Annotated in this window: 59 protein-coding genes, 1 tRNA gene, 1 pseudogene and 2 riboswitches; of the genes and pseudogenes, 22 read left to right on the forward strand and 39 right to left on the reverse strand. The window is 35.0% G+C overall.

Features of this window, described 5'->3' with window-relative positions; translation table 11 throughout:
- Positions 1-528 precede the first annotated feature (528 nt).
- Positions 529-1,455, reverse strand: a complete 927-nt coding sequence (locus FDO66_RS16670) for a DMT family transporter (RefSeq protein WP_141433793.1) — start codon at positions 1,453-1,455, stop codon at positions 529-531.
- A gap of 136 nt (positions 1,456-1,591) precedes the next feature.
- Between FDO66_RS16670 and FDO66_RS16675 the strand changes: the two genes are divergently transcribed.
- The 4 genes from FDO66_RS16675 to nspC all read left to right on the forward strand — a co-directional run bounded on the left by FDO66_RS16675 (position 1,592) and on the right by nspC (position 5,757).
- Entirely contained in the window at positions 1,592-2,287 is a 696-nt protein-coding gene (locus tag FDO66_RS16675; RefSeq protein WP_141433794.1) for an MgtC/SapB family protein, read from the forward strand.
- A 109-nt stretch (positions 2,288-2,396) separates the two neighbouring features.
- Positions 2,397-2,469 (forward strand) — tRNA-Ala (locus FDO66_RS16680).
- A 935-nt stretch (positions 2,470-3,404) separates the two neighbouring features.
- Positions 3,405-4,604 carry a saccharopine dehydrogenase family protein gene (locus FDO66_RS16685; RefSeq protein WP_141433795.1) on the forward strand — a complete coding sequence of 400 codons (1,200 nt, stop codon included), beginning with the start codon at positions 3,405-3,407 and terminating at the stop codon, positions 4,602-4,604.
- 10 nt (positions 4,605-4,614) lie between these two features.
- Complete coding sequence (nspC, locus tag FDO66_RS16690; protein ID WP_141433796.1) at positions 4,615-5,757, forward strand: carboxynorspermidine decarboxylase; 1,143 nt, start codon at positions 4,615-4,617, stop codon at positions 5,755-5,757.
- Between the two features lie 352 nt (positions 5,758-6,109).
- Here the strand turns inward: nspC and FDO66_RS16695 are convergent, their stop codons facing one another.
- Genes FDO66_RS16695 through FDO66_RS16710 form a run of 4 tightly spaced genes read right to left on the reverse strand, consistent with a single transcriptional unit; the run spans position 6,110 to position 12,715 of the window.
- Complete coding sequence (locus FDO66_RS16695; protein ID WP_181444616.1) at positions 6,110-7,051, reverse strand: sugar ABC transporter substrate-binding protein; 942 nt, start codon at positions 7,049-7,051, stop codon at positions 6,110-6,112.
- Complete coding sequence (locus FDO66_RS16700) at positions 7,051-9,150, reverse strand: PAS domain S-box protein (RefSeq protein ID WP_181444617.1); 2,100 nt, start codon at positions 9,148-9,150, stop codon at positions 7,051-7,053. The genes FDO66_RS16695 and FDO66_RS16700 overlap by 1 nt, the downstream gene beginning before the upstream one ends.
- Positions 9,092-9,931, reverse strand: a complete 840-nt coding sequence (locus FDO66_RS16705) for a CheR family methyltransferase (RefSeq protein ID WP_141433874.1) — start codon at positions 9,929-9,931, stop codon at positions 9,092-9,094. Before FDO66_RS16705 ends, FDO66_RS16700 begins: the two co-directional genes overlap by 59 nt.
- 24 nt (positions 9,932-9,955) lie before the next feature.
- Complete coding sequence (locus tag FDO66_RS16710) at positions 9,956-12,715, reverse strand: response regulator (RefSeq protein ID WP_141433798.1); 2,760 nt, start codon at positions 12,713-12,715, stop codon at positions 9,956-9,958.
- Positions 12,716-13,342: 627 nt separating this feature from the next.
- Between FDO66_RS16710 and FDO66_RS16715 the strand changes: the two genes are divergently transcribed.
- Positions 13,343-14,020, forward strand: coding sequence for a DUF975 family protein (locus tag FDO66_RS16715; protein WP_141433799.1), 678 nt, complete (start codon positions 13,343-13,345; stop codon positions 14,018-14,020).
- Positions 14,021-14,077: 57 nt separating this feature from the next.
- Here the strand turns inward: FDO66_RS16715 and FDO66_RS16720 are convergent, their stop codons facing one another.
- Positions 14,078-14,740 carry a response regulator transcription factor gene (locus tag FDO66_RS16720; RefSeq protein WP_141433800.1) on the reverse strand — a complete coding sequence of 221 codons (663 nt, stop codon included), beginning with the start codon at positions 14,738-14,740 and terminating at the stop codon, positions 14,078-14,080.
- Positions 14,737-15,921, reverse strand: a complete 1,185-nt coding sequence (locus tag FDO66_RS16725) for a sensor histidine kinase (RefSeq protein ID WP_181444618.1) — start codon at positions 15,919-15,921, stop codon at positions 14,737-14,739. The genes FDO66_RS16720 and FDO66_RS16725 overlap by 4 nt, the downstream gene beginning before the upstream one ends.
- A 197-nt stretch (positions 15,922-16,118) precedes the next feature.
- Between FDO66_RS16725 and FDO66_RS16730 the strand changes: the two genes are divergently transcribed.
- The gene (locus FDO66_RS16730; protein WP_141433802.1) at positions 16,119-16,532 is read left to right on the forward strand and encodes a hypothetical protein; all 414 of its coding nucleotides are present in this window, start codon (positions 16,119-16,121) and stop codon (positions 16,530-16,532) included.
- A 155-nt stretch (positions 16,533-16,687) separates the two neighbouring features.
- Positions 16,688-17,008, forward strand: coding sequence for a thioredoxin family protein (locus FDO66_RS16735; protein ID WP_141433803.1), 321 nt, complete (start codon positions 16,688-16,690; stop codon positions 17,006-17,008).
- 79 nt (positions 17,009-17,087) lie between these two features.
- Here FDO66_RS16735 and FDO66_RS16740 read toward each other — a convergent pair whose 3' ends face one another.
- From FDO66_RS16740 to FDO66_RS16750, 3 genes are all read right to left on the reverse strand, one after another.
- Positions 17,088-17,741 carry a DedA family protein gene (locus tag FDO66_RS16740; RefSeq protein ID WP_141433804.1) on the reverse strand — a complete coding sequence of 218 codons (654 nt, stop codon included), beginning with the start codon at positions 17,739-17,741 and terminating at the stop codon, positions 17,088-17,090.
- Positions 17,742-17,903: 162 nt separating this feature from the next.
- Complete coding sequence (locus tag FDO66_RS16745; RefSeq protein WP_141433805.1) at positions 17,904-18,662, reverse strand: NADPH-dependent oxidoreductase; 759 nt, start codon at positions 18,660-18,662, stop codon at positions 17,904-17,906.
- Between the two features lie 251 nt (positions 18,663-18,913).
- A complete protein-coding gene (locus FDO66_RS16750; RefSeq protein WP_181444619.1) occupies positions 18,914-19,486 on the reverse strand; it encodes a helix-turn-helix domain-containing protein in 573 nt (190 codons plus the stop codon).
- Positions 19,487-19,739: 253 nt separating this feature from the next.
- On the opposite strand from FDO66_RS16750, the gene FDO66_RS16755 reads away from it, so the two are divergent.
- Together FDO66_RS16755 and FDO66_RS16760 are read left to right on the forward strand one after the other, a co-directional pair.
- The gene (locus FDO66_RS16755) at positions 19,740-20,429 is read left to right on the forward strand and encodes an AzlC family ABC transporter permease (RefSeq protein ID WP_141433806.1); all 690 of its coding nucleotides are present in this window, start codon (positions 19,740-19,742) and stop codon (positions 20,427-20,429) included.
- Positions 20,422-20,739: an AzlD domain-containing protein gene (locus FDO66_RS16760; RefSeq protein WP_141433807.1), complete on the forward strand. Its 318-nt coding sequence runs from the start codon at positions 20,422-20,424 to the stop codon at positions 20,737-20,739. The genes FDO66_RS16755 and FDO66_RS16760 overlap by 8 nt, the downstream gene beginning before the upstream one ends.
- Before the next feature lie 111 nt (positions 20,740-20,850).
- Here FDO66_RS16760 and FDO66_RS16765 read toward each other — a convergent pair whose 3' ends face one another.
- Positions 20,851-21,423 (reverse strand): hypothetical protein, encoded by a 573-nt coding sequence (locus FDO66_RS16765; protein ID WP_141433808.1) that lies wholly within the window; start codon positions 21,421-21,423, stop codon positions 20,851-20,853.
- A 594-nt stretch (positions 21,424-22,017) separates the two neighbouring features.
- Here FDO66_RS16765 and FDO66_RS16770 point away from each other — a divergent pair.
- The gene (locus tag FDO66_RS16770; RefSeq protein ID WP_141433809.1) at positions 22,018-22,908 is read left to right on the forward strand and encodes an HD domain-containing phosphohydrolase; all 891 of its coding nucleotides are present in this window, start codon (positions 22,018-22,020) and stop codon (positions 22,906-22,908) included.
- Positions 22,909-22,933: 25 nt separating this feature from the next.
- Complete coding sequence (locus FDO66_RS16775) at positions 22,934-23,254, forward strand: 8-amino-7-oxononanoate synthase (RefSeq protein WP_141433810.1); 321 nt, start codon at positions 22,934-22,936, stop codon at positions 23,252-23,254.
- 72 nt (positions 23,255-23,326) lie between these two features.
- Here FDO66_RS16775 and FDO66_RS16780 read toward each other — a convergent pair whose 3' ends face one another.
- The 3 genes from FDO66_RS16780 to FDO66_RS16790 all read right to left on the reverse strand — a co-directional run bounded on the left by FDO66_RS16780 (position 23,327) and on the right by FDO66_RS16790 (position 25,331).
- Entirely contained in the window at positions 23,327-23,896 is a 570-nt protein-coding gene (locus FDO66_RS16780; RefSeq protein WP_141433811.1) for a permease, read from the reverse strand.
- A 105-nt stretch (positions 23,897-24,001) separates the two neighbouring features.
- Positions 24,002-24,598, reverse strand: coding sequence for a TetR/AcrR family transcriptional regulator (locus tag FDO66_RS16785; protein ID WP_141433812.1), 597 nt, complete (start codon positions 24,596-24,598; stop codon positions 24,002-24,004).
- A gap of 19 nt (positions 24,599-24,617) precedes the next feature.
- On the reverse strand, positions 24,618-25,331 hold the full coding sequence (locus tag FDO66_RS16790; RefSeq protein WP_141433813.1) for an MBL fold metallo-hydrolase: 714 nt from the start codon (positions 25,329-25,331) through the stop codon (positions 24,618-24,620).
- Between the two features lie 256 nt (positions 25,332-25,587).
- Between FDO66_RS16790 and FDO66_RS16795 the strand changes: the two genes are divergently transcribed.
- From FDO66_RS16795 to FDO66_RS16805, 3 genes are read left to right on the forward strand one after another with little or no spacing between them, the layout of a single operon-like run.
- Complete coding sequence (locus FDO66_RS16795) at positions 25,588-25,839, forward strand: FeoA family protein (protein ID WP_141433814.1); 252 nt, start codon at positions 25,588-25,590, stop codon at positions 25,837-25,839.
- Complete coding sequence (locus FDO66_RS16800) at positions 25,832-26,563, forward strand: FeoB small GTPase domain-containing protein (RefSeq protein WP_141433815.1); 732 nt, start codon at positions 25,832-25,834, stop codon at positions 26,561-26,563. The genes FDO66_RS16795 and FDO66_RS16800 overlap by 8 nt, the downstream gene beginning before the upstream one ends.
- Positions 26,535-27,935, forward strand: a complete 1,401-nt coding sequence (locus FDO66_RS16805; protein ID WP_141433816.1) for a nucleoside recognition domain-containing protein — start codon at positions 26,535-26,537, stop codon at positions 27,933-27,935. The genes FDO66_RS16800 and FDO66_RS16805 overlap by 29 nt, the downstream gene beginning before the upstream one ends.
- A gap of 264 nt (positions 27,936-28,199) precedes the next feature.
- Here FDO66_RS16805 and FDO66_RS21335 read toward each other — a convergent pair.
- A pseudogene (locus FDO66_RS21335) lies at positions 28,200-28,328 on the reverse strand (LD-carboxypeptidase); the annotation flags it as partial.
- Positions 28,329-28,401: 73 nt separating this feature from the next.
- On the opposite strand from FDO66_RS21335, the gene FDO66_RS16815 reads away from it, so the two are divergent.
- Positions 28,402-29,889: a phospholipase D-like domain-containing protein gene (locus tag FDO66_RS16815; RefSeq protein ID WP_395939802.1), complete on the forward strand. Its 1,488-nt coding sequence runs from the start codon at positions 28,402-28,404 to the stop codon at positions 29,887-29,889.
- Between the two features lie 253 nt (positions 29,890-30,142).
- Here the strand turns inward: FDO66_RS16815 and FDO66_RS16820 are convergent, their stop codons facing one another.
- From FDO66_RS16820 to FDO66_RS16890, 15 genes are all read right to left on the reverse strand, one after another.
- The gene (locus tag FDO66_RS16820) at positions 30,143-30,754 is read right to left on the reverse strand and encodes an NAD(P)-binding protein (RefSeq protein ID WP_141433817.1); all 612 of its coding nucleotides are present in this window, start codon (positions 30,752-30,754) and stop codon (positions 30,143-30,145) included.
- Positions 30,742-31,497, reverse strand: a complete 756-nt coding sequence (locus FDO66_RS16825; protein ID WP_141433818.1) for a sirohydrochlorin chelatase — start codon at positions 31,495-31,497, stop codon at positions 30,742-30,744. Before FDO66_RS16825 ends, FDO66_RS16820 begins: the two co-directional genes overlap by 13 nt.
- Positions 31,497-32,276, reverse strand: coding sequence for a uroporphyrinogen-III C-methyltransferase (cobA, locus tag FDO66_RS16830; protein WP_141433819.1), 780 nt, complete (start codon positions 32,274-32,276; stop codon positions 31,497-31,499). Before cobA ends, FDO66_RS16825 begins: the two co-directional genes overlap by 1 nt.
- Positions 32,277-32,315: 39 nt before the next feature.
- Positions 32,316-32,921: an adenylyl-sulfate kinase gene (gene cysC, locus FDO66_RS16835; RefSeq protein ID WP_258535763.1), complete on the reverse strand. Its 606-nt coding sequence runs from the start codon at positions 32,919-32,921 to the stop codon at positions 32,316-32,318.
- Between the two features lie 162 nt (positions 32,922-33,083).
- Positions 33,084-34,232: a sulfate adenylyltransferase gene (gene sat / locus FDO66_RS16840; protein ID WP_141433821.1), complete on the reverse strand. Its 1,149-nt coding sequence runs from the start codon at positions 34,230-34,232 to the stop codon at positions 33,084-33,086.
- Positions 34,233-34,356: 124 nt separating this feature from the next.
- Positions 34,357-35,436 (reverse strand): sulfate permease, encoded by a 1,080-nt coding sequence (locus tag FDO66_RS16845; RefSeq protein WP_141433822.1) that lies wholly within the window; start codon positions 35,434-35,436, stop codon positions 34,357-34,359.
- A gap of 13 nt (positions 35,437-35,449) precedes the next feature.
- The gene (locus tag FDO66_RS16850; protein ID WP_141433823.1) at positions 35,450-36,163 is read right to left on the reverse strand and encodes a phosphoadenylyl-sulfate reductase; all 714 of its coding nucleotides are present in this window, start codon (positions 36,161-36,163) and stop codon (positions 35,450-35,452) included.
- 161 nt (positions 36,164-36,324) lie between these two features.
- Positions 36,325-36,438 carry a YezD family protein gene (locus FDO66_RS16855; RefSeq protein ID WP_141433877.1) on the reverse strand — a complete coding sequence of 38 codons (114 nt, stop codon included), beginning with the start codon at positions 36,436-36,438 and terminating at the stop codon, positions 36,325-36,327.
- A 555-nt stretch (positions 36,439-36,993) separates the two neighbouring features.
- A complete protein-coding gene (locus FDO66_RS16860; RefSeq protein WP_141433824.1) occupies positions 36,994-37,869 on the reverse strand; it encodes an ROK family protein in 876 nt (291 codons plus the stop codon).
- An 801-nt stretch (positions 37,870-38,670) separates the two neighbouring features.
- Positions 38,671-39,762 (reverse strand): bifunctional diaminohydroxyphosphoribosylaminopyrimidine deaminase/5-amino-6-(5-phosphoribosylamino)uracil reductase RibD, encoded by a 1,092-nt coding sequence (gene ribD / locus FDO66_RS16865; protein WP_141433825.1) that lies wholly within the window; start codon positions 39,760-39,762, stop codon positions 38,671-38,673.
- An 11-nt stretch (positions 39,763-39,773) separates the two neighbouring features.
- Entirely contained in the window at positions 39,774-40,520 is a 747-nt protein-coding gene (locus tag FDO66_RS16870; RefSeq protein WP_141433826.1) for a GTP cyclohydrolase II, read from the reverse strand.
- A 207-nt stretch (positions 40,521-40,727) separates the two neighbouring features.
- Positions 40,728-41,267 (reverse strand): PilZ domain-containing protein, encoded by a 540-nt coding sequence (locus FDO66_RS16875; RefSeq protein WP_141433827.1) that lies wholly within the window; start codon positions 41,265-41,267, stop codon positions 40,728-40,730.
- 25 nt (positions 41,268-41,292) lie between these two features.
- The gene (locus FDO66_RS16880) at positions 41,293-42,006 is read right to left on the reverse strand and encodes an EAL domain-containing protein (RefSeq protein WP_141433828.1); all 714 of its coding nucleotides are present in this window, start codon (positions 42,004-42,006) and stop codon (positions 41,293-41,295) included.
- 75 nt (positions 42,007-42,081) lie between these two features.
- Positions 42,082-42,164, reverse strand: a riboswitch (cyclic di-GMP riboswitch).
- A gap of 335 nt (positions 42,165-42,499) precedes the next feature.
- Positions 42,500-43,846, reverse strand: a complete 1,347-nt coding sequence (locus FDO66_RS16885; RefSeq protein WP_141433829.1) for a glucose-6-phosphate isomerase — start codon at positions 43,844-43,846, stop codon at positions 42,500-42,502.
- Between the two features lie 214 nt (positions 43,847-44,060).
- Complete coding sequence (locus FDO66_RS16890; RefSeq protein ID WP_141433830.1) at positions 44,061-45,224, reverse strand: iron-containing alcohol dehydrogenase; 1,164 nt, start codon at positions 45,222-45,224, stop codon at positions 44,061-44,063.
- 171 nt (positions 45,225-45,395) lie between these two features.
- On the opposite strand from FDO66_RS16890, the gene FDO66_RS16895 reads away from it, so the two are divergent.
- Complete coding sequence (locus FDO66_RS16895; protein ID WP_141433831.1) at positions 45,396-45,629, forward strand: DUF378 domain-containing protein; 234 nt, start codon at positions 45,396-45,398, stop codon at positions 45,627-45,629.
- A gap of 392 nt (positions 45,630-46,021) precedes the next feature.
- Here the strand turns inward: FDO66_RS16895 and yugI are convergent, their stop codons facing one another.
- The 5 genes from yugI to FDO66_RS16920 all read right to left on the reverse strand — a co-directional run bounded on the left by yugI (position 46,022) and on the right by FDO66_RS16920 (position 49,543).
- Entirely contained in the window at positions 46,022-46,408 is a 387-nt protein-coding gene (gene yugI / locus FDO66_RS16900) for a S1 domain-containing post-transcriptional regulator GSP13 (RefSeq protein WP_141433832.1), read from the reverse strand.
- A gap of 468 nt (positions 46,409-46,876) precedes the next feature.
- On the reverse strand, positions 46,877-48,049 hold the full coding sequence (locus FDO66_RS16905; RefSeq protein WP_141433833.1) for an aminotransferase: 1,173 nt from the start codon (positions 48,047-48,049) through the stop codon (positions 46,877-46,879).
- A complete protein-coding gene (locus FDO66_RS16910) occupies positions 48,049-48,549 on the reverse strand; it encodes an Lrp/AsnC family transcriptional regulator (protein ID WP_141433834.1) in 501 nt (166 codons plus the stop codon). The genes FDO66_RS16905 and FDO66_RS16910 overlap by 1 nt, the downstream gene beginning before the upstream one ends.
- A gap of 284 nt (positions 48,550-48,833) precedes the next feature.
- Positions 48,834-49,151, reverse strand: coding sequence for a LapA family protein (locus FDO66_RS16915; RefSeq protein WP_141433835.1), 318 nt, complete (start codon positions 49,149-49,151; stop codon positions 48,834-48,836).
- Between the two features lie 146 nt (positions 49,152-49,297).
- Positions 49,298-49,543 (reverse strand): YugE family protein, encoded by a 246-nt coding sequence (locus tag FDO66_RS16920; RefSeq protein ID WP_258535764.1) that lies wholly within the window; start codon positions 49,541-49,543, stop codon positions 49,298-49,300.
- A gap of 99 nt (positions 49,544-49,642) precedes the next feature.
- Between FDO66_RS16920 and FDO66_RS16925 the strand changes: the two genes are divergently transcribed.
- From FDO66_RS16925 to FDO66_RS16945, 5 genes are all read left to right on the forward strand, one after another.
- On the forward strand, positions 49,643-50,809 hold the full coding sequence (locus FDO66_RS16925; RefSeq protein WP_141433837.1) for a MalY/PatB family protein: 1,167 nt from the start codon (positions 49,643-49,645) through the stop codon (positions 50,807-50,809).
- Between the two features lie 92 nt (positions 50,810-50,901).
- Positions 50,902-51,006, forward strand: a riboswitch (SAM riboswitch).
- A gap of 145 nt (positions 51,007-51,151) precedes the next feature.
- Positions 51,152-52,165 carry a methionine ABC transporter ATP-binding protein gene (locus tag FDO66_RS16930; protein ID WP_141433838.1) on the forward strand — a complete coding sequence of 338 codons (1,014 nt, stop codon included), beginning with the start codon at positions 51,152-51,154 and terminating at the stop codon, positions 52,163-52,165.
- Positions 52,155-52,820 carry a methionine ABC transporter permease gene (locus FDO66_RS16935; protein WP_141433839.1) on the forward strand — a complete coding sequence of 222 codons (666 nt, stop codon included), beginning with the start codon at positions 52,155-52,157 and terminating at the stop codon, positions 52,818-52,820. Before FDO66_RS16930 ends, FDO66_RS16935 begins: the two co-directional genes overlap by 11 nt.
- A gap of 86 nt (positions 52,821-52,906) precedes the next feature.
- Positions 52,907-53,734: a MetQ/NlpA family ABC transporter substrate-binding protein gene (locus FDO66_RS16940; RefSeq protein ID WP_141433840.1), complete on the forward strand. Its 828-nt coding sequence runs from the start codon at positions 52,907-52,909 to the stop codon at positions 53,732-53,734.
- Positions 53,735-53,828: 94 nt separating this feature from the next.
- A complete protein-coding gene (locus FDO66_RS16945; protein ID WP_141433841.1) occupies positions 53,829-54,920 on the forward strand; it encodes an iron-containing alcohol dehydrogenase family protein in 1,092 nt (363 codons plus the stop codon).
- Between the two features lie 223 nt (positions 54,921-55,143).
- Here FDO66_RS16945 and FDO66_RS16950 read toward each other — a convergent pair whose 3' ends face one another.
- Positions 55,144-55,665: a superoxide dismutase family protein gene (locus FDO66_RS16950; RefSeq protein WP_141433842.1), complete on the reverse strand. Its 522-nt coding sequence runs from the start codon at positions 55,663-55,665 to the stop codon at positions 55,144-55,146.
- A 79-nt stretch (positions 55,666-55,744) separates the two neighbouring features.
- Positions 55,745-55,954: a hypothetical protein gene (locus FDO66_RS16955; RefSeq protein ID WP_141433843.1), complete on the reverse strand. Its 210-nt coding sequence runs from the start codon at positions 55,952-55,954 to the stop codon at positions 55,745-55,747.
- 153 nt (positions 55,955-56,107) lie between these two features.
- Here FDO66_RS16955 and kapB point away from each other — a divergent pair, with 153 nt between their 5' ends.
- The gene (gene kapB / locus FDO66_RS16960; protein ID WP_141433844.1) at positions 56,108-56,485 is read left to right on the forward strand and encodes a kinase-associated lipoprotein KapB; all 378 of its coding nucleotides are present in this window, start codon (positions 56,108-56,110) and stop codon (positions 56,483-56,485) included.
- Positions 56,486-56,518: 33 nt separating this feature from the next.
- Here kapB and kapD read toward each other — a convergent pair whose 3' ends face one another.
- Both kapD and FDO66_RS16970 read right to left on the reverse strand, forming a co-directional pair.
- Positions 56,519-57,139 (reverse strand): 3'-5' exonuclease KapD, encoded by a 621-nt coding sequence (kapD, locus tag FDO66_RS16965; RefSeq protein WP_141433845.1) that lies wholly within the window; start codon positions 57,137-57,139, stop codon positions 56,519-56,521.
- Positions 57,140-57,276: 137 nt separating this feature from the next.
- A complete protein-coding gene (locus FDO66_RS16970) occupies positions 57,277-57,495 on the reverse strand; it encodes a hypothetical protein (RefSeq protein ID WP_141433846.1) in 219 nt (72 codons plus the stop codon).
- Positions 57,496-57,671 lie beyond the last annotated feature (176 nt).

Raw genomic sequence — 57,671 nt, forward strand, 5'->3', positions numbered from 1 at the left:
TCTCCGTATAAGAGTTGATTAGCTCGTAATTGACTTTACTAGCATGTGTTGACTTCGTTTGAAGTCCTCACTTTTCGGTTTAAGATTAAGCTTCGTATCTCTTCGTCATCTTCACTCATTCACATCCTCATGTACATCAGTACACTCCGGTATTCATTCATTTGATTCCTTGACCTACTCGCTTCTCTTAACCCTTTTTTGTTTATTGTTGACGTTTTGTTGTTCAGTTTTCAAAGAGCAATTTTTCGTTATCGCTCAGAGGCGACTTTATTAATTTAACACATTTTAAAACTAAATGTCAATAACTTTTTTAAAAAAACTTTTTTTGTTTTTATCTCGTTATTGAGGACGAGATATAATATACCATGATAATAATACGAATACAAGTAGAATATTAATATTTTTTTGTTTTTATTATATTTTTATTAGTCTAGTAAACAACTTATTCTCTGAATATAATATAGAAGACTATCACTTCTATATTATATTCAGAAAAATAAGTTAAGCACTCAATCTTTCCAATGTTCCTTATAATGAAGTTCTTTCTTCTTGAAGAGATTTTGAATGGGATTCTTTTACTTTTATTTTCCTTTCATCTATAATGAAAAGCAATATCCCCAAAATGACAATTAACCCTCCGACAACTTGGGTCCACAATACTTTTTCATTTAATAAAAAGAATGCCAAAATTGTTGCACCTACAGGCTCAAATAAAATAGCCATTGAAATAATAGAAGTGCTTATCCATTTTAATGACCAATTAAATAACGTATGCCCTAGTAAAGTAGCAATTAGTGCAAGGAGAATAAAATAAACCCAATCACTAGCAGGATAAGGAGCTAGTGGTTCTTTAACGATTAGAACATATAGAAGAAGCGTAATTGCACTTATCGTATAAACAACAAAGGTGTAAGTAACTAACGATAGTCTTTTTCTCATTGCCTGCCCAAACATTAAGTATGCAGTAACTAAAGCACAAGCAACTAATGCCAATATATCTCCATATAGTGCAGCACCGCTTAATTTAAAATCACCCCAGCTAATACAGACACTACCGATTATCGCTAACAAACCGCTTGCAATAGCTTTCCAAGAAAAAGTTTCTTTAAAAAATATGTATCCACCTAAAAAAGCAAAAAGTGGTTGTAATGTAACCAGAACGGTTGAGCTTGCCACGGAAGTGAAATTCAACGATTCAAACCAAAAAATAAAATGAAATGCTAAGAAAATCCCTGAGACAACAGAGAAAATCCAGTCTCGTTTAGTAATAAGACGAAGTTCATGAACATATTTAAATAAAAAGAGTGGAGCCATGAAGAGTACTGAAAATAACAATCGATAAAAAGCAATCACTCCTGGAGGCGCTGAAGAAACCTTTACAAAGATGGCTGATGTCGAAACGGCAACAACGCCTATAGCCAATGCTAAATGAGGATTTAATTTTGGTAAATTCATTTTTTGCTCCTTTAGTCTACTAAATTAAGTGTATAAGTAATTTTACAACTGTCAGTCATTGTTTTCCATATGATTTATGGAATAATGCAGAATTTATTCGATTTACTATACTTTTACTGAAAGAAGAGAGGTAATATTGAATAATTTAGATATAGAAATATTTATAAAACTTGGGTTATCAGCAATTTTAGGACTTATTATTGGATTAGAACGCGAATTAAAAAGAAAACCAGTTGGCTTAAAAACAAGTTTAGTTATTTGTATTGTAAGCTGCTTGTTGACCATTGTTTCGATAGAATCGGCTTATATGTTCCCAAAAAATGATAGAATTAATATTACGATGGATCCTTTACGCTTAGCTGCACAAATTGTTTCAGGAATAGGCTTTTTAGGAGCTGGGGTCATACTAAGAAGAGGAAATGACAGTATTTCCGGATTAACAACTGCTGCACTTATATGGGGAGCAGCTGGTATTGGTATTGCAGTTGGAGCTGGTTATTATTTAGAATCAATTACAGGAGTAACCTTATTAATCATTAGCGTAAAAGTAATTCCTTTCCTTATGAGCTTAATTGGTCCAAGACAATTAAGAGAAAAAGAAATTACTTTAAATTTAAGAGTGTCTGAAAAAGAAAATATGAAAGATATCATTTCATTTATACAAGATCAAAAAATTTCTATTAAGAATATCCGGATTAAAGACTTAGAAGAAGGCGAGCATCTCATTCACTTAAGAATTATTGTCGATCATAGAAGAAAAACTACCGATGTTTATTACAGTGTTTCGGAAATTAAAGGGATTCGTCAAATTGAAATTGAGAATTTGCATTAATATAATGAATATTTCTTTTTAGATTGATGATAAACAATTAAATGATTGTTGCAGGAATTATTTAATGTTGTATAATATTAGAAGACTGTTTGTTATCATCAATTTTAAAGGGGCATTAGCTCAGCTGGGAGAGCGCTACGCTGGCAGCGTAGAGGTCAGGGGTTCGAGCCCCCTATGCTCCATACTTCAAGCTCTTGTTACACAAGAGTTTTTTCTTTATTATTCAATTAATCAACTTTAAGTGAATATTTTAATCCTCTACTAGTTGCCACTTTCTTTTTCTTTAATTCAGTATTCCCCCATCAAACCATGAAATCGATAATATTGTGAACCGCTTCGTTAGCAAATTGAATCCATCATTGTACAAAAGCTAATTAATCTTCAGAGAATCTTTCGACATAATATAAGTGCGTGATTACTTACTACTAATATACTTTTTTCCCTACAACTTTTCTCAATATAATAAATCCAAGTATTTAACTCTTCTTCATCTAAATCATTTATTAATTTGCATGTTTATCTAATGTTTTTGTTGTTGTTAAAAATTCCATTTTCCTGGTATTGTCAGTAGTAAGCCGAGATTCTTCATTAATCTTGTTATAAAAATCAATTACCTATTGCATTTATTTTCCTCCCAAAAAAATATATTTGATAATATAAAAATAAAAATAAATTAAGTACGCTAATGAAAGTGTTGTCTATAGTTTATCTTTCTATAAAAAGGTAATACTTCCTCTAATAGTTGATGTACTTAAGGTGAGATATTCAATTACTACATCTATTTCATCCTAATTCACTAAAACCTAACTCATATGTAACATCCGTTATAAATGCCAGTTATTTTCAATCTTACTCACTTTTTCACTCCATATTGGTAAGCGTATATTAAATTTTTCCCTACTATATATAGTCCAAAAACCTTATCCAACTATTAATGTAGATTAATTTGTACATAATGTAACTTTTTGTATTTTTAAGGTAAACTCTTTTATGTACAGGAAAAATAAATTTTTTTATAAAAAGTGAATCACTTTTGTTTTATTTTATTGATTGCAAGAGATATTTTCTGTATAATCAGCCTATTGATTTTGAATAGGAAATAAGGAGGTTTTTTATTTTGGGAAAAGCTTTAATTATTGGCGCTGGAGGCGTTGCCAGTGTTGTGGTACATAAATGCTGCCAAAACCCAGACGTTTTTGAAGAAATTTGCATTGCGAGCAGAACGGTTGAGAAATGTGATGCCTTGAAGGCAAAATTGGACGGAGGCCGTACAAAGATTCAAACTGCTCAAGTAGATGCTGACAATACAGAAGAGGTTATTGAACTAATTAAGCGTTTTGAACCGGAAATTGTTATTAATGTCGCTCTTCCTTATCAGGATTTAACGATTATGGATGCTTGTCTTGCTACAGGTGTGCATTATGTGGACACTGCCAACTATGAGCCGCCAGATACACCTAAATTCGAATATAAATGGCAATGGGCTTATCGAGAAAAATTTGAAAAGGCTGGTTTAACAGCACTGCTTGGAAGCGGTTTTGATCCAGGTGTTACAGGTGTGTTTACAGCATATGCTCAAAAGCACTATTTTGATGAGATTCATTATATTGATATCGTTGATGCAAATGCTGGCGATCATGGATATGCATTTGCAACGAATTTCAATCCTGAAATCAATATTCGTGAAATCACAGCTAATGGCCGCTACTTTGAAGATGGGAAATGGATCGAAACAGAACCACTCTCAGAGAAAAGAGTATATGACCTTCCAGAAATAGGTCCAAAAAACGTTTATCTTTTATACCATGAAGAATTAGAATCTTTAGCGGTTAACATTAAAGGAGTCAAACGTATAAGATTTTGGATGACTTTTTCAGATAACTATTTAAATCATTTACGTGTTCTTGAAAATATTGGGATGACTTCGATTGAACCAATTAATTATGAAGGCCAGGAAATTATTCCTCTTCAATTTTTGAAGGCTGTCCTTCCTGATCCTGCTTCATTAGGGCCAAGAACAAAAGGGAAAACCAACATCGGTTGTATTATTCAAGGAATCAAAGATGGGAAGCCAAAAACGTATTATGTATATAATGTATGTGACCATCAAGAATGCTTTGCCGAGGTTGGATCACAGGCTATCTCTTACACAACAGGAGTTCCTGCTATGATTGGAGCCATGCTAATTATGAAAGGTATCTGGAAAAAGCCTGGTGTCTACAATGTTGAAGAATTTGATCCAGATCCGTTTATGGAAGCTTTAAATAAACATGGACTTCCATGGCAAGAAAACTTCTCGCCAACTATTCTTGATTGAGGTATAAAGAATGAAACAAATTGACTTCAGTGCCCTTCCGTCACCATGTTATATCGTTGATGAAAGACTGCTTACAAAAAATCTTGAAATACTAAATTCTGTTCAAGAACGAACCGGATGCAGTATTCTGCTTGCTCTAAAAGGATTTTCAATGCACTCTGTGTTTCCTTTAGTGGGGAAATATTTAAAAGGAGTAACGTCTAGTTCTTTATTTGAAGCAAGACTTGGATTTGAAAAAATGGGGAAAGAAGTTCATGCTTATGCACCTGCTTATGTGGATCGAGAATTTGATGAACTTCTTACTTATGTGGACCATCTTGTTTTTAATTCCTTTGATCAATGGAATAAATATAAAGATAAAGTAAAAAACGTGAGTTCAAAGACAATTGAATGTGGAATTCGTGTGAATCCAGAATACTCTGAGATTGAAACACCTCTTTACGACCCTTGCTATAAGCATTCAAGATTAGGTGTAACATTGTCTAACTTTAAGCCTGAACAGTTGGATGGTATTGATGGGCTTCATTTTCATACGATGTGTGAACAAAATTCAGATACACTAGAACGTACAATTAAAGTGGTGGATGAAAAATTCGGGGAATACATCAAAAAAATGAAATGGCTTAATTTAGGCGGCGGCCATCATATTACAAGACCTGATTATGATATCGAAAAGCTCGTCCAAACCATTTTATATCTTAAGGACAAGTATTCAGTAGACATTTACCTTGAACCAGGGGAAGCAATAGCTTTAAATACTGGCTATTTAGTCGCTACTGTACTTGATATTATTGATAACGGGATGAATATTGCCATTTTAGATACATCAGCAACATGCCACATGCCTGATGTTATTGAAATGCCTTATCGACCGAATATTATTGATGCAGGCATGCCTAATGAGCATGCTCATACGTACAGACTTGGAGGAATGACTTGCCTTGCTGGGGATGTAATTGGCGACTATTCATTTAAAGAGCCTCTAAAACCAGGTGATAAGCTTGTTTTTTGTGATATGGCCCACTATACAATGGTGAAGAACCATACATTCAATGGAGTGAACCTTCCTTCCATTGCCTCGTATAATGATGAAGAAGGAATCAAAGTAATTAGACAGTTTGGTTACGAGGATTTTAGCAACCGTTTATCATAAGAAAAGCGCAAGCGCCTTGGTCATCGACGTACAAACTGGAGGGGCTTCGACTGAGATAAAGGAAACACGGTGAGCGTTAGCGAATCGATGTTGACATATCGTAGGAAGAAGACCTGAAGTTTGATAGTCAATAGGCGCTGGAGCTAGACAGTTATCTAACTTCAGATATAAATTCTGATAGCATAAGATTTTTAGCCACTCCCTCCATCGAAATGGGGAGTGGTTTTTTTGGGGATTTTAGTCTTCTCAAAAAGCAAATCCCTCATATTGACACCTCTCATCAAATTAACGAGAAAGATGTCAATACGAGGGATTATATAAAAAGAATTATAAAGTAAAATAATTTCCGTCGTTACTGTAAAATGTTTTCTAAAAAAGTCAACTTGTCTTTCGCATTATCCACTGTAATAATATCCACACCGCTATTAATATGCTTCTCTACTTTTTTACCTTTTATTGCTTTCAAAGCATTTTCAACACTAATATAGCCCATATCATATGGATTTTGAGCAACTGAACTTTTAATCGTCCCATTTTCAATTTTTTTTACCATTTCTGTGACACCATCAGATCCAATAACAGGCATCCGTAGTCCCTGGTTATTAATAAATTCTAGCGCTTCTAAAGCTAGTCCGTCATCGGTAGCAAAAACGCCTTGTAAATCAGGATGATTCTTTAAAAGAGTGCTTATAGTGTTTTTAATATTTGAATTTTCTCCCCCGAAAGGTAAGTATGCTTCAACACTATTAATACCTGCATTTAATAGAGCTTCTTTTGCTCCTTGAACCCTCTCTTTACTTATCGTGTTAGCGGATTCTCTACCAATAAGGGCAACTTTATCTGCAGGCTGAAGTATGGTTGTCAGTAACTCTCCTGCTTTTTTACCTAAAATAATATTATCAGTTCCAATAAACGAAGTTTGATCAGACCAATCTACTTGAGCGTCAACAAGTAGCACAGGAATATTGTTCTTTTTAAATTGCTCTAAGGCAGGTATAGACTTATCGCTATCAGGAGAATAAATAAGTGCGTCTGGTTTTTCCTTTAAAGCATTTTTTAATAAACGAAGTTGGTCTGGATCTTTCTTATCAGGAGGTAAAACTTTCCCTTCTACTCCAAAATCATTAAATCCTTTTTCAAATCCCGCTATCATAAACTTCCAATATTGCCCCTCTGAATTTTTTAATATGACAATTATTTTGGGCTTGTCTGCCTTTATTCCTATTAATCCATACCCTAAAAAGATACTAAGAAAAACGGTACAAATCGTTAATATGACCCATTGTTTCTTCACTATTTATTCTCCTTCTTATTCGGTTCCTGAAATGAATGAGGACAAGAAAAATGAATAGAAAATGTAGTGCCTTGATGACTTGTTTGCACCTCTATAGCGGCATGATGACGATCTGCGATACTGTAGCAGATAGCAAGACCTAACCCCGTTCCATTTTCCTTCGTAGTGAAAAAAGGTGTTCCAATCTTATCAAGATGTTCTTGTTTTATTCCTTTACCCGTATCTATGATTTTGAGCACAACCTCATCTTGCTCAAAATAAGTTTTAATCGTGAGAATACCTCCAGCAGACATAGCTTCGAGGCCATTTAAAGCAAGGTTTAAGACAAGCTGACGTATCTCCTTTTCATCAAGCAGCAGTTCTGGGCATCTTGTTAAAACAAGATTTACACCTTTACTTGCCAGCATTGCTTCAGCATTAATAAGAGGAAATAATGCCTCTATTATGTCATTGAGGAATCGAGGTGATTTATCGCTCGCTTTATTTCTTGCTAGATTTAAAAATTCTTTAATGATCGTATTTGCCCTATTAAGCTCTTCAAGCATTAAATCAATATGCGAAAGGGAAAGTAGTTCATTATCTAGTCTTCCCATTTGTAAAAACCCTTGAACGGTCGTCATTGGGTTTCGAATCTCATGAGCAATTCCAGCAGCCATCTCTCCGATTAAATTTAATCGGTCTAATCGTGACATTTCTTTTTCTAAAAGCTCTTGTTCCGTAATATCGTTCATGACTAAAAGAATGCAAGCTTCATTCTGAATGTCAATCATTTCCGTTGATAATAAAGCATGCTGAATGGTCCCATTTTTCGTTTTATAGTTAATCTTCATATTATTTATCGAATCAGTTTGATCTTTATTTTGAAAAGAGAGCTTTTCATTATCAGAGTTTCTACAAATTTCAAAATCAAAAACTTGATTTTTTATTTCAATGTAATCGTATTCAGTGTAATGCAGCCACGATTGATTAACGTCTATACACCTTCCATCTTTGACAGAAAGAATAGCCATCAAACAAGGGCTTGCTTCAAAAATTTTTCGAAATCTTTCCTCGGAAACATATAAATCATCTGCAACTCTTTGCCTTTCTTGAATTTCCTTCTGCAGCTTTTCATTTGCAGATAAAAGGTCTAATGTTCGATCTTCTACTATTTTTTCTAATAAAAGAACTTGTTGGATTCTCTCGTTCTCTATTTCTTTTCGCTCTGTGACATCACGGATGGAACAAACAAATAGATGAAAATTTTCAAATGCTGCTTTCCCTATTTGAATATCAGCAGCAAAACTGCTTTCATCCTTTCTCAGCCCAAAAGCTTCCATTATATTACCTGTTAAGGCGTTTTTTAGGGAACTTTTTGTAAAAGGAGTCACTTTTTCACCATTTTTCATTACCGAGTACAATAGACTCGTAATATGTTTACCCAATAATTCACTTTCTTGGTAGCCAAACATCTGCTTAGCTGCAGGATTAACAGATAATATAAAACCTTCTTCATCTAAGGTAACAATGGTATCCATTAACGTTTCACCAATCACTTTAGATAAAGCTTCTGTCTTTTGTAAATCCAGTGTTGCAAGATTTAATTTATGATGAACTTCCTCTAATTCTAATGAACGCTCTCTCTCATTTTTTTTCAAAATTCGTTGATGATTTTGATGAATTTTAACAAATTGTTCTATTTTTCTTTTAATAGTTTCTGGATTAAATGGTTTAAATACATAATCAATAGCCCCAACAGAATAGCCTCGAAGGACATGATCCATATCTTTACTAATAGCTGTTATAAAGATAATAGGAATATCTTTCGATTTCTCTCTTGATTTAATGAGCTTCGCTGTCTCAAATCCATTTAATACAGGCATTTGAACATCTAGCAAAATAACAGCAAAATCCTGCTTGAGGATACACATTAAGGCCTCTTCTCCAGATCTCGCACTGACCAAATGATAGTTTGGAGACATAAGGACAGCTTCTAATGCAAGTAAATTTTCATCCGAATCGTCAACCATCAAAATGTTAACTTTTTCAGCAGATTTTTCATTATTTGATTTTTTTGTAGAGCTTTTCTTCGGGATTAAATTCGTTGTAAAATTCTGCATAGCTTGTAAATCGAACCTCCTCTCTATGTCCTAATCCAAGAAAGCCATTTAAACCTAAACTGTCATAAAGTAAACGATGAACATGATTTTGTAATTGTTTATTAAAATAAATCATAACATTTCGACATATAATTATATGAAATTCATTAAAAGACTGATCTGTTACCAAATTATGCTGGGCGAAGACAATATTTTTCTTAAGGAATGGTTGAAAAACAACTTGCTCATGTTTTACATGATAATACTCAGAAAAAGCTCTGATTCCACCAGATTGAATATAGTTTCTTGTATAAAGCTGCATTTTTTCGATAGGTAAGATTCCTTGTTTAGCTGATTCTAAATTTTTTATATTAATATCCGTTGCATATATTTTTGCTTTTTCCAACAAGCCTTCTTCATGTAAAAGAATTGCCATGGAGAATACTTCTTCTCCGGATGAGCAGCCAACGTGCCAAATACGAATTTCAGGATAAGATGTAATAGATGGAATAACCTGTTTACGCAGAGCGCGAAAAAAAGTAGGATCTCGAAACATTTCAGTCACCATTATAGAAAAATCACTAAGTAGCTTATCCATAATGGAAGATTCATGGAAAACTTTATCCAATAGTGCTGAAATACTCGTTAATTTTTCCAAGCTAAGACGATGAAAAATTCTTCTTTTGATAAAAGAATAGGCATAATTTCTAAAATCATAGCCATAGTACCGATAAATACCCTCTAATAATAAATCGATTTCAATTTTTTCTAGCTCTTGATCATTTGTCTTTAAAAGCTTCATTCGGTCTGTAATGATGCTTCCCACCTATCTGTAAAGCCATACTTGAATCAATGACAACAGCTGTTCGATATTTATTGGTTTACTAATGTAATCTGACGCCCCTGCCTCAATACACTCATCTCGATTATGTTTCATCGCTTTTGCGGTCAATGCAATGATCGGAAGTGTTTGAAATTCTTCCATATTACGGATCTTACGCATCGTTTCTAAGCCGTCCATCTCTGGCATCATAATATCCATTAACACAATATCTGTATCTTGATTTTCCAATAGCACCTCAATTCCTTCAAGTCCATTTTTTGCAAAAATGACTTCCATATTATAATCCTCAAGCGCTGCTGTTAATGCAAATATATTGCGTATATCATCATCTACGATAAGGATTTTTGTACCATTTAATAGCATAGATCCATTTGGAATATTGCTTTCTAGGAGATTCTGTTCAATGCCAAAATCAAATAATTCCGCTGAAGCAGCTTCTACTGAAATAAGATCATTGATCATTTCCTGCATCGAGAACAAATTTTCCTTTGTATTGCTAATTTGAATGTTTGGAAGATAAAGAGTAAATGAACTTCCTACTCCTTCTACACTGTTTACAATTATATAACCGCCTAAAAGTTTCGCTATCTCTCTACTTATTGCCAGACCCAAACCTGTGCCGCCATATTTACGACTAGTCGTTCCATCAGCTTGTTTGAATGTATCAAAAATCATTTTTTGTTTTTCCTTTGGAATACCGATACCAGTATCGACGACTGTAAATGCTAGCATAGATTCCTTCTGAGAGGTTATTTGGATCTCTTCATAGTCAATCTTATCTGATTTTTGAATGATTAAAGAAATACTTCCTTTTTCTGTAAACTTAAAGGCGTTAGATAATAAATTATTTAATATTTGGTTAAGACGATGCTCATCCGTATGGAACATTTCAGGTAAGTTGGATTCTAATATTACATCAAACTCAAGTCCCTTTTGATGAGCTATTGGTAAAAATTGACTTTCAGCAAAACTTTTAATATCTGTCAGAACAACTTCTCCCGAAATCACTTCAAGCTTTCCTGATTCCACTTTCGATAAATCTAAAATATCATTAATTAAGTACAATAGATCATTTCCCGACGAGTAAATGGTCCGCAGGTATTCCTTCTGCTTGGGAGTTAAGTTTTCACTACCTTTTTCCATTAGCATTTGGGCTAAAATTAATAAACTATTAAGTGGAGTTCTTAACTCATGCGACATATTCGCTAAAAATTCTGATTTAAATTTGGAGCTTTGTGAAAGCTGCTGAGCTTTTTCTTCAAGCAATACGCCAGCCTCTTCTAGTTCCTTCTTTTTTTGTTCTGAATTTTTGTTCTGTTCCTCAAGCTCTTCATTAATAGATCTTAATTGTTCCTGTTGTAATTGCAGTTCTTCAGATTGGCTTTGTAGTTCTTCCGTTAATGCCTGAGAATCTTGGAGTAATTTTTTGACCTGCATTCTGTTTCTTATGCTATTAATCGTAATCCCTATATGCTCTATTACTTCTTGCAGAAGTCTTTGTTGAAGAGGACTAAAATCCTTGAAAGTAGCAATTTCAACAACAGCTAGGATCTCACCCTCAAACTCCGCTGGAATAATCATAATTTTATTAGGAGGCGATTTTCCAACTCCCGACGTTATTTGTAAATAATTTTCAGGAATTTCAGAAAGTAATATAGATTTTTTTTCCAGGGCACACTGACCAACGAGCCCTTCGCCCACTTCAAAACTGTCAAACTGATGCTTTTGATCAAATAGGGCATAAGAGGCGATTTTTTTGAGAACCTGTTTTTCATTAAATTTTTCTTTTATGTAAAAAATTCCAGTTTCAGCACCTACCATTGGTGTAATATCTTTAATAAAAGAATGGGCTAAAGTTTGAAAATCTTCTGCTGAAGGATATTTAGACGTAATTTCAGCCACCTTTGTTTTTAACCAGCTATGTTCTTCAGCTTTTTCTTTTAATTCTTTTTCTTGTTTTCCATGTTCCTCTAATACCTTTGCCATTTCATTATAGGCATTAGCTATAGCTCCAACCTCATCTTTAGAAGTCACTTTAATCCGTGGAAATCTCTCCCCTTTATGATAAGCTATTTTCGTCATAACTGACGTTACTCGATTTAAATTTTTTGTCATTCCAGTAATAAACCAAATAATGATCCCTACGCCAACTAAGAATCCAGATATGACGTAAATATAAATTTTTTTTACTGTTGAATAATAAGTTTGGCGGGTTCGAAAGAGTTCATCTTTCATTTCTTGCTCCTGCAACGAATATAATAAATCCATCATTTGTTGCATGCGTTCCTGGTTTTGCCTAGCATTTCCCCAAAGCAATTTGTCAAAATCAGCGCCATTTTGATTCATTTGTTGGTAAGTCATGATTTCTTGGCCTGTATTTTCATAGGATGTATATAGAGTCTTAAATTTGCTGATAATTTCTTGAGATTGCTTTCGAGTATCTTTTTCTTTAAGTGCATCAATAGATGAATTGATATTGTTTCTAGATTGCTCCCAATTATTGATGATCTGTGGAAGGATATCGTTAGGAGGATTTGAGGAAATTTCCATTAACTCTCTCCCCATGTTATTAATCTCATACTGAACCGTTGAAGCCAGCTTGATTCTTTCAGTTAACTCACTAATTACAACAGACATATTAACTGTCAGTTGATTAATCATATTTAATAAAATAACTAAAAGAATCGTTGTTAAGATTAATATAGAGCCTAAACCGCTAAAAAGCTTTGTTTTAAATTTCATAAAACCTCCGCTTATTTTTCATGACTCAACCAATAGGAAGTGTGGAAATAGAGAATCTAAATTTCGTCAGCGATTGAACTAGATTAACTCAGGTGCCAGCATTGCTCTAAACACTTGCCTCATTACTCTCATTTGTTTGGAGAGTCATAGAATTCTTTCTCATTCTTAGGAAGTGACTAATGATTTAGCAAACTTGTTTCTGTAGGATGGAGTATTGGTGAATGAGGTCGAGAATCTACTCCAACTTCTTAAATTTTCCAATCTGGACTACATTTAGAAATGTGGGTATTCCGCTCGTTAAAGCGGGATAAATATTTTACTTGAGTGAATTATATTACAAAGAGATATAGGAAACAATAACTAGATTCCAATATTTGTTCTTTTATGTGAACAAATTAACTCCCTTTTTTCATTATAAAAAGAGGATCAAAAGGAAGTACTAGCTTACCTTCAGTTTACCATTAATTTAGATATTTGATATTTATTATTCTGTACTATTAAAAACAATTTTACATATACTTTTCCTGAGAGTATCGTAAATTAGTTTTTAACAGTAAAATCTATTTATGATATAATCTTACTTTATGATATTATCATACTTTATGAAAAGGAGGCTTTTTGCTTTATATGACAATCTCAGAAATTAAAAAGAAGGCAAGAACATCATTAAGTGGACAATGGGGGAAAGCAGTATTACTTACTTTATTAGTATTTCTATTAAACACTGTTATTCCTGGAATATTTGAAATTCCACTTAGCGGAGGCTTTCAAAATTGGATAGTCCAAGAAGAAACGCCAGCATCTGTTACGATTATTAATATTATTATCGCAATTGTATTAATTCCATTTTCTATTTCAGTTAGCTGGTTTTTTCTTTCCTTATCTAGATTAGAGAAGCCACAAATTGGGGATACCTTTGCGATTTATAAAGATGGAAAAACTTCAATTAAAGTGATTGGAACAAGTATTTTAGCTGGAATATTTACATTTCTATGGACATTGCTGCTTATTATTCCTGGTATTATAAAGAGTATTTCTTATTCTCAAGCTTATTTCCTACTAAAGGATCATCCTGAATACAAAGTTCTTGAAGCAATTAGTGAGAGTAAAAAAAGAATGAAAGGCTATAAATGGAAGTACTTCCTTATGAATCTAAGTTTTATAGGATGGGGAATTCTTGCATTGCTTACATTAGGTATTGGGTTCTTATGGCTCGTCCCTTATGTTTCTGCATCATTGGCTACATTCTATAATGAACTTATTGCCAACAGAGACTATCAAACTTTCGATAAGGAAACAATCTAAACTTTATCACCCATATCTTTCTACATTAAGTGACCAAAAGATTCTTGTATCTTTTGGTCACTTTTGTGAAATAATGCTTTCATCAATAGCTTTCATAATAGCGGCAGTACGGTTTTTTACATTTAGCTTCGAGTAAATGCTAGAAATATAGTTTTTTACCGTTCCAAGCGACAAAAACATTCTTTCTGAGATCGCTTTATTTTGTAAGCCAAGCGCTAAATAACTTAGCATTTTTAGTTCTTGAGAATTTAAATCATATGGATTTTTTGTATTCGTTTGTTTTTCATGATCTAGTTCATTCGCTATCATATTTTGATAAACCTCTTTTGCTAGCTGTTGCGGAACGAGTGAGCCTCCATGAAAAACTAATTCAATTCCTTTAATTAAAAATTGTGGATCTACTGCCTTTAATATATAACCTTCAGCTCCAACATTCATCGCATTTTTAACATATGTAATATCTTGAAAGGTTGTAAGTATGATCACCTTTACCTCAGGCCAACGTTCTTTAATCATCTTCGTTGCTTTAACCCCATCCAATTTAGGCATTTGAATATCCATTAAAATGATATCTGGTATCTTATTTTCACACAAACGAACTCCTTCTTCACCGTTCTCAGCCATTCCGATCACTTGAATTTCTGACATACTTTCAATCACAATTTTTAAACTCTTACGTATTAGTTCTTGATCCTCTACAATATATATAGAAATGGTCATATCACTATCTCCTTTGCTAAAGGAATTGTACACATGATTTTTGTTCCGTTTGTTTGACTAGATTGAATCGACAACAATCCCTGCATTGAAGCAAGCCTATCCTTCATAGTGGATATGCCAAAGCCTAAAGTCATGTTTTCAGATCCTATTCCATTATCCTCAACTTCAAGTGTAACTGCATCCTCTTTGAACATTAATTCAACATATATATGATTAGCCTTTCCATGCCTTTTCGCATTGGTCAATGATTCCTGTAAACAACGAATGAGTGTTGTTTTCATTCTCTTTCCTATCTCTTTTTCTGTTCCTTGAATGTAGATATCTGTTTTTGTTCCTGTATGCTTCATAAAATCTTGCACAATAAACTTAAAAGAATCTGATAAACTTAGACTTTCTCCTTTTGGTGATAATTGATGAATCGTATGCCTGACATCATCTAATCCTTTTCTAGCTAAATTAGAAATCTCTTTAATATAGGACTCGGCCTCTTCTTGATTTGCTTTTATGAGAAAAGGAAGAGCATCTAAGCTTGTGATAACAGAAGTAAATATATGACCTACCGTGTCATGAAGGTCTTGGGACACACGATTTCTTTCCTCGATAATGGTTAATTCTTCTATTCTCTTAGAGTATTGCTCTAATGTTTTATTTTTTTCTTGAATAGAACTAATTAGCACTTTCATTTTATTATTGATCTTTGCAACTCTTCCCAACGTATATCCTAATATATAGAAAATAATCATGTCTGAAATTTGTAAAATGATACTTATTGTAAATAAATGAGCAGTCCATGTGCCTATCACGACTAGCCCTAAAACTAACAAGGGGCCAATCCACCGATAATGCCTTTCTTGACTAACAAAGCCAATCATCATTATAGGAAAATAAAAAAAAGAATATACGCCAATTTCATGAAATTGATGCATTAGAAACACAAACATACTGCCTGTTAATGCACATTCTGCAATAAAAAAATAGGAAACGTTCATATAACCAGGTCGATAAAATATGTATGAAACGAGAAACAGTAGAACAAATGAAAAAAACAAAATCCACCTTTTTGATTCATCTGAAAAAAGCGGAATGATTGTGCTCGCTTGATAACTAACCCAAAGTGTTCGAATTGCCAAAAGAATACTATCCAGCCATGTCCATTTTCTTAGCTCCAAAGAAACTCCCAAATTCATCAACTACCTTCAAATTCTTCTTGATTATCATTATCCTATTTTCCAATTCTTGTGGTCAATACAATTTTTTTCTAATTGAATCGTTTAAATTGGCTAAAGGTCACTTACTTGTATGACTTTCTTTTATTATATTTAACCTGTTGAATGAAACAAATTTGCATAAAAATTTTAATCATTTTGAGGTGAAGACAATGAAGAAAATCATTATTTTATCCATTATATCTGTGTTTTTCCTGTTGATGTCAGGATGCTCGGATCAACCTAGTATTGCAGCCAAAGCAGAGAAATTAGGAAAGTCTATTGATCATTTTATTGAATATATAGACACACTTAAAGTTCAAGATGCAATATCGCCAAAAGAGCAGGAAAAAATGGTTACGGAAATCGATAGAGTACACCGATCCATTGAAACATTTAATGAAGCTAAGGTACCAGGTATAATGAAAAAGGCAAAAAAACATATAAGAAAAAAATTGATAGAAAAAGATAAGATACTTTTAGAAGTTAAAGAAAAAGCAGAAAAAGGAGAAGCTACAATAGAGGATGTAAAAGAATTAAAAAAAGAACTCTCAGATGATATCAATATTAAGTTATTTAATAATTAATGCACCCTTTTTAAGAGAAACATAAGCATGATCTTTGATTAATAAAAGAAAAATGAGTAATATATGTTTGGAAACATATTTAACTTAAGGATCATCCTTAGCTAGAATAAAAGGGGCTATTGATGTTAGAAAAACGAACAGAAGGAGTTTTTTAAATGAAGAAAATTACATCAGAAAAAGAATATAATGAACAAATCAAGAAGGATCAGCTTTCAGTTGGAATTTTCACAACCACATGGTGCCCAGATTGCAAACGTTTAGATATGTTTATTGATGAAATTACATCAGAAAATCAAGACAAGCAATGGTTTAAAATCGACCGAGATGATTTTGCAGAAATATCGGAGAAGCAAAGTGTGATGGGAATTCCATCCTTATTAGTATTTAAAAATGGAGAAAAAATTGCTCATTTGCATAGCGCAAATGCAAAAACGCCTGATTCAGTAAGAGAATTTTTATCCGGTATTAACGGATAATAGCATTGCGAATGTAGAAAAATGACCGATCTATCAGCCCTTAATAAAGCTGTTAAATCGGTCATTTTTTTATTAGCGATTAATAGGCACGACGATTTTTTTTTACCTTTTTTTGAATTAATTCCTTTGCTACTGGTATTAGAGAGACAATTATAATCAAAATAGAAAAATGAGTAATGTTCTCTTTAATGATTGGGATATTTCCAAAGAAATACCCGCCAAAAGTCATTAAGGATACCCAAATAAATCCACCTGCGATATTAAAAATAGCAAATTTTATGAAGTTCATTTTACTTACACCTGCAACAAAAGGAGCAAAGGTTCTAACGATGGGAATAAATCTTGCAATAACAATCACAATTGGCCCTTTTTGTTCATAAAACTTTTGTGCTTTTTGCAAATGTTCTTTATTAATTAGCTTAAATCGTTTGTTTTCAAATACTTTAGGACCTATGTAATGCCCGATCCAATAATTCACTGCATCCCCTAAAATAGCGGCAATAAACATCAAGCCTGCTAATAAGAATATATTGATCGATCCTTGTGCCGATAATGTACCTGCAACAAAGAGCAGTGAATCTCCCGGTAGGAAAGGAGTAATGACTAATCCTGTTTCACAAAAAATAATGACAAATAACAACAGATAAACAAGCGTTCCATATTGCTGGACAATGGCAAACAAATGAACATCTAAATGTAAAATAAAATCGATAAAACTTTTAATGATTTCCACTTTTTAACCCCCTTTTATAGTTTTCAAATCTTTCATAAAGAATATGTAGCCCCATTTTTTGATCAAGAGCTTGTCCATACCTCACACTTTTTATTATTGTTTTCTATTTAACAGACAACTGTTCCCTTTATTTTGTTCTCTGTAGGTTAGAATGAACAAACATCATTTTTGTTTTGATATATCTTCACAGTTAAATCCTTGCTTTTGGAGCATCTTCTCTACCCCAAGATAATAAGGATTCTTATAAAAATTAGCCACCCGTTTAGACCATGTTAGAGTACTAGTCTCATTTCCAGTTTGATTTCTTTCAAACTGGAAAAAAGATCGATTATATTCTTGAAGCAACTCCTCTTGTTGAGGATTATACTTTTCATCGTGTAAAACAGCTGCTTGTGGTAGACGAGGCTTTTGAGCAGGCTCCTCTGCCCCATAACCTAAACATAATCCCGAAATTGGAATCACATATTTTGGTAGCTCGAGCAGGTCTGTTACATCTAATGAATTTCTTCGTATTCCTCCAATGGGTACTGTTCCTAAACCAAGTGATTCAGCAGCTGCAATCGCATAGCTCATTGACAATCCCACATCAGTAGCACCTACTAATAAAGAATCTACTTGATGTAACGCTTCAAGTGTCATTCCTTCCAAATCCCCACATAACTTAGCACGATAAAAATCTGCGCAAAAGACAAGAAAAATAGGTGCTTGTCTAATATGATTTTGATTTCCACAAAGCTGAGCAAGTTTATCCTTCCTAATGGGATCCTTAATGGAAATAATAGATACTTGCTGCCCATGTATCCACGAAGGTGCTGCTTGAGCTGCTTTAATAATCGTATTGAGGTTCTCTTCTTTTACTTGCCTATCCAAATATTGACGGTAGGAACGGTGATTCATTAAGCTTTTTACTACTTCATTCATTTAATATTCATCCTCCTATTCATATTCAAATTTACCTTTTATATTAACAGTTTTCAATTTTTTTGGTAAAAAAAGAAAGAGCCCACTAATGAAATTCGTCGACTTGTTAATGACAATTATATTATTATCATAATAAATTTTTACCTAAAGCTGATAGCTTTGAGATAAAATGAATCCCTCCTGTGTGAAAGTATTGGTTTTTTCCTTACTGTCCTCACAAAAGGGATTATATCATGACGTTTCAGCATTTTTTAAAGATTATAATATGAAATGACAAAGTGCAAAATCGTTAAAGAGGAGGAAGGGTTGATATACTTATGGGGGCGATCTCCTTTAAAACGAATGGAGTCATACTCATCTAAATGATAAGTATCGCCATCTACTTCCACTGTCAATTGACCGGACATCACAGTAACAAATTCCATCACCCCTGCCCGGTGTGCTTCAGAGAGATATTCCGCCCTAGGTTGTAGATATCCCCGATAAAGCTCCATCGAGCCATGGGAATGAAACAAAGGCTCTGCGACTAACACGTCGTTTGAACTGATCAGTTTCAGCCCATCCCTCTTACGGGCAATAGAGACATCTGATTCAATAGACAATAGTGCGGTTATCGGGATATTGAGACCATTTGCAATTTTCCAGATTACGGACAATGTAGGATTGGCTTCTCCACGTTCAATCTTAATTAAAGTTAATTTACTAACCCCGATTTGTTTGGCCAAGGCCTCTACTCCAATTCCTTTATTAACCCGGAACTGCCTTAAGTTAGCACCGATACGTTCCCCTATATCTCCTTCTTCCCAAGGTTTTTCAGTTTTCATACTATTCACCTTCGATTCAAAAGATTTTCTCACACTTTTCCTTATATTATAATAAACAAAAAGTTAATTATAATATACAATTTCATTACTTTTTATATTATAATTAACTATAAGTTAATTATAATATACCACTCAGCGTATCTCACACCACACGGATTATTTTTTTACTTTCAATTAAGAGGGGTGCTTTCGGTGTGTTTGTATTGTTTGAGCAGTTAGTTTATTACTAAATAAAGTAAGGGGTTGTTTTAGGGTGGAAGAAAAAAAAACAACGATAAAAACTGGTTTTATGGAAGCTTTGCCACTAGCAATCGCCATTGCGGCATATGGATTATCTTATGGAGTACTAGCAACTCAAGCCAATTTTAGTTTACTGGGTTCTTTAACATTATCCATGCTAGTGTTCTCTGGGTCTCTACAAATGGTAGCCGTCGCAATGTTAACAGGGGGCGCAAGTCTAGCAACTGTGCTTTTCACATCAGTTTTGTTAAATTTGCGCAATTTGCTATACGGAGCTGCCCTTGCCGAAGGTCTTGCCCCAGCTAAGAAATGGAGATGGCTGTTATCTTTTGGAGTATCAGATGAACCTTTTGTTTTGGGTAGTTCAAGATTTAAAAAGTATGGACCAGATCCTCTTTATTTTGGGATCGTTGTTGGTACTTTTTATATCGCTTGGGTTATCTCTTCACTCATTGGAGCGTTAATTGGAAACCAAATTGATCCGCAAAAATGGGGTTTAGACTTAGCATTTCCAATTACATTTGTAGCTCTTCTAATCCCTAGTCTTAAAGAAAAACCATTAATTGCAACAGCGCTCGCTGCTGCAGTTATAGCAATTGTGCTCGAATATTTCATGCCAGGCAACGAATTTACGATCATTATTACTGGTATTTTAGCACCGCTTGTAGGTCTTTATTTAAAGAGGAGGTCCCAAAATGCTTAATCAATGGATTCTAATCGGATTACTTTCCGTTTCAACATATGTATCACGCATCATCGGCGTCGAAATAATGGCCGGACGAGAGATGAACCCTACCTTGCGATTATATTTTAATTACGTGCCAATTGGAATTATATCTGCACTTATCATCAAACAAATATTAGTTCCCTCTGATGGGCAACTAGTTATATCAATTCCAGTCCTTATAGGCTGCCTTTCCACAGCAATCTCCATTAAGATCATAAACATGTTTCTTCCTTCTGTTATAATTGGAGCAATGATTGGATTGTTAACTCGATATTTTTTAAGCTAAGTTTTTTATCCATAATAAAACACTCCTATTTCTAGGAATGTAGTATAGAATGAAACTTTAATAATAACAATTAACAAATCTAATGCCATATTCATATCTGGAAATAAATCGCTAACAGGTTAAAAGAGTGAATGGATCTCGTTTCTCTGAACCAGTATGAGATAGATAATATACCAGCTTTCCATTGTATTCTAACTGTAGAGAGGGTAGTTCTTTTAAATCATTAGGTGTGACTAGTGAAAGAGGTTTTTGATAGGGAGTGTTTATTCCACACTCATCAAGAATCGTTGCCACAAAATGCGAGCAAAAAAAAGCATTCTTTCGATCCATTCTTTTATTAAAAACAACAGCAAAAACTCCGAGAAAATTATATTTGTATAGCTGCTTTTGAGCCTCCATTTTTTTAATTTTTTCGAGCATTGTGTTATATTGGGCTTCTGATATGGAACAGCTGTAAATGGCGCAAGATGCTTTTTTAAATAGATCACCTTGTATATTTTCTTTCACAAATCCAGCTATAAATGGGTTTCCTGATTTTTTCCTGCCAAAGCTGTATACATGCAACAATTGTTGATCAAATGCAATAGACGCATGATTTAGTGGTTTTCTTGTATAAAGTTTAATCAATCTTGAAAAAATAGTCCCAGTATCTGTTAGAAGTATGTAGACTTTCTGCTCCTTCAAATCCTCGCCTCCAAAAATAGATGATAATAAGTAAGGATGAATGGCTTTTCACTCTCTCCCATAATTAACTTTACTCTTTGAAAGTCATGTTAGATAGCTGCCCTAAGTCAGGCTTTTCAATCAAAAGTCATAACAAAGCAACAATTATAATTTTGTGAATACAAGGATCGATCCTGAGAAAGTATACATCTATACATCTATTACTCCATCACATTGATCTGAATAATACTGTTTATTTTGACAAAGTTTCTATTATTGCTTCTATCTTTCATTCTTAATCCCCTTTTAATTGGATCCATATAATCAACAAGTCCAGTCATTTTTTGTTCAAACCCTTCTGCTATACGAACAAAGATTCTTTATAAGGTAAATTTTTTTAAAAATAAAAGATGAAAATCTATAAAGAACTTTTCACATCCTCTTCGTGCATAAAAATATTCTGATAATTGGTCTAAAGTATGAAAAAAGGGACTATACTCCTACTTACAAACCATTCATTTTTGCTATAAAATGAGAATGGAGTGAAATTATGAAAATGCATTCACAATCTTAATAGGTTTGTTGGAGATAACCGCGAAAGTGAGGTAATCGCATGTGGGCATCATTGATGAAGGAACATACATAGAAACAGTCCACATAAATGGGCTTCAAATCTCTTTAGTTGCATCAGGAGACGGTACTGAAGTCATACACCATAAAATGCAGCGTGGATCACATTGGGCTTTAAGACCAGAAGAAGGATGGAGTGCATTAGAATACTTGTATATCCTTTCTGGTGAACTTGAACTACAAACTAGTGAATGTCCAAAAGTATTACGGGCTGGAGATTCTTTTTATGGCCATCCTATTCAAGAGCACTATGTTTTTCATTGTCATACTGAAACGGAATTTCTATACGTATCTTCTCAGCCTGTTTTTCATTATTATAGTAAAATTACTAAAGAAAAAATGGATTTAGCTATTGCGATTGAGGAAAAGGATGGGTATACCGTTGATCATTGTAAAAGAATCAAAGAAATTTCGATGAAAATTGGAAAGGCTTTAGGTTTGAAACCGAAGCAGATAATCCTTTTAAATATTGCTTCTTTTCTACATGATATAGGCAAAGTAAAGGTACCTTTATCTATTCTCCAAAAGCCAGGAAAGCTTACGTATGAGGAATGGGAAATCATGAAGCTCCACACGACTTATGGAAGAGAAATATTAGAAGAATCAGGTCATTCAACCTTAATTGAAGTGGGGAAAATAGTCGAACAGCATCATGAAAGATTTGATGGAAATGGCTATCCTAAAGGGTTAAAAGGCGATGAGATTTCGATTGAAGCCGCCATTATTTCAGTTGCCGATTCCTACGATGCGATGACCACAGACCGAGTCTATCAAAAAGGGAGAACAAAAGAGGAAGCGTTGGAAGAGATTTTGAAAAATCGAGGTACAATGTATCATCCAGACATTGTTGATATATTTTTAGCTTTAGATAAATAACTATTATCGTAGAGGAGAGAATAACTTGAAAAAAATTGGATTTTTACTTATGGTTTTACTGTTAATTGCTGTTTTTAATGTAAAGCCAGCATCTGCAGCGTATTTATCAGAAAAAGATCAATACATTGAGGTATCTTACGATCAAGCACGATATGCAGCCGATCTAATGGGTTTGAAAAATATTCCTTTAGGGGAAGAAACAGCTCGTCTATCATTTGAAAAGCAAGAAGCATTCATTGCTAAGCTTGAAAAAATTCTTGGAAAAGAAATTGATCATTACTACATATGGCTAGTCGTTGATGGAGAAGTCGTTTTAGGAATTGATCCACCTGAGACTTTATATTAATTAATCAATTAAATACTAAGAAAAAATCTACTCACATCCTTGAGTAGATTTTTTCTATCTATCATTTCTAGATTAATACCCTAACACACTAGTCACAAGTGAAAGTATTAACAAAATAGTCATAAGTCCGCTTACTGCAAAAGCATGTTTTCTTTGCTTCCCTTTAGCTTTCGGAACAAGAGAACGATAATACAGGAAAGAGCCAATAATGACGAGAGCCAGCTCAACGACCATACTGACAATTGGAAATTTCCATAAGCCTAGCCCAAGTAGTGGCAAATCCCCGAGAGCACCAGGAAGGATGGCCATATCTGCTCGATGTACGATAAGATCAAGAAGCCAATGACTGAATACGACCGAGGAAATGACAGTGCCTCCCCGTTTTCCCCAGAAGCGCCAAGCTAATAAGCCTGCAATGATCGAAATGACTAGTGCGCTTATTAAAGAGTGAGTATAATGAGCGTGAATGATTACCCTACCATATCCGCCACCTTCCACAGGCTCTAAGCCTTCAACACCAGAAATGAGCAATGGGACAAACACAACATCTAATAATTGAGTACTTAACATAAGAGCCCATAAAGGAACCTCCGGTGTTTTCGATTTTACTGCAGCTGCGACACCAAAATGACCTGCAAACATATTACTTCATCTCCTTTTCATTAGTACGAATTTTGCCATCAAAAATTCCACAAACCACAGTAAATAGAAGCACGAATACGATAAAACTCATTTTTTATCACTCCATTATTTGTTATGATTTTCTATCTTTTGCGACTTCATTTTATGAATGCCAGCAAGAAAGGTATCAATAAGTAAACGAATACTTACATCAAGATCAAGCGGTATTCCAAAACCTTTCTTTTGTTCAAGAGAAGCAAATCCATGCAAAATGCTGCGAAGCCCTCTTGCTGCATGAACAGATTCTTCATCCTCAAGTTCATACGCATTTAGTACACGAATAACGAGATCAACAATTTTTGGACCAATACTTTGAAACTCTGTACTACTTAAATCTGTATTTGCCCAAAGAGTTGCTTCATATAAACCTGGATGTACTCGAGCAAAATTAATATACGCTTTACTCATAGCATGGACGGCATCATCTTTTGAGCGCCCAATCGCCGCATGTGATAACACTTTATACAATTCTTCTAATCCATAAATTGCGAGCGCCTTTTGAAGACCTTGCAATCCATCTACATGATTGTATAAAGAGGGCGGACGAATTTTTAATTTTTTCGCTAGTGTTGCTAAAGTTAAAGAATATACTCCATCTGTGTCAACAATTTCTGTTGCTGCTGCTAAAATAGTATTTAAATCCAGTCCTGCTCTTGGTGACATATTCATTCCTCCATCTTGTTTAACTTATTGACTTCTCAAGCTTATGAATCGCGTGTTCAATTATATTCACAGGCTGCTTAATCATTTTTCCATGTCCAACGGCAAGAAGAGATGGTTTTTGATTTATTATCTTCTTTGCACTTTTTAGTGCCTCTTCCTTACTCCAAGTTGCCATGGCAGGAAACGGAAACAGTATTTGCATTTGACCAGAAACGGCAACTCCTCCATGAGTTTGAAAAGCATCTCCAGCAATAATTGCATTTGTTCTTTCATCAATGAAAGACATCGAGCCTGGTGTATGACCTGGTGTATTAATCGCTCTAAGCGAGCCAATTCGATCCCCCTCATGAAGTAACACATCCGGTCGGGTCTTTACCGTTTCAGGCTTAGGAACTCCGCCTTTTATAGGTGTTTTGATTTCATTTTCATCCAATGACTGATCTCCTCTTAACAAACGTTCATCTCTTTTGGAAATATAAACTTTTGCGTCAGGAAGCATATCTTTTAGTTTATCCAATGAACCAATATGATCTCCATGTGCATGTGTCAAAACAATTCGTGTTAGAGGCTTTCCGATTTTTTGAGCTGTCTCTAAGATGCTCTTATAGCTATTCGGCAGAGCAGCATCAACTAATGTTAGCTCGGTTTCTTCTTCAACCATGTAGCAATTAACTGGGAAAAGTGTCGGGTAAAAGTTTAATTGATAAATAAAATCTTCTTTTGCAACTTTCATTTTTTTACCTCCCTTATTCATTAAACTAATTATGTTAGTTTTATTCTAACTAATGTCATTAGTTTTCACAAGTATATTTTTTATAAATATTTTTTAATCACTGCTCCAAAGTGAAAAAGTACCTATATTAAAGACTGGACCTTTCAAACCAATTGACATTTCCTTCAAATAAGCATAATATATTAATAAATGAAAAAGTTGGTCTAACGCAACATTAATCCCTTTATTCAAATATATTGTATAGGAGGAAATTAAAGTGCTACCATCAAAACTCCTTCCCTTGTCTAAAGCTAAGACTGGGGATTCATTTAAAATTTCACAGATAAAAGTTGATGGAACGTTGCGTCGAAGACTGCTCGATTTAGGTTTTGTGCCTAATGCCATAATTCATGTTTTACAAAAAAGTCCACTAGGTGATCCAACAGCCTATCGTGTTAGCCAAACAACGATTGCCTTAAGAAAAGAAGAATCGTCGAACATTTTTGGGGAGCTGATGAGTCATGAATAATATGAACTTTCGAATAGCTCTTGCAGGGAATCCGAATACCGGAAAAAGCACTTTATTTAATTCACTTACAGGTTTACGACAGCATACCGGGAACTGGGCAGGAAAAACCGTTACCAATGCTGAAGGGGAAATGAATTATAACGGTCAAACCTATACGTTCATTGATTTACCAGGTGCCTATTCTTTATTTTCCAATTCAGCTGATGAAGAAGTAACCCGAAATTATATTGTTTTTGAACATCCAGATGTTACAGTTGTCGTCCTTGATGCTACTTCCTTAGAGCGAAATTTAAATCTAGCTCTGCAAATTTTAGAAATAACGGATAAAGTCATCATCTGTATTAATTTAATTGATGAAGCAATGAGAAAAGGAATTTCCATTAATGAAAAACGCTTAGCTAAAAAGCTTGGAGTTCCCGTCTTAAAGATTTCAGCTCGGAATAACATCGGAATATATGAATTTTTATCCTGTCTTGAAAACATGGCATTAGGAATAATTAAAACTCAGCCTATTCAAATGAAATATAGTGCAGAAATCGAAAAAAAAGTAAGACAGCTTCAACCATTAATTGAGAAAGCAGTAGATCGGCATTTGTCATCTAGATGGATTGCTCTACGATTACTAGATGGCGATGAAATGCTCTTGCACTCTTTAAAAGAAAGAACCAAGATTGCTAGAGATGGAGGTGAAATGAATGGAGTCTCCTATAGCATCAAAGCATAAAGAGTTAGATTCTATTTGGAATTATGCTCATACTTTATCAAATCAACAAGAAAGAGATGAAATGGTTGGCAATATATATGCAACGTCAAGATCTATTTGTGAGGATGTAGTGACTTATAAAGATCAATCAAAATCATTTCAATCAGAAAAGCTTGATAAAATATTCACTTCTCCTATTTTGGGATTTCCGATTATGATGGCCATGTTAGGTGTAGTCATTTATTTAACCATTGCTGGAGCAAATATCCCTTCTTCTATGCTTGCAAACTTTTTTAGCTGGATTGAAGGCTATTTAACATTGGGATTTACAGCCATACATGCACCTGATTGGCTATATGGGATACTAGTTTTAGGATTATACAGAGGAACATCTTGGGTTGTTAGTGTCATGCTGCCGCCAATGGCCATCTTTTTTCCAATGTTTGCATTACTAGAGAATTATGGCTATTTGCCACGTGTAGCATTTAATATGGATCGTATGTTTAAAAAAGCAGGTGGTCACGGTAAGCAATCCTTAACGATGGCAATGGGCTTTGGCTGCAACGCTGCGGCTATTATGTCAACTCGTATTATCGAATCTCCTCGGGAAAGAATGCTTGCGATTTTAACAAATAACTTTGTACCATGTAATGGAAGATGGCCAACTTTGATTTTACTTGCATCCTTGTTTATGGCAGCTTCGTATTCCGGCGGCGTTCAAACGCTTGTTACTTCTGCTGTTGTTATGGCAACCGTTCTATTTGGTATTATGGTGACTTTAGCTGTATCGTGGATTTTATCTAAAACAGCCTTAAAAGGGATTCCAACTCACTATACACTCGAGCTTCCCCCATACCGTAAACCAAAAATTTGGAATACGATTGTCAGATCCACGTTAGATAAATCCATCTATGTACTAAAAAGAGCGATTGTAGTTGCTGCTCCTGCTGGAGTACTTACATGGATTCTAGCTAATTTATATGTTGGAGATACAAGCATTTTAATGTATATCGTTCAATTTCTTGATCCTTTTGCGCATTATTTAGGATTAGATGGCTATATCTTAATGGCTTTCATCTTAGGCTTGCCAGCTAATGAAATTGTCCTGCCTATCCTTTTGATGGGCTATTTATCAACAGGTGCTATGACGGAGGTAGATGATCTAGCTTCCTTAAAACAAATCTTTCTTGATCATGGATGGACTTGGCTGACAGCAGCTAATATGATGTTATTCTCCCTTCTTCATTGGCCATGCGGAACAACTCTCGTTAATATTTATAAAGAAACAAAAAGTAAAAAATGGACCTTCTTATCCTTTGCTATTCCAACTGCAATAGCATTAATTGTTACCTTTATCGTTGCTCAAGTTGTAAGAGGGCTGGGATTGGTTTAAGATAAGAAAAACTCAAACGCCTTGGTAGCCCTGCAGCTAGACACCAGTCGGAAAAACTTATACTTTCTTAACCAATAAAAAAACGGTAATTTTCCAAAGCGGAATTACCGTTTTTTTATAATTTAACCATTTCCCATTTTCCTGAGGAATTAAAATTTTAAAACTAACCAGTATTAGTTTTAAAATGGTATTAATTAACCAGCCTAAACATTGCCTGTCATCTTTACAATAATTAACAGTAAATAATTGCTTATAAGTTGATTCTTACTTAAAGTGCTGTAATACAACTCCTTTCCCTTCTTTTACTTCTACTTCAGTGAATGCTCCATTTATAAAAGTGATTTGTGGAGGAACGTGTCCACAATCTATATCGTACATTACGGGTATTTGAAGCTAGTACTAGGAAACGTATAGTCCCTGTTCCGTTTGAACATGTTAAGGATAAAAAGAAGGGAATTCTGAACATATGTTGATTCTTTGGATATTTATAGTAAATACAATTCTGATGTTGATTATTGCTGTCCGTGAAGTTCGGCGACCAGCTAAGGCCTTGAATTGGCTAGCCTTCAGCCTTATTCTTCCGATCATCAGTTTCGGGCTCTATATTAGCACTTCAAATCCTGTCCTTATTCATCGGAAAAGATTGACATCTTCTCATATTAAATCTGATAAATTACCTGATACATATAGTCACTCTGCCTCGGTGATCGCCGAGGCTCTACGTCATTTCACCGTGCATGGACTTCGAGTCGGTCAAGTCCAAGTATTTAACAATGGAATAGAAAAATATGAACAACTCATCGAATCCCTTCAAAAAGCCCAAAAAACCATTGATCTGGAATATTACATCTATCGGAATGACCAAATTGGTAATCGCATCACAGAACTGCTGATCGAAAAAGCAGTAAACGGAGTGCGAGTTCGTTTTATTAGAGATGGTTGGGGGAGTAAAAAATTTCCGCATCAAAAAATCCTTCAGATGGTGGAAGCAGGGATAGAATGCCGGACAATATTTCCTTTACGCTTTCCCTGGATTTTGTCCAATTGGGATTATCGGGATCATTGTAAGATTGTCACGGTTGACGGAAAGAAAGCTTTTACTGGTGGCATGAACGTAGGATATGAATATACAGGATTAAAGCCTGATGTTGGCTTTTGGCGGGATACTCATTTGCAAATCATAGGAGAAGCATTAGTCGATTTACAGATTGTCTTTGACGTTCATTGGAATATCGCTGTGCCGGAACGGATAAAATCGAAAACCAATCTGAAAAAAAAATCTGAGGTAACGAAAATCAATTCAATCGGCAGAGTAGATCTTTCGAGATGGTCAGCTGAATTGGGATCAGATTTGAGCACCTTGGATGGTAAAGAGTTGGACATATCCCCACAGACAGGGACGCAAAAAGCGTACATCCATACGTTTGAAGGAAACCCTGGAATTCCTACCCCAGTTATTCGGCAAGCTTACTTTATATGTATAACACAGGCGACCAAGACTATTGATATAACAACACCCTACTTTGTACCAGAAACAGATATTATCATGGCATTAAAGACAGCTGTGGCTCGTAGTGTGCGCGTAAGATTGCTGGTTCCTCGCCACATTGATCAAAAAATCGTGGGCTTTGCAAGCCGTACCTATTACGGGGAACTTATAGAAGCTGGAGTCCAAATCTACCAGTACGACAAAGGAATGTTACATGCGAAACTGATGATCATTGATGAGGAAATTGCAGAAATAGGCTCAGCAAACTATGATATGAGAAGTTTTCGCCTGAATTATGAGGTGTGTCAAGTCGTGTACAGTGCTGATGTGGCAAGGGAACTCACAGAGCAGTTCGAGAGGGATCTTACTGCTTCTGTACCATTAAGAATTGAAGACTTGCTGCAACGATCCCTGACCGAGCGCATTGTTGAAAAGGGTGCTCGTCTGCTTTCTCCATTATTATAGTTGATATATCTTGTTTTTATTGTTCTGTATGCAAGCATTTTTCTAACGCCTTTAGATATAGTCTTTAGAGTTTTTAATCAAACTTTTTTCAAAATCGATTCATTATTTCGTCGTAATAATGCAGGTCCATACGATATTTTTGATGAAACGTTATTAAAAAAGAACATCAAGCGCTATAAACTGTTACGCAGAAAATATATTTAAAAAAGAAGCCCCCAGAAATGCTAGGCATTTTGGGGGCGTTCTCGCTTAATTAAGACAAAAATTCATTTAGCTTTTCTAATAAATCATTTCGATCTAATGTATGATTCTTATAACGTTCATTAAGTATTTCTTTATGCCATTCATTCTTTTGTACCTGGTTTAAATGACTGTTAATAATTAACTGACGTGCTTCAAATAAAAAATCCAAATAATCGCTGTATGATTCATCAAAAACAGTACTTAAGTCTTTTTTTATCCTTTTGGCTAAGGTTGGGCTTGCCCCACCTGTTGAAATGCTGATGAGAAGCTTGCCTCTTTTTAATGTAGCTGGAATTTGAACATTGCCTAACTCATGGGCACTTGCCACATTTACAAGCTGTGAATTTGTTGCATGGCGGGCAATCTGTTGGTTAATTTCCTTAGAGCTTGTTGCAGCAATAATCAAAAATGCATCCTGAAAATCAACTAGTTCAACTTCCTTAAACACCACATGGATCGCTTTCTTTTTTTGCAGAAGGATTAATTCTTCACAAACTTCTGGGCTAATAACGAGGATATTAGCACTTGAATCCATAATAGACAATACTTTTCGGTAAGCAATTTTCCCACCGCCAACAACCACACATTTCTTGTTTGTTAAATCCAATATTACGGGAAGCATAGCTCATTTTCCTCAGTCAACTCTACGATTCTTTCTTGTAATATGGATTCGATGGTTGCATGATAACCAAGATATTGACATAGAATATAATTTTGATCCTTATTTTCTGAAAAAACTCGAATGGTTTTTTTCATTGAATTCATTAATATGCCTGTAAAAAGTAGATACGGGATAATAAAAACATTCTTACATCCTGATTGCTCTGCTATTTGAAGACCTTCCTCAAAGCTAGGATTGGCGGCAATTAGATAGCAGTCTACTACTTTTTCAATCCCAATCCTCTGTTTCAATAAAGACGAAATTTCCCCAAGATCTCTTTTTACATCAGGATCACTGCTGCCTCTTCCTACTAATAAAACGATTGAATTCTTGGGGATCTTTTCATATTGATCGTGTATTCTTTCAATGAGAATATCCACCATTTTGGGATGAACACCAATCGGTTTGCCATATTGCAGCTTAATATGAGCGTACCGGTTATGAACCTCTTTCAACTCATGTGGAATGTCCTCTTTGGCATGTGCAGCTGTCAGCAATAAGACAGGGATAGCCTTTATAGTTGTTGCTCCTTTTTGAACGCATGCTTTAAATGCCTCTTCAATCGTTGGCGTTGCAAGTTCAAGAAAACAATATTCTTGTATAGGCGCTAAATTTCCATTCATGCATTTTTTAATAAAAGAAATAGCTTGATTACATGCTTCAGGAACACGACTTCCATGACAAATATAAAGTATGGCCTCCATTATAATACCCCATTGGAAAGAAGAGCTTGATTAATTTCCGAACCCTCGAACCACTTAATTTTTTCTCTTAATTTTACAACATCTCCAATTAGGATCATACAAGGATTTTCAACTTTATGATGCTGCGCATCTCTTGCTACATCTTCTAAAGTACTAACAAGGGTTCTCTGCTCTTGCATCGTTCCCCAATTAATAAGTGCAACGGGTGTATGAGGGCTTTTCCCATAATACAAAAGCTTTTCTTGAATATATGGTAGATTAGACACACCCATGTAGATCGCGATAGTATCAATCCCTTTTGCTAAGGATTCCCATTTAATTTGATCTTTTTCGTCATTTTTACAATGTCCTGTGACAATTGCAAAGGATGAGCTGTAATCTCGATGGGTGACTGGGATCCCTGCATAGGCAGGTGCTGCAATTCCAGATGTAATTCCAGGAATGATTTCAAAGGGGATTCCATATTTGGCAAGAGCTTCAGCTTCTTCTCCACCTCTTCCAAAAACAAACGGGTCTCCACCTTTTAAACGTGTGACTACTTGCCCTTTTTTTGCATGTTTAATTAAAACTTCATTAATGGTTTCTTGCTGTAAAGTATGATAGTCGGGAAGCTTCCCGCAATAGATTAACTCTGCATTCGGCTTTGCATGGCTTAATAACTCTTTGTTAACGAGGCGATCATATAAAAGCACATCTGCTTCTTGTATGCATTTTAATCCTTTTAATGTAATTAAGTCTGGGTCACCAGGACCTGCCCCAACTAAATAGACGATGCTCATTTATTTTCACCTCGCTGCTTATTATTTAAAGGACAACTATCAATTTTGATGAAATTTTCGGCCATTTAAGTAATCAATAATCTTATTTACGCATTCCTCAATAGAAAGTTCATTCGTATCAATAACAATCTCAGGGTTATTTGGCTCCTCATACGGAGAATCAATTCCCGTAAAATCTTTAATAAGACCTTTTCTTGCTTTTTGATATAGACCTTTAGGATCGCGTTTTTCACATTCGTCAATCGGACATTTAACAAATACCTCGATAAATTCATCTTGCTCTAAAAGATCTCGAACAATTTGTCTATCCGATTGAAATGGAGATATAAAAGCAGTTAATACAACTTGACCGCCATCAACAAATAACTTAGAAACTTCACCAATTCTTCTTATATTCTCTGTCCGATCTTCCTCAGAAAATCCTAAATCTTTATTCAAGCCATGACGAATATTATCTCCATCTAGCACATAATTGTTAATACCAGCATCAAAAAGCGCCTTAGCTACCGTATTGGCAACGGTTGATTTCCCAGAACCAGATAGCCCCGTGAACCAAAGCACATAGCTATGATGACCATTTTTCTTTCTTCTAAGCTCTTTTGTTAATGATTGCTCATGCCAAACGATATTTGTATTTTTACTCACCTTGATTCCCCTCATTTATCAATATCAAACTTACCCCATCAAACAGGCAGCTATCTTCTATTATTTATTTTCTCATAATTAAGCAAGAATTACCCTACCTGAATGATTTTTTTGTACAGACTATTTCATTTCCATCAAAAGACATCAATATAGGAATGATAATTAAGAGTGCACTTCTTTTTGTTGCATTCCTTTTATTAGCACTTCTACCACTTCTTTTCGACTGAAGGTGCTCGGAGGAATTTCTCCATTTCTCAACATTTCTCGAACCTTAGTTCCAGATAAGATGACATGGTCTTCTTTACCATGAGGACATGTTTTTGTTGATGCCATATTTTCACATTTTTTACAATAGAAGCTATGTTCAAAGAAAAATAACTGAATACCTAATTCTTCTGAGCTAAACTGAGAAAAAATAAGCTGTGCATCGTAAGTGCCGTAGTAATTTCCAACTCCAGCATGGTCACGTCCAACAATGAAATGTGTACATCCATAATTCTTTCTTACAAGCGCATGGAAAATAGCTTCCCTTGGGCCAGCATATCGCATTGCAGCTGGAAAGACCGCAAGGAATACTCTATCATTCGGGTAATAATTTTTGAGCAATACTTGATAGCTCTCCATTCTCACATCTGCTGCAATGTCATCAGATTTTGTTTCCCCAACCAATGGATTTAAAAATAAACCGTCTACAGATTCTAAAGCAGTTTTTTGGATATATTCATGAGCACGGTGAACAGGATTTCGTGTTTGGAAACCAACTACTGTATTCCAGCCCTTTTCTTCAAAAACCTTTCTAGTTTCTGATGGATCTAGATAAAACTCTTGAAATTGATCGTGCTTAACTCGATTAATAAGCTTAATAGGTCCTCCAACATAAACCGTTCCTCGATCAAATAATTTTTTAACACCAGGATGTTCTAAATCTGTCGTACGATAAACATTTTCTGCTTCTTTCCCTTTATCTGGTATATAAAGATCTGAAACCGTAAGAACTCCATAAGTGATCCCATTTTTAACAAGCTTTACTTCATCTCCAATTACGATTTGTTTTGCTTGTTCTTTTGTAATTGGCAGCGTAATCGGGATGCTCCAAACTTCACCAGTAGAAAGTCTCATGTTTTCAACAACTGATTGATAGTCAGCTTCAGTTAAAAATCCATCAATTGGACTATAAGCCCCTGTACCAATTAAATCAAGATCACTTAATGCAATACCGTCTAACTCAATTTCATTATTGAGATGAGAAATATCATATTGCGGCTCCCATCGATTAATTAATTTTCCTCCATGCGGCTTGCTAGTAGTCATTTTTTAAATCCTCCTAATAACTTTTTAAATATTTTATCATAAAAAAGTGGTCGTGCTTTTTTTAGTCAGTGCAATCCAACTTGCGAAGTGCGGCTAGACGTACACCTAATTCTCTTGAAACAAATTATATTCCGCCACCTTGTTCATAAGTTGCTCTGCTGTCTTCTCTAATCGTTTTAATAAGACTGATAGTTCCTAATGTAGATATGCAAACAATCGCTAAAACAACTACTGTATAAATATCACTTTGAACAAAAAATTTCACTAATCCATATGAAATGACGAGCGAAAAGATTGGTGATACAATCCAAACTTTAAGAATTTTATTAATGATTTGTTTTCTTAAAATACTAAATCCATCTTGAGATACTCCGATCCCCATAATCGCCGTACTTGTTACTTGAGTTAAAGGAACAGGAAGACCAAAGATCGATGATAAAATAACAAGAAAAGCACCAGTTCCTGAAATAGCTACGCCTTCCTGCAAAGAGAACTTGGTAATCTTTTTCCCATTTGTTTGTAATACTTTTCCACCTAGAAACATAGCTCCAATCGAAATGAATATTCCACCAATAAAAATTCCAAAGCTAATAGAAATTAAATCAGCCCCAACTAATGGCCCTATCGCATTCGCAACATTATTCATTCCTGCTGAAAAAGCTTCAAAAAATCCAACAATGATAAGAATATAGGCCACTATTCTTTGATATTTTTGTGTCAATATTTGCGGGAATCGATTTTCAAGCCTTTTAATAATTTTCCCTAAAAATAGAGCCAAGATAAAGGAAAAACCAGGAACCAAAATCCAAAATAAGACAATCCAGAGGATATTAGTTATATATAATGCATGAAAAGCTACACCTGCTCCTACCACTGAGCCAACAGTAATTTCACTTGTTGAAAGTGGAATCCCGATTAAATTTGCAAAAAACAAGGACATTGCTGCTGAGGACAAGATAATTAATACGACCTTGGGTGATAAAAATGACTTAGGGATTAGACCTTCCCCAATCGTTTTTACTACTTCACTTCCTCCAATCACAGCTCCTAAAAAAATCGCGATTCCACAGATAATAAGTGCCTTCCTCTTGCTAGATATAGCTCCAGAGCCGTATGCAACACTGATAGAAGCAGCCGCTCCACTTGCACCTATATTCATTGCAAAGAACAAGGCCATAAAACACGCTAAATAAGTAATGATCATTCTTTAACTCCTCTTATTGATGTAATCCGCATTCTGTTTTCCCACTGCCCTGCCATCTTCCAGATCTTAGATCATCCAAGTTAAAAGCTGGACGGGTACAAGGCTTGCAGCCGATGCTTGGATAGCCTTGGTCATGTAAAATATTATATGGCAGCTGATTTTTATGGGCATATCGCCAAATGTCCTTCCATGTCCAGTGAATAAGAGGACATATTTTTACAGATTTAAAGCGATTATCTTTATTAATGAACTGAGTATTTTTTCTTGTTTCAGACTGTTCTCTTCTAAGTCCTGAGAGCCAAGCAGTTGCTCCAGATAGAACTTCTTGAAGAGGGATAATTTTCCGTATTTCACAGCACTTATTAGGCTCTCGTTTCCAGAGTTCATCCCCATATTGCTGTGCTTGCTCTTCTAAAGTAAGTTTAGGTTTTTTTAATTCAATTCGTAAATCTGGGTATTTTTGCTTCACTTTCTCAATTAATTCATAAGTTTCTTCAAAATGAACACCTGTATCCAGAAATACAATTTTTGCTTTAGGATTTACTTTTGAAATCAAATCAATTAACACAATTCCTTCTATCCCAAAGCTGCAAGCATAAATTAATTCTTCTTGATAATGGTTATAGGCCCAATGTAAAACCTCTAGTGCCCCTTTCGTATCATTATCAATGGAAAAATCGATTGCTTCCTGCGTATCAACATTCTCATAAGTTAATAACTGAGTCATAATTAACATCTCCTATCATGAAAAAGTAAGATAAGTAATTTGAAATTTCTTAAACTCACTTGACTATAAGTATACATTCCTTTTTGCAACAAAAAAAACAGTTCTAACGAAAAAAATGCAGTCGTTAGAACTGCCTCTAGTTTTTCTAGTCAGCAATTACATTACTTTATTCTTATTTTTTCACTCTTTTCAATTTGAATAACTTTTCCGTCTTGGACGATTAGGGTTATTGAACCAAATTTCATGGACTCTAACATATTCTGCAAATGTCCCATTATTTGCTCAAGCTGATTTTTCTCTCCCAAAAAAGTCCCTCCTTTTAGAAAACACGAGGCTCCGATTAACTTTCAACAATTATGAATAGAGGTAAACATATAAACACTGCCCTTTATTTAGAGCTTTATATTCATACAAAAAAATCTTCCATATTTAGAAAGATTTCTAGGTAAATATTTACCTTAACTTTCAAAATAGTCATACCTTTTGTTGGGCGTTACACCTTATTTTATGCCGTTACAGGGCATCGCGAAACCAATTCTCTCCGCCCACTCTAAATAAGATTGATTAGTTAAAATAATAACAGAATAAACGTCATTGTCAACAGTTTATTGATTGGTTTAGTCGGAATTGATAAAAGCACAACGTCTTTATCCGCCGTAACAGAAAAAAGACGCTAAACACAGAAATCCTGATAGATCTCTGATACTATAGACTTTTTTTCATTAAGCAGCTTTCTACTTCTAGAAAATTTATCTCTTAAATAGTATTTATAAATTAATAAACCATGCTTTTTGTAATAGTCGAATTTCCTTCTTCAATTTTTGCTTCCTTTATACTGCCAAAGCTTTTTTTGCTAAGAACATCGCACCTACAATTCCTGACTGATCGATAAGTCCTGGAGTCACAATATATTGATCTATTTCAGTCGATAGTTCTTTGAAAGATACATATTTATTCAATAGTTGTTTTACATATTGATGGATTAGCGGAATAAGCTGTTCTTGCTTCATTACTCCTCCACCTAAAATGATTTTCTTAGGGGAGAGGATCAAAATATACTGCATAAGCGCTTGAGCGATATAATAGGCCTCCATTTCCCATACCTCATGTCGATCTTTTAAATAGGAACCCTTTTCTCCCCAGCGCTCTTCGATAGCTGGCCCCGCCGCTAGACCTTCAAGACAATCATGATGATAAGGACAATTCCCATTATAATTATCTAACGGATGACGTCGAACGAGTATGTGGCCCATTTCAGGATGAGTTAGTCCCTGAAGGAGATTCCCCTGTACAACTGCACCCGCACCAATTCCTGTACCAATCGTTATGTATAAACAACTATCAAGCCCTTTTGCAGCCCCTATAATGGATTCACCCAATGCGGCTGCATTCACATCCGTATTAAACCCTATAGGGATAGGGAACATATTTTTAACTGTTTGTACCAAAGGATAGTTCTTCCAAGTTGTTTTTGGCGTTGTCGTGATCGAACCATATGACGGGCTATTCACATTTAAGTCTATCGGACCAAAAGAGCCAATGCCAATAGCATCCAACTGATACTCCTTAAAAAAAGTAATTACCTGATCCATTGTTTCCTTTGGATTAGTAGTAGGAAACGATATTTTATGTTTAATTTCCCCATATTCATTTCCAATTGCACATACAAATTTTGTTCCGCCTGCTTCAATTCCTCCAAAAAGCATTCAATTTCTCCTCCAATATAAAGGCAACTTGTTGTTCTCTACTAAAAATTGTATCATAATTGCTGTTAATTGAAATTGAAAACCCTTTCTAATTCTAATTAATTATTTAAATAGATCAAACCCTATAAAGTGAAACTTCCATCAGTAGGAGTTTTCCGACGTACAGGAAGTACTAGTGCAGACAATGCGACAGGACGTCGCGTTTTTGTCTTCTTCATCTCCCGCTGATGGCTAGTTAAACCAATCACGCTATATATACCACATCCTGTGGCATTCGCCTGACTAGGACGTCCTGTCCGTCGTCGGGCTTTTACTGGCAGTTATCCCCCCCTTCGCTTCTTCGATACTCTTAAGCTTAGTGGTGGGGGACTTACTGCCAGTTAATTCGGGATAAAAAATAAAAAGGACCGAAATTTTGGTCCTGAGAAATTTAAATTAATTTATATATCAATTTAATCCATCCAAAGACAGATAACCATAACGGAATGCTAATAATTGTGCCGTAAAACATACCTCTTAGAAAGCCAGCTTTCATAAGAAACACCACCTAAATAGTATATCTTACATCTTATCCAATTTTCCATGACTTATTCGATTATCATTACTTACATTATAATTGGAAACGCTTTCATTGTACATGTTTTTTTATCATTATTAGTAAGTTTATATGAAAAATATTCGATTGACTAAAAATGTTTTTTTACATAGACTACCTTAAAAAAAATGAGAGAATTCTAAAATCCTCTCACCTGAAACTTTTCTATTAGGAACCTCTCAAGTATGCTTATAAAATATTTATGATCAAATTGGATAAGCTGTAATACAAAGATCTGTTCCAATTTTTTCAACAGAATGAAACTTCAGCTCCAATGCCTCATCCATTTTTTCAACATTTTCTCCAGTGAAAGGAGCGATTGAATCTCTTCCACCTAGTACTTTAGGAGCCACATAGACAAGAAATTTGTGAATTAAACCAGCTCGAAGAAAAGCTGCGTTTATCTCACCCCCGCCTTCCACTAATAAATCAGTCACTCCTTTTTCGTATAAAACATCCATAATAGAATGTAAGTCTAATCCTGAACTATTTGAAGGAGCAATAATGATTTCGACTCCTTTTTCTTTTAGCGCCTCTACTTTCTTTGGATCAGAGTCTTTCTGTGTCACAATCCAAGTCTTTGCTTGACTACAGTCAGTTATTTTTGCATCAAGAGGAATTCTTAAATGAGAATCTAACACAATTCGAATTGGATTTTTTCCTCCCTCCGGCAAACGAGTTGTCAGCATAGGATCATCGGCAAGCACAGTCCCAATTCCGACTAATATGCTATCTACCTCATTCCTTAACTGATGAACTGTTTCTCTAGCTGCTTCTCCTGTTATCCATTTAGAATGACCATTATAAGCGGCAATTTTTCCATCTAAGGTCATCGCTGTCTTTGAAATCACAAATGGAGTTTTCGATATCATATTGTGAATAAATCTTTCATTGAGAAGGGATGCTTCTTCTTCTAATATACCGACCTCGACATCGATACCAGCTTCCCTAAGAAGATCAATTCCTCTACCTGCCACTTGAGGATTAGGGTCCTTCATCGCCACAACTACGCGTCTCACACCTGAATCCCTTACTAATTCAGCACATGGAGGAGTTTTTCCATAATGAGAACAAGGCTCTAATGTAACATATAATGTAGCACCCTTCGCATGATTCTCAGCCATGCGGAAAGCATGAACCTCTGCATGCGGTTCACCTGCTTTTCGATGGATACCAGAACCTACAACTACACCATCCTTGACGATAATAGCTCCTACCACTGGGTTTGGATTTGTCTTTCCTTTAGCAGTAGCTGCTAAATCTAGCGCCATTTTCATAAACATTTGATCCATATTCATATATAAGCTCCTTAAATCACGACCGTATTTTTTTGTAAAGGAATGTGTCCGGATTTTTCTATTTTTGTACTCAAATAACTTCTATTATAATCCGACTCATCCCCCCATAATGGAAGATGATGCTCAACTTGCAGTCCATGAGCATTTAAAGCTTTTATTTTTTTAGGATTATTTGTAATAAGAATAACCGATTTCGTTCTAAGATGTCCTAAAATCCGTATAGCATCTTCATATGAACGAACATCATCCTCAAAACCTAATGCATGATTTGCTTCAACTGTATCATACCCTTCTTCTTGAAGAAGATAAGCTATCGATTTTGAAAAAAGACCAATGCCCCTACCTTCATGATCAGCTAGATAGAATAAAGCACCACTTCCATTTTCGACGATCATTCTCATTGATTGGCGGAGCTGATATCCACAATCGCATCGTTTACTTCCAAATATATCTCCAGTATGACATATACTATGCATCCTAATAAGAGCATCCTTTGCTTCTTTAAAATCACCGTAAACTAGTACAGACGATTGTTGCAATGCGGCTAAATTCATACTAGAAAGAGAATCGAATATATCATCCTTACTCATATCCTTCTGTTCAAGCTTAAGCCAGCTATACCATTGAAAGATAATAACCTGATCATCTAGTTGAACGGGCAGTTTTACTGGCCCTACTAGACAAATGTCAGATTGATTACTACTTTCAAGAATTGTTAGTTTATTATTTAATATATTTTTCACTTTTTGTTTGATCATGAGAACTTTCCTTTCCCCTATTCTGTAAAAACATAATTATGTCAATACTTACTATATGTAAGTAAGTATAAATAGATAATTTATAGAGGTCAAATGAGATGCTTTATACGTAAAAAAAGAACCTTCATTTATGAAAGTTCTCTATAATCATTTTTCATTAGAGGTAAAACAATTTTGATATTACTCTGAAGCGATCACGAGATATTTTTAAATATATTCTCTTTTTTGTAGACGATTGAGTATAATATTCAAATGTTTTTGTTGATTCGGCACCATTTCTAAAAAATGTATACCATAAGCTACCAATTTATTTTCTAAGTGATCTTCTCTACGAACGATCTTTCCTTTTAAATTAAATACAAAATCTTTAAGTTTAAATGAAATGAGAATACTAATATCATGTCTGACAGGTAATTCGTAATCACTTAATATTTTTAATCCTGTTAAGCTTATATTTTCAATATAACCGTTGATTTTTTTATTTTTTAGGTTTTGTAGCTTTATGTTACCGAAATGATAAAATGTGATTGTACAATATATTTGATTTACATTCACCCGGAAGCTGGATCTTTGATCTTGAAACTGGTTTTGCTGTGATTTATAAGAAGAAATTTCTTTAACTTTTTCAAAGTGTTGCGTTTTAACTCCGGATTTTTTTTTGTTTTGGTGATATAAGCGATGCATTAAAAGAAAAATGAATGTTAAAACAATTAAAAATAGAAAAAAAAGATATTCCGTTAAAGACATTTCCTCCACCTCTATTTTACAATTATTAAAGTAAAGAAGGCATTCCTAATAGGTACCCTTGTGCATATTGGACACCTAAATCTTTTAACGTTGATAATGTTACTAAATCTTCAATTCCTTCAACAATTAAGTGACAGTTGAACTTATTGCAATAATGAACTAAGTATTCAATCATATCTTTTTTTCTTTCCGAGCAATGCAAATTTCCCAAAAAATATTTATCTAGTTTTATAAAATCGGGATCTAAATCAATAATAGATTTGATGGATGAAAATCCATTCCCAATATCATCAATAGCAATTTGAATACCTAGTTTTTTCAAAAGAAAAAGTTTCTTTTTTAATAGATGGAAATCATTAATTCTTTCATTTTCATTTATTTCTAGAACAATTTGTTGACTTATCTTTTTATTTTCATTAATAATTATACTAATAAAGGAATAAAACATTTGGTTCATAATGGTCGATGGAAAGATATTAAGAAACAATTTTTTATCCTTTATCTTCGAGCCTGCATTATTGTAGGTTTTTAAAGCTTTATGAATAGACCGCGAATCTAATTCATAAAGCTTTTTCTGTTTTTTCGCCTTCATAAATACACTATCAGGCGGTTGATCACTGTAAGTTCGAAAAAGACACTCATAGCCTAAAATTTGGCCATCCTGTATATTTAGAACTGGTTGAAAATGATGGTAAAAATACTCTTTTATTAATAGGTTATTAATGGACAATGCTTCCATGTCACCTCCTTTCCAAATAAAAAATCCACATAATGACCCAAAATGGGATTATGCGGATTTCTATCTCCCACTTCCTTCGGGAACTCAGCCACCATTGCATCTGCTTTAGGTCTGTAGCTTTGCGTCCTTACCTTTCGATAAGTTTGCCATTTATCGTGTGAAGTGCTTATGTATAGTACTATGATTACAAAAAATATGACAAAAGTCTAGTTTTTTAGACAAATTCCTTAAAAAATTATCAAATTTTTACAAAAAACTTAAAAAATTAGGCGATTAAGCATTAAAAAATATATACTCTAGTAAAAAAGATGGTATAAAATTTGACTCAAATACCATATTAAACTAACTTTAAATAAATAGTAAAGTACAGAAAAAACCCCTTATCCCATTCTATATCGTCATTTAAAGATGATTGACATATAGGGTATGGAATAAGGGGTATCATTTTATTCAATTAATTATTAGATCATTATAATATTAGCAAATGATTTAATTAAAGTCTTTTTTCTAGCTCTGCTTTTTTCTCTTCAAAACCTGGTTTACCTAATAATGCAAACATATTCACTTTATAAGCTTCAACACCAGGCTGATCGAATGGATTTACTCCTAATAAATATCCGCTAATCGCACACGCTTTCTCAAAGAAATATACTAAGTAGCCAAATGTGTATTCATCCATTTTCGGAATGGAAACAACTAGGTTCGGCACGCCGCCATCGGTATGTGCAAGAAGAGTTCCTTCGAATGCTTTGTTATTAACGAAGTCAACCGTTTCTCCAGCTAAATAGTTCAATCCATCTAAATCGTTTTCTTCAGCTTCAATAATTAACTCGTGGCGAGGACTATCAACTTTCACAATGGTTTCAAATAGATCACGACGTCCCTCTTGAACATATTGACCTAATGAATGAAGATCAGTTGAGAAATTGGCTGATGAAGGATAAATCCCTTTTTGGTCTTTTCCTTCACTTTCTCCAAACAATTGCTTCCACCACTCAGAGAAATATTGTAATCCAGGCTCGTAGTTAATAAGCATTTCAATTGTTTTCCCTTTATTGTACAAAACATTACGTACAGCTGCATATTGATAAGCAATATTATCTTCTAATTCAGATTGGCTGAAATCCTCTCGTGCTTGATTTGCACCCTTCATCATTGCTTCAATATCAGCACCACTAACTGCAATTGGAAGCAATCCAACAGGAGTTAGAACAGAGTATCTTCCTCCAACATCATCTGGAATAACAAAAGATTCATATCCTTCTTCATTAGCGAGTGTTTTTAAAGCGCCTCTTGCTTTGTCCGTTGTTGCATAAATACGTTTACGAGCTTCCTCAACACCATATTTCTCTTCTAATAGCTTACGGAAAATACGGAAGGCAATCGCTGGTTCAGTTGTTGTTCCAGATTTAGAGATAACATTGATAGAAAAATCTTTTCCTTCTAGTAAATCTATTACATCTGTTAAATAAGAAGAACTGATATTATTGCCAATAAAAATAATTTGCGGTGTAGAACGTTTTTCTTTTGGAAGAACATTATAAAAGCTGTGTTGAAGCATTTCAATCGCTGCACGAGCACCTAAGTAAGATCCCCCAATTCCGACAACCAATAATACATCAGAATCATTTTTAATTTTTTCAGCAGATTTTTGCACGCGAGCAAACTCTTCTTGATCATATTCAGCTGGTAAATCAATCCAACCTAAAAAGTCATTCCCAGCCCCTGTTTTTTCATGCAAAGAATGATGAGCTACTTTCACTGCATCTTGTAAATATGTAATTTCATGTTCACCAAAAAAGCTAAGTGCCTTTGAGTAATCAAATTTAATATGTGTCATTTATTGATCCTCCATTTATTTTTTTCTTCTCTATCACTTTATCGAAAGGAGCCGCACAAATCAAGGAACATCCCATAATGAAAGCGTAATCAATTTTGTAATCTTTTTAACACATCTTCATATTGCTTTTTTTATATTGAGAGAACTTATTTCAGAAGACTCATTCAAATCAGGTGGAAAATGCTCCACCTGATTTGAATAATCATTTGTCTTCTTATAGTGAAGCTTGATAAATAGCAAGTACATCATCATAATTTAATTTATTAAACTGACCAAATTCACCATTAATCATTGCCTTCTTTGCCATAATGTCAAGTTGACTATCATCAATTCCGTAATCTTCTAAACGCGAAGGAGCACCTATACTATTCCAAAATTCTCTAAGTTTCTCAATTCCTTCAATAGCAATTTCTTCATCTGTTTTGCCTTTTATTTCCACTCCGAATACCCTCACAGCTAACTGCTTAAAACGCTCCGGCTTTACATGCAAATTATGCTTCATCCAATTTGGGAACAATATCGCTAAGCCGCCGCCATGTGGAATATCATAAACAGCGGAAACTGCATGTTCAATATTATGTGTTGCCCAATCCCCACGATAGCCCATTGAAATCATGCCATTTAAAGCCATCGTTCCACTATATAATATGGTTGCTCGACCTTCATAGCTCTCAAGATTTTCCAATAATTCAGGAGCTGCTTCCATCACAGTTAATAATAAGGATTCACACATTCGATCTTGTAACAAAGTGTTTTCTTCATGATGAAAATAATGCTCTAAAACATGCGACATCATATCAACAATGCCATATACGGTTTGATCACGTGGAACCGTGTATGTATTGACTGGATCTAATATAGAGAATTTAGGATAGGTTACAGGGCTTCCCCAACCGTACTTTTCTTTTGTTTCCCAATTTGTAATAACTGAGCCAGCATTCATTTCAGATCCAGTTGCTGCAAGAGTTAAGACTGTTCCAAATGGTAAGGCAGAATTAGGCATGGCTTTTTTCGTAACAATATCCCATGCATCCCCTTCATATTTAGCGCCTATTGCAATCGCTTTTGTACAATCAATAACGCTTCCACCGCCAACAGCTAGTAGAAAATCAATCCCTTCCTTTTTACAAATATCCACGCCCTTACGTACAGTAGATATTCTTGGATTAGGTTCTACTCCAGAGAGCTCAAATACTTCTGCATTGATTTCCTTTAATTTTTCTAAAACTTGGTCATATAAACCATTTCTTTTTATACTGCCACCACCATATACAAGCAATATTTTTGTTCCATATGGTGAAATTTCATTACTTAACTGATTGAGCTGTCCTTTACCAAATATAAGCTTTGTTGGATTTAAAAATGAAAAACGATCCATATGTTCACTCTCCTTTATTCTCTCACACCTACTACCAATTTATAAAAGTTAAATCTAAAAACCAAGTTTTATGTCTTCAAATGTAGAAAAAATTTTTAATACAAGTCATGAATATTTTTTTATTACTGAACTAAAATAGAAGTGAACACACATACTAAGGAGGAAAACAACATGAGCATGATTCAAAGAATTGCCCTTGTCCTTACCATCATCGGTGCAATAAACTGGGGGTTAATCGGATTTTTCCAATACGATCTTATTTCAGCTATTTTTGGAGGCCAAGACTCAGCAATAGCAAGAGTTCTCTATGGACTTGTGGGAATTGCAGGTCTTATTAACCTAGGTCTATTGTTTAAACCTAATGAAGAAGTAGTCAGAGATCCAGACACGAGAACCGTTCGCTAATAAGAAAAGCGCAAGCGCCTTGATCATCGGCGTACAAACTGGAGGGGCTTCGACTGAGATAAGGCGAACCTTCCATCAGGGTGTTCTTTCCCTGATGGTTAGTCTGAGCCGATCAGGTTTTTACGGACAGTTTACTATACACTGTACATTTTTTTAGGTCATATCTTACTGCCCGTTAAAACGTGATAAAGGATACACGATGAGCGACAGCGAATCGATGTTGACTTATCGTAGGGAGGAGGACTGAAGTTTGATAGCCGATAGGCGCTAAGCTAGACAGTAATCTAAATTCAGATATAAATTCTGATATCAAAATGACATAAAAAAATCACCACGAATATTATTTAAATTCTGTGGTGATTTTTTTATTTACAGGCGCTACGCTTTTCTTATTAAGCTTGGGATTGTGCAATCCACTCTTGTAATTTATCTTTTAACGTATTAAACCCTTGTGATCCGTCCGTGTCGTTATTAATAACAACTGCTTGGCGCTTTTTAGGTTTTTTTGCTTTCTCTTCTACTTGTTGAACAGGTGCTTCTTCAGTTGCACGAATGGATAAACCAATTTTTCCAGCTTTTTCATCAACGGAAAGTACTTTAACTGAAACCTCGTCTCCAACTTTTAAATAGTCGTTAATATCCTTAACAAAGCCATGTGTAACTTCTGAGATATGAACTAAACCTTGTGTACTTTCATCTAGAGATACAAATGCACCATAAGGCTGGATTCCAGTTACCTTACCATTTACTACGCTTCCTACTTCAATTTTATCAGACATAAAAACACTCCTATTGTTTTATTATTTATCCCATTTATCCCGCATTAACGGGCAGTAAGCCCCTCACCAGGAAGTTTATAAGTAATAACGAGCAATTCTAGGTGAGGGATAACTGCCCGTAAAAGCCCGATTAGTTCAACTAACAATCAGTGAGGAATAAAGCCTCCTCACTGATTGTTAATTGAACTTTATACGCAATATATTATTATACTGTAATTATACATTAATAACAAGAAAAAAAAGCGCAAGAAATTGCGCTTTTTCCAGCATTAACGGGCAGTAAATCCCTACCTCTAAACTTTAGTGAAACAGAGAAGTGAAGGTGGGGCATAACTGCCCAGTAAAAGCCCGATGAAGGATAGGACGTCCTAGTCAGGCGAATGTCACAGGATGTGGCATGTATGAACGTGATTGGTTCAACTAACCTTCAGTGGTGGATGAAGCCCCCCCACTGAAGGAAGTTTCACTTTATGATAGCCTCTCAACAAAGTGGTTCATGCGTTTCATTGCCTCCTGAAGCTGCTCCATTGATGTTGCATACGAACAACGGATATGTCCTTCACCACTTTCACCAAAAACATTTCCAGGAACTACGGCAACCTTTTCTTCTACTAGCAATTTCTCGGCGAACTCCTCTGAGCTTAGTCCTGTAGATCGAATAGAAGGAAAAGCATAGAAAGCACCTCCAGGAATATGACAGCTTAATCCCATTTCATTTAATGAATGAACGATTAAATTCCGTCGTCTGCGATAGCTTTTTCTCATCTCTTCTACATCTTCTCTCCCGCTAAGCAGTGCCTCAAGACCTGCATATTGAGCCATAGTAGGAGCACACATAATCGAATATTGATGTATTTTCAACATCGCCTGAGCAATATCCTTTGGTGCACAAACAAAGCCTAATCTCCAGCCTGTCATAGCAAATCCTTTTGAAAAACCATTTACAAGAATCGTGCGATCCCTCATGCCTTCTATAGTTGGTAAGCTTGTATATTCCTCGTCATAAACCAACTCTGCATAAATTTCATCAGATATGACCAAAAGATCATATTTCTCAGCGATTTCTGCAATTTTTTCTAATTCCTGCTTATTAAGCATAGAGCCTGTTGGATTATTCGGTGAACATATCATAATTGCTTTTGTTCTTTCGGTTATCACTTCTTCCAGCTGATTCGGTAGAACCTTAAAATCATTTTCCTTTAATGTTTGAATCTGAACGGGTACACCACCAGCCAAACTCACTGTTGGAACATAGGAGACAAAGCTCGGCTCTAACACAATCACTTCGTCACCAGGATCTATAATGGCTCTTAAGGCTATATCAATTGCTTGACTAGCACCAACTGTTACAATGATTTCAGATTTAGGGGAATACGTTACTGAAAAATATTTCTGCATATACTTGGCAATTTCTTCTCTTAATTGAGGCAGCCCTGCATTAGCCGTATAGGATGTATATCCTTGCTCTAGTGATAAGATTGCCGCTTCCCTTGCATTCCATGAAGTCACAAAATCAGGCTCGCCAACACCAAGAGAAATAACCCCCTCCATACCAGCCGCTAAATCAAAAAAACGACGAATACCAGAGGGTTTTAATTGTTCCACATGTTTTGCAATATAATTTGTTTTCGTTTGTTTCATTACGGAGACACCACAATTCTTCTGTCTTCATCGCCCTGTTCAAAAATAGTTCCATCGTGCTTATACTTTTTCAAAATAAAATGAGTTGTCGTGGAAAGAACAGAGTCTAAAGTTGAAAGCTTATTAGAGACAAATCTTGCTACTTCATTCATTGATTTTCCTTCAATAACAACCGACAGATCGTACACTCCAGACATTAAATACACTGATTTAACCTCTTTGAATCGATAAATTCTTTCAGCAACCTCATCAAAGCCCACACCACGTTTTGGCGTCACTTTCACATCAATCATTGCTGTAACACCTTCATGGCCTTCTACCTTTGACCAGTCAACGAGTGAAACATAGCGAATGACTACCTTTTCTTCTTCAAGCTTTTTAATCGTTGATTCTGCCTCTTCTATACTTAAATTAGTCATTTTTGCAATATCTTCAGTTGAAATACGAGCATCTTTTTCTAATATTTCTACAATTTCAATTTCTTTTGCTGTCAGCTTCATCGAATCTCTCCTGTCGCTTTTTAAAATATGTTTATTATAGCAAATATTTTCTTGAATGAAACGGGACTTTTTAATTTATCTACATTTTTATTTTTAGTTTATGTAAAACAAACGTGGATGATAAAAAGTGAATTTTGATTCATACGTGTGAACGCTTCTTTACATGTCTTAAGGTACATGAAATGCAGAGAAAAAGTCGTTTAATCCTCTTTCTTATCCTTTTAAAAAAGGAGAGTGATCTTATTTCGATCACCCCCCTATTCATTCCGTATTCGTCCGAACGGTTATACCTCTGTATTTTGTACGTTGACCTTTCCATCCAAATAAGCATCTGTATCTAACTGCTCGATCTGTTTATTTTTCTGGTCGAGTTCTTTTTTCAGCTGAGAAATAGTGTTTCTCATACGAATAATACGCACAAATCCAAAAGACGCAATTGCAAGACCTCCAATAAGAGCTGAACCTAAAATAATTAAAACGAGAGGCCACTGTGCTGTCCCAAATAAATAATTAAATTTAACCGTATTTCCATTTAAGATGGAAAACAGTGCAATCACTATTGCAAATAATAGTGCGATGATTAAATTAATTTGACCTTTCAATCCTATCTCTCCCCTAAAATGAAAAAACAAAAATTATTTTTTCCCTATTTTAGCATACTATAACAATTAGGATAAATATACTTTTAAAAATATTGCCCTGTTTCATCCAACGCTCTCCCCATTTGGAATTCTACTTTATAAAGTTATTATAATGAACAAGAGCTGCTCTCTTTTATATCCATAAGCTCTTTAGAAATGTGCAGGCATTTGTCATATGCTAATACTTCTTCAAAGGAAAATTCATATATTTCTTGAATCTTCTTTGCTATTTCTTCTATTGAATCGAAATCATGCATGGCTTGAATGGTATCAGCAATTTCAGTATCATAGCTTCCTTCACCAAGCTGAAAAGGGTCCCAATCATTTAACACCTTTACAAATCTCAAATGCATTACTTGTACATCCATTTTCTCACCTTTTTATTTCTATTTTTATTTATTTATCTTATCATATCTTATAGGAAGAAAAACTATTAATAGGCGGTGGCATTGATGAATAATATTTTTGATAAAATCATTGAAAGACAAAATACAGCTTCCTTTAAATGGGGCTTTAACAAGGTTGTATTTGGAACAGACGATATTCTCCCAATGTGGATAGCGGATATGGATTTCGAGCCTCCTAAAGAAGTGACAACTGAAATGCAAAAGCGTCTTGAGCATGGGATATACGGTTATACATATGTACCATCTTCTACATCCAAAGCCATAAAAAATTGGCTATTTAAAAGGCATGATTGGGAAATCAATCAATCTTGGATCGCTTATAGTTCAGGTGTAGTTCCAACGATAAGTACAGCGATCCAAGCTTTTACCGAGCCAGGAGATTATGTCATGCTTCAAACTCCCATCTATACACCCTTTATGGAAATGATTGAAAAAAACAATCGGAAGATCTTGAACTCACAACTTAAATTGGTCAACAACCGATACGAAATGGATTTTGATGACTTCGAAAAAAAATTGCAATCCGGAGTGAAGCTATTTCTCCTTTGCAGTCCCCATAATCCAGGTGGGAGAGTATGGACAAAAGAAGAATTAGTAAAAATAGGGGATTTATGTTTAGAATATAATTGTCTTATTCTTTCCGATGAAATCCATTCTGATCTTGTATTTAAGCCAAATCATCATTTACCAATTGCTTCTTTAAACGAGAAATATTTAGATATTACCTTGACCTGCGTGGCTCCAAGCAAAACATTTAATATTGCTGGTCTACAGGCATCTGCTTGTATTATTGCAAATAAAGATGTAAAAAATAAATTCACAGAGGCTCAGCGTGCACAAGGCTTCCATACGCTTAACACCTTTGGCGTGATTGGAATGGAAGCAGCCTATTTATATGGAGAAAGCTGGCTTGAGGAATTGCTTGCTTATTTAAAAAGGAGCATTACCATCGCAAAAGACTATATCGAAAAGAACATACCTGCTATTAAAGTAATAGAGCCCGAAGCAACCTATCTTCTTTGGTTGGACTGCCGTAATTTGAAGTTAAGTGATGAAGAATTAAATAAAGCATTAATTGAAAAGGGCAAGCTTGGGCTACAGGTTGGAAGTCTTTTTGGAAAAGGTGGAGAAGGATTTATCCGTATGAATATTGGATGTTCTCACGAAGTATTGTTAGATGGTTTGGAAAGACTAAAGCATGCTTTAAGCTAAATCCTCCCAAATTCACAATATTAATTCAAATATACGTATTGACAATCTGTTTAGTTGGTTTTATCATTTCTTTTAGGTGTGAAAATGAATAAAACTTATCCAGAGTGACTGAGGGATCAGGCCCAATGATGTCCAGCAACCTCCTATTTGGAAAGGTGCTACTTCCTGCAGAATGATTTAATTCTGGAAGATAAGTCGTGATAGATAAACGATGCCTCTTTCAAAAGAAAGGGGTATTTTTGTTTTGTTGGTACAGGAAATAATAAAATAATTGGCTGATGCAATATCACGAGTGAAGAGTTCTTGTTTTTATTCCTTCAGTCTAAAAAAGGTGGGAAGACGATGATTGAAGTTAAGAATCTAGTAAAGATTTATGAGACAAAAAAAGGCAAAGTTACCGGAGTCGATCATGTCTCCTTAAAAGTGAAGACCGGAGAAATTTTTGGAATTGTCGGTTATAGCGGAGCCGGAAAAAGTTCCTTACTTAGATGCTTAAACCTTTTAGAAAAACCAACAAGTGGAGAAATCGCAGTAAACGGTGTTTTCCTTACGTCATTAAAGGAGAAACAATTACGAAAAGAACGATTAAAAATCGGTATGATCTTCCAGCATTTCTACCTTGTAAGTTCAAAAACGGTTTTTGAAAATATCGCTTTTGCTTTAAAAGCAGCAAAAACGCCTAAAAAGAAAATTGAAAAACGAGTCGTTGAGCTTCTTGAGATGGTTGGCCTATCGGATAAAAGAGATGTTTATCCCTCCCAATTAAGTGGCGGTCAAAAGCAGCGAGTAGGAATAGCCAGAGCTCTTGCTAATAATCCAACCGTCTTGCTTTGTGATGAAGCAACCTCTGCCCTTGATCCGAGCACAACAAAATCGATCTTGACTTTATTGAAAAAAATCAACCAAGAGTTAGGATTAACAATTGTATTAATTACACACGAAATGGAAGTCGTTAAAGATATTTGTGATCGCATGGCGGTAATGCAGGATGGCAAAATTATTGAAGAAGGTCCTGTTTATGATTTATTCTCGAATCCAAAGCAAATTTTAACGAAAACATTTATTAATACCGTCCTACAATTTGAATTACCAGAACATTTGCTTCAGGATCGAAAAGGGAAAATCATTAAAGTGTTCTTTAAGGGAGCCATTGCAGAAGAATCGATTATTTCGGATGCTTTTCAGAAATTCCAGATTAAAGGGAATATTTTACACGGGAAAATTGAATATATCCATGACACCCCTTTAGGAATTTTTATTATGGAGCTTACTGGCGATACACAAGAAATTGAGAGAGCTGTTGAATTTATCAAGGAACGAACTCAAAATTTGGAGGTGATTCAACATGCTTCTTGATAGTTTAATCAGTCTGCTTCCAGATTTAAACAAAGCTTTTTTTGAAACATTATACATGGTTGGTATTTCAGTTCTTGTTGCGATAATATTTGGACTTCCGATTGGAGTACTATTATTCGTAACAGATAAGGGACTATTTTTAGAAAATACTCTTTTTAAAAATGTCGTTGGCTTTATTGTCAATATGGTCCGCTCTATTCCTTTTATCATTTTATTAATTGCCTTACTGCCATTAGCAAACATAGTTGCAGGAACAACAATTGGACCTACTGCAGCATCGGTATCCTTATCTGTCGCAGCAATTCCATTCTTTGCAAGATTGGTAGAACAATCCCTTAGAGAAATAGATAAAGGGGTCATTGAGGCATCTGTCGCAGTAGGGGCTTCACCATGGATGATCATAAAGGATGTCCTTATTCCTGAAGCAAAGCCAGGTATCGTTCAAGGAATTACCATTACCATTATAAGCCTTGTTGCTTATTCAGCGATGGCTGGAATTGTTGGCGGAGGCGGAGTCGGTGATCTTGCCATTCGTTTCGGATATTACCGCTACGATAATACGGTCATGATTACAACCGTTGTCATTCTCATCTGCCTCGTTCAGCTCATTCAGTTTTTTGGGGACAGAATATCAAAAAAAGTGGATAAACGATAGCATCATTGGAATAACTGGGTAACCTCTGTTAACTGTTGATAGACTTTACCCGTTATATATAAACAAATAGTATGGGGGCAAAAAAAATGAAAAAAATAGCATTGCTGCTTCTCATTATTCTTTCATTTGGCATTCTTGCTGCATGTGGAAATAATGGAGAAAAGGCATCAGAGGGAAAGAAAGAAGATAAAAATGTTACTATTGGAGCTACATCTGGTCCGTATGCGGACATGGTGAATAAAGCCATTAAACCTATTCTTGAGAAAAAAGGGTATAAGGTTAAAGTAGTAGAATTTAGTGATTATATTCAACCAAACCTAGCTTTATCTAAAGGCGATCTTGATGCGAACCTTTTTCAACATAAAATTTATATGGAAAATTTCGCAAAAGAGCATAAGCTTGAACTATCTGAGTTAATTGTTGTGCCGACAGCTCCAATGGGTATATACTCTAAAAAATTTAAAAAGTTAGATGACATTACAGAAGGGGCATCCATTGCCATTCCAAATGATCCAACGAATGCGGCACGTGCCTTCCTAATCCTTCAGGATGCTGGATTTATTAAGCTTGATCCAAATGCGAATCCTTTAACGGTTTCAGAAAAGGATGTAACTGAAAATAAGAAAAACCTTAAATTTGAACCAATTGAGGCAGCTCAGCTTCCAAGAGCAGTTGATAGTGTTGATTTATCAGCAGTTCCAGGTAACTTTGCACTAGCGGCGAAATTTAATTTGTTAGATGCATTGCAATTAGAAAACATGCCAGAACAATATCGCAACCGTGTTGTCGTTAATACGAAAGATTTAAATACACAAGTTGCGAAAGACATTAAAGCAGCAGTAGAATCTGAAGAGTTTGAAAAAGTGATTGATGATCAATTCAAAGGCTTTGGGAAACCTGACTGGATGAAATAATTATTAATATTTCTAAAGAGGCAGATCCGCAGGTGCTAAAAGCACTTTTGATGGATCGGCCTTTTCATCTATATTCAATACAGGAGGAGAAAGCATGGTTGAAATTGAAGTTCGCGGAGCTCCAACCTATTATGCGTGTCAAGCTGGAATTCTTGATCAGCTGGAAGAGCTTTTAACACGATATAAAAAGAAGAATTGTCTTGTCGTTCATGGCGAAAAATCATGGAATTCCATTAAGCCTTATTTCCCAGTAAATCTTTCGGAACAGCTATCCTTTGTACCATACAATGGAGAATGCTCTGATACAGAAATTAATAGAATTTCAAACATTTCTACTGAGGGAAATTTTGATGCGATTATTGGGATTGGCGGCGGAAAAGTATTAGATGTTGTCAAAGCTGCGGGGAATGCTACTGATCTTGATGTTATTTTAATTCCTACACTTGCTTCAACTTGTGCAGCATGGACCCCATTAAGTGTTATTTATACAGAGCAAGGGGAATTTATTCGGTATACCGTATTTCCAAAAAGTACTTTGATGGTATTAATTGAACCGAGAGCCATCTTACACTCCCCAACCTCCTACCTTGTTGCTGGAATTGGGGATACGTTAGCAAAATGGTACGAAGCTGATGTCATTATACGAGATTTAGATGAAAAACCGCTCGTCGTCACCATTGCCCATCAAGCTGCAAAGCTTTGTAAAGATGTATTGCTAACTTATGGCTCACAAGCTGTTCAAGATCAAAAGAATGAACATTTGACTTCTACTTTTATTAAAGTCATTGAAGCTAATATCATACCAAGTGGTATGGTAGGTGGCTTTGGGGATAGATACGGACGTATCGCAGGTGCTCATGCCATCCATAACGGCTTAACAACCCTTGAAGAAACTCACCACTTGCTGCATGGAGAAAAAGTAGCCTATGGAATTCTAGTTCAATTGGCCCTTGAAGGAAATTGGGAGGAAATTAAACAGCTGCAATCCTTCTATGAATCATTAAATCTCCCACTCACTTTCCAAGATTTAGGATTAAATGTTATTAATAAAGAAAAGCTTTTACAAATCGCTGAAGCTGCTGTCTTACCAAATGAATCAATTCACTTAATGCCTGGTATCATCACAGCTGATGATGTCCTTAAAGCCATCAATTCACTTGAAAGCTTTATTGTTAAACAAATTTAGAAAAGCGGAAGCGCCTTGATCAGCCCTGAAGAAAAATGTTCTCATGACTCAAAAAGTGTTTTTTACTTTTAGAGGCATGAGGCTATTTTTCACAAGGGATAGGCGCTAGAGCTAGACACTGGTCGGAGTTTCGAAAACTTATACTTTCGTACCAATTATGAAAGAATCAGGTGGATTACACTTTCTACCTGATTCCTTTTGTTATTGTCTTACTAAGGATAGTTTACTTTTTCTTTTTCGTAATGGACCCACATGCAATTCTTTCTCCAGAATCACCTGCTGGTTGTGTCATTCCGTCATCCTTTTCTTCGGTTATCACAATCGATGTTCCTTTTTTCGTAAATAAAGAATTTTTTCCTTCTTTTAAGGTTACACTCGGCGCTAAAATATCCGCTTTTACCTTTCCATCATCCCCTACAATTATGTTAGGTAGATCACCAGCATGAGCACCTTTTGGATGTAGAAGTCCATGCTCTTTCTTATCTGGATTAAAATGATTTCCTGCTGATTCGAAATCGGGCGGATCACATTGATTCTTCTCATGTATATGAATCCCATGCTCTCCAGGAGGAAGCCCGTCCAAATCAATTTTCATCATAACTCCTTTTGCTTGCTCCTGAAGCTCAATCTTTCCTAATGAATCACCCACCTCGTTATGAATATCAACCTCTAGTTTCTTTATCTCCTCTTCCATGCACCCGGTCAGTAAAAGAAGAGGAATCAGTATAGGCCATAATCTCTTCATTAATTCCATCCTCCACAAACAATATGCCCTTATTATGCTCCATTAAAGATCCACTCTATACAAGGATGACCTAGAATTGTTACCTAGAGGATAAATGATCCTTTGAACTTTTTATTTTCTCAACAAGCTGTTCGGTCTTTTTTTCTTCTCGTTTTGAAACACGAATGATGATAAACATCGTTAAAACTGCTGCCAAAAAAAAGAAAAAGAAGGAAATAGCAGCTGGAATATACTCTGTTTTATCCTCCGGAAAATACAAAAAAAGCGACAACACATACCATTGACTCATGGCATCAAGTCCTTTCTATATTTCATGGTTATAGAAATTCAAATGATCTAAGAAATGTCGCTAAATCTATTCAAAAGAAAGCTGTACCTTTTCATTTTTGATCATACAAGTCATAATAGGATGGAAAGTAATTCATTGAAAAGAGGATCGATAATGAGTGAATATCAAATTGGTGATAAAGTAACCGCTTTTTATAAAACTGGAAAGTATATTGGAGAAATTACTGATATACGCCCACAAGCTTATTTGGTGAAGGTTCTAGGTGTATTAAAGCACCCCCAACAAGGAGATCTACATAACCCAAAGGAGGTTCAAGTAGCACTCTTTCATGAACGCAAGGCCTTAAGCTATCGCGAACAAACCAATGTACCTAAGAATATGGTGAAGCCTTACGATGGCCCTATACCTCAATATGCAGACACATTAAAAGAAGCTTTGCAAAAAATGAAAGCTGAATTAATGGCAGATCCATCTCCGTTTGCACAGCTTAGCTTAAAAAATGTAGAGACCCTGGAAAAAGAATATTTCTAAAAAGGTTCGTCTATTTATAAATAATTGCCAACATTATGCAAAACGATTTATTAGCTGTGTAAAATCGATTCTATCCCCAATGGTTGTTGGTTCATGCTTTTCTAAATACCTTTTATCTTTCTCAACGAGCTTAAAAATGTGATAGGTTGTTAGAGCATCATCTAACGCACGGTGATGCTTTCCAATCCCTTCTCTTCCATATTCCTTTACTGCCTTCCATAACCCTGTTTGATTTTTATCTCCAAAAAAATGTTTGTATTCCATCGACAAATCGATTTCCATTCCTGAAAAAGGAAATGAAATATTTCTTTTATTACAATTATTTTTCAGCACCTTTAAATCCATGTTTCCCCAGGTGATAATGGAATTTGTATAATTTTTGCCTATGTCACTAAGCTTCTTGATTAATTCATAAAATGTGATCCCTTCATCTACCTGCCGCTGTGTGATATGTAAAAACGATTTGCAGCGTGCCGTTAACAATGGAAATTGCATTGGCGTCACATAGGAAGAAAATTGCTCTCTTATACGATCATTGACAACCGATACTATTCCTACTTCAATTATCTCTGGAAAAAATCCTTTATATCTGGAGCTTTTTTCTGGCATTGTAAATTCAAAATCAAGAAATAATAACTGATGGTTTCCTTTCACTGGTTTAATCCTCCTATCAAACCAAATTGAAAACGTTTTTATTAAACATTATATCACAAAATTTTCAGTATTTTCATACTTATTTTATAAAAAAGGAAGCCAATGCAAAATTCTACATTCTGCATTGGCTTCCTTTTTTAATAAGTGTTGGAAATTCGTACATATTCTCTTGGAGCAAATGGTTTTGTTTGCTTCCTATGAATCGTTTGTTTTTGATCTGATACAAATTTGACCTTCAAAACATTTGTCTCAGCAATTGGCACTTCATCCCTTCTTTTAGACCTCTGATCTATAATCCATGCTCCCGTAAATAATAACAAAAAAACGGATATGACAACTACAAGCTTTTGCTTCATTTACATACCACCATCCATATTCATAGTATGTAAAAAAGAAGTTAAAATTATGCAAAATAATGAACTAAAAATTGGGTATATTAACAAACAAAACCATTTATTTAAAGTAAAAATTAAACGTTTTTAAAAAAATATATGAAATTTTTTATCGATTTTTTACGTGTTTCTACATATTT

The sequence above is a fragment of the Bacillus sp. 03113 genome, assembly GCF_006546985.1.
Classification (GTDB): Bacteria; Bacillota; Bacilli; order Bacillales; family Cytobacillaceae; genus VATK01.

Coding starts and splice junctions, on each gene's coding strand:
- FDO66_RS16700 (WP_181444617.1), bottom strand. CDS start 9,150: ATGCAGAATTTTACAACGAATTTAATCCCGAAGAAAAGCTCTACAAAA.
- FDO66_RS16785 (WP_141433812.1), bottom strand. CDS start 24,598: ATGTCACCAAGAGCAGGACTGGATTTAAATACTATTTTAGCAGCAGCA.
- FDO66_RS16850 (WP_141433823.1), bottom strand. CDS start 36,163: ATGACTCAGTTATTAACTTATGAGAATGTTGATACGCAGGAAGCAATC.
- FDO66_RS16710 (WP_141433798.1), bottom strand. CDS start 12,715: ATGAAATTTAAAACAAAGCTTTTTAGCGGTTTAGGCTCTATATTAATC.
- FDO66_RS16910 (WP_141433834.1), bottom strand. CDS start 48,549: ATGAAGCTGACAGCAAAAGAAATTGAAATTGTAGAAATATTAGAAAAA.
- FDO66_RS16885 (WP_141433829.1), bottom strand. CDS start 43,846: ATGACACATATTAAATTTGATTACTCAAAGGCACTTAGCTTTTTTGGT.
- FDO66_RS16970 (WP_141433846.1), bottom strand. CDS start 57,495: ATGAAGCAAAAGCTTGTAGTTGTCATATCCGTTTTTTTGTTATTATTT.
- cobA (WP_141433819.1), bottom strand. CDS start 32,276: ATGAGCATCGTCTATTTAGTTGGGGCAGGTCCTGGTGACCCAGACTTA.
- FDO66_RS16945 (WP_141433841.1), top strand. CDS start 53,829: ATGGTTGAAATTGAAGTTCGCGGAGCTCCAACCTATTATGCGTGTCAA.
- FDO66_RS16805 (WP_141433816.1), top strand. CDS start 26,535: ATGGAGTCTCCTATAGCATCAAAGCATAAAGAGTTAGATTCTATTTGG.
- FDO66_RS16895 (WP_141433831.1), top strand. CDS start 45,396: ATGAGCATGATTCAAAGAATTGCCCTTGTCCTTACCATCATCGGTGCA.
- FDO66_RS16750 (WP_181444619.1), bottom strand. CDS start 19,486: ATGAAAACTGAAAAACCTTGGGAAGAAGGAGATATAGGGGAACGTATC.
- FDO66_RS16920 (WP_258535764.1), bottom strand. CDS start 49,543: ATGCATTTGAGATTTGTAAAGGTGTTAAATGATTGGGACCCTTTTCAG.
- yugI (WP_141433832.1), bottom strand. CDS start 46,408: ATGTCTGATAAAATTGAAGTAGGAAGCGTAGTAAATGGTAAGGTAACT.
- FDO66_RS16890 (WP_141433830.1), bottom strand. CDS start 45,224: ATGGATCGTTTTTCATTTTTAAATCCAACAAAGCTTATATTTGGTAAA.
- FDO66_RS16815 (WP_395939802.1), top strand. CDS start 28,402: ATGTTGATTCTTTGGATATTTATAGTAAATACAATTCTGATGTTGATT.
- FDO66_RS16790 (WP_141433813.1), bottom strand. CDS start 25,331: ATGAAAGTTGCAAAAGAAGATTTTATTTATCAATTAAACTTTTACCCG.
- FDO66_RS16930 (WP_141433838.1), top strand. CDS start 51,152: ATGATTGAAGTTAAGAATCTAGTAAAGATTTATGAGACAAAAAAAGGC.
- FDO66_RS16825 (WP_141433818.1), bottom strand. CDS start 31,497: ATGGAGGCCATACTTTATATTTGTCATGGAAGTCGTGTTCCTGAAGCA.
- kapB (WP_141433844.1), top strand. CDS start 56,108: ATGAGTGAATATCAAATTGGTGATAAAGTAACCGCTTTTTATAAAACT.
- FDO66_RS16955 (WP_141433843.1), bottom strand. CDS start 55,954: ATGAGTCAATGGTATGTGTTGTCGCTTTTTTTGTATTTTCCGGAGGAT.
- FDO66_RS16745 (WP_141433805.1), bottom strand. CDS start 18,662: ATGAATGAAGTAGTAAAAAGCTTAATGAATCACCGTTCCTACCGTCAA.
- FDO66_RS16720 (WP_141433800.1), bottom strand. CDS start 14,740: ATGACCATTTCTATATATATTGTAGAGGATCAAGAACTAATACGTAAG.
- FDO66_RS16935 (WP_141433839.1), top strand. CDS start 52,155: ATGCTTCTTGATAGTTTAATCAGTCTGCTTCCAGATTTAAACAAAGCT.
- FDO66_RS16925 (WP_141433837.1), top strand. CDS start 49,643: ATGAATAATATTTTTGATAAAATCATTGAAAGACAAAATACAGCTTCC.
- FDO66_RS16735 (WP_141433803.1), top strand. CDS start 16,688: ATGAAGAAAATTACATCAGAAAAAGAATATAATGAACAAATCAAGAAG.
- FDO66_RS16870 (WP_141433826.1), bottom strand. CDS start 40,520: ATGATCAAACAAAAAGTGAAAAATATATTAAATAATAAACTAACAATT.
- FDO66_RS16880 (WP_141433828.1), bottom strand. CDS start 42,006: ATGGAAGCATTGTCCATTAATAACCTATTAATAAAAGAGTATTTTTAC.
- FDO66_RS16730 (WP_141433802.1), top strand. CDS start 16,119: ATGAAGAAAATCATTATTTTATCCATTATATCTGTGTTTTTCCTGTTG.
- nspC (WP_141433796.1), top strand. CDS start 4,615: ATGAAACAAATTGACTTCAGTGCCCTTCCGTCACCATGTTATATCGTT.
- sat (WP_141433821.1), bottom strand. CDS start 34,232: ATGACTACTAGCAAGCCGCATGGAGGAAAATTAATTAATCGATGGGAG.
- FDO66_RS16875 (WP_141433827.1), bottom strand. CDS start 41,267: ATGTCTTTAACGGAATATCTTTTTTTTCTATTTTTAATTGTTTTAACA.
- FDO66_RS16780 (WP_141433811.1), bottom strand. CDS start 23,896: ATGTTTGCAGGTCATTTTGGTGTCGCAGCTGCAGTAAAATCGAAAACA.
- FDO66_RS16940 (WP_141433840.1), top strand. CDS start 52,907: ATGAAAAAAATAGCATTGCTGCTTCTCATTATTCTTTCATTTGGCATT.
- FDO66_RS16705 (WP_141433874.1), bottom strand. CDS start 9,931: ATGAAGCTTTTAAAGACAAATGATCAAGAGCTAGAAAAAATTGAAATC.
- FDO66_RS16760 (WP_141433807.1), top strand. CDS start 20,422: ATGCTTAATCAATGGATTCTAATCGGATTACTTTCCGTTTCAACATAT.
- FDO66_RS16950 (WP_141433842.1), bottom strand. CDS start 55,665: ATGAAGAGATTATGGCCTATACTGATTCCTCTTCTTTTACTGACCGGG.
- FDO66_RS16905 (WP_141433833.1), bottom strand. CDS start 48,049: ATGAAACAAACGAAAACAAATTATATTGCAAAACATGTGGAACAATTA.
- FDO66_RS16800 (WP_141433815.1), top strand. CDS start 25,832: ATGAATAATATGAACTTTCGAATAGCTCTTGCAGGGAATCCGAATACC.
- FDO66_RS16845 (WP_141433822.1), bottom strand. CDS start 35,436: ATGATCATTACTTATTTAGCGTGTTTTATGGCCTTGTTCTTTGCAATG.
- FDO66_RS16820 (WP_141433817.1), bottom strand. CDS start 30,754: ATGCTTCCCGTAATATTGGATTTAACAAACAAGAAATGTGTGGTTGTT.
- FDO66_RS16670 (WP_141433793.1), bottom strand. CDS start 1,455: ATGAATTTACCAAAATTAAATCCTCATTTAGCATTGGCTATAGGCGTT.
- FDO66_RS16860 (WP_141433824.1), bottom strand. CDS start 37,869: ATGCTTTTTGGAGGAATTGAAGCAGGCGGAACAAAATTTGTATGTGCA.
- FDO66_RS16855 (WP_141433877.1), bottom strand. CDS start 36,438: ATGGGACATTTGCAGAATATGTTAGAGTCCATGAAATTTGGTTCAATA.
- FDO66_RS16715 (WP_141433799.1), top strand. CDS start 13,343: ATGACAATCTCAGAAATTAAAAAGAAGGCAAGAACATCATTAAGTGGA.
- ribD (WP_141433825.1), bottom strand. CDS start 39,762: ATGAATATGGATCAAATGTTTATGAAAATGGCGCTAGATTTAGCAGCT.